Raw genomic sequence first — 56,089 nt, forward strand, 5'->3', positions numbered from 1 at the left:
TCGTGTAGCCCCAGCCGGCGCCGTGCCATGGACACGGATGAGGGCGTGCAAGCATCACCAGATCTCGGTCTTGCCCTACGGGTGCGGGTGGGCGGTTATCCCCGCAGAAGCCGTGTCGAAACCAAGATGCATTGTGTGGCGTTGCCGGGCCAGGGCCTCATGGCGCGGGACTTCGACCGGCAGGTCGCGGAAATCCAAATCCGTGTTGCCGTTCTCAACAAGTACACAGTTCTTGGCATACCCATTACTGAGGTCGTAGGCTAAATCCGTCCGGGGAAAGGGGAAGTGCAGGCATGCCCCGATTTGTGCAACAAAGCCGTTCCTTCCATATTGCCAAATTTTGACATGCTGCACTATGAAGAGCGCGCGATGGAGTTTGTCAGTTGGGCAGACTGGCTCGACAATTTCGGGCACAGCTTCTCGCGGCAAAGCGCAGGCTATCGGTTCTCGAACTATCAGTTCTTGTTGCAGGCGGCGATGGACGGCGAAGGCGTGGCCCTGGCTTGGCAGCATTTGGTCGCGGATCGGATGGCGGCGAGTGAACTTGTGCAGGTCGGGCCCGCCTATCAAAGGCCCGAAGCAGGGTATTTCCTGGAGTACAGAGAAGATGGCAGCAATCGGGATCAGCTTGACCGGGTTCTTGCGTGGTTTCGACAGGCGGCAGGTTGAAGCGCCGAGAAAAGGATCACCAAGTTCCGTGAAGCGGTCGTTTGCCGCATCTGCGGTATCGACAAAACTGCGCTCGAGGACTAAGCCGCTCTCGCGGCAAGAGCGCTTATTGCTGGCGTTGCGCGCCACCCCATCGGTTCAGATTTTGAGATATGAGCGGTCCGTCTGACGATTGAGGTTTCTCAATCGGACAGGAGGTTCCTATGACACAGGAGAAGATGAGCCCGCTGCGTGCGCGGATGATCGAAGACATGCGTATTCGTGGGATGGCAGAGACATCGCAGAAGGCGCATATCCGAGCGCTGAAGGACTTCACCGCGTTCCTTGGACGCGCGCCGGATACAGCCACGCCAGACGAGCTACGCGCATATCAGCTTCATATGGCTGATACTGAGGTCACGCCGTCGGTCTACAATTCGCGGATCACAGCACTGCGGTTCTTCTTTGGCATGACCTGCAACCGCGAGGACATGAAGAAGTACATGCAGTTCCGCACTGAGCCGCGCAAGCTGCCTATTGTGCTGAGCTTTGAGGAGGTTTCAGCGGTTTTATCAGCAGCCCCGGGGCCGGGTCTCAAGTACCGTGCTGCACTCGGCATTGGGTACGGCGCGGGACTGCGAGCATCCGAAGTCACCAATCTCAAGGTGCGGGATATCGACAGCGACCGCATGCTGATCCATGTTGAACGCGGCAAGGGCGGCAAGGATCGCGACGTGATGCTGTCTCCGTCTTTATTGGAGTTGCTACGCGACTATTGGCGGGAGGCGCGTCCTCAAGGCTGGTTGTTTCCGGGGCAAAGCCGGGTTGAACCCCTGTCGCCACGCTCTCTGAATCGCGCTTTCAACTCGGCAAAAGCCATGGCGGGTATCAAGAAGCCTGCAACGCTGCATTCGCTCCGGCATAGCTTCGCCACGCATTTGTTGGAGGCCGATACGGATGTGCGCGTGATCCAGGTTCTCCTCGGTCATGCCAAGTTGACCACGACGGCACGATACACTCATGTGGCCACCAAAACGCTGCGCAATGTGTCCAGCCCGTTCGAGCATATCCGGGATGTGACCTGAAGGGCGCGGCTGCGTGCCACGGCACGCGCTGGAGGTTGCCGACATCTTCCGTGATCATGGGCCTGCCTATCGGCGGGCCAATGCAGGGCACCTGAGCCTCGCGCAACTCAAGGTCATGTCGTCCATTGACGCCTGCCGGACAGAGGCGCTCGGCGGACATGTGGCAGCCTGCACCAAGTGCAACCACCAGCATATTGCCTACAACAGTTGCAAGAACCGGCATTGCCCCAAGTGCCAGGGACCGGCGGCGCGTGACTGGATGGCCGCCCGCGCCGAAGACTTGTTGCCAGTGGAGTATTTCCACCTGGTCTTCACGCTGCCAGCCGAGATTGCCCGCATCGCCTATTGGAACAAACGGGCGGTCTATGGACTGCTGTTCAAAGCATCAGCCGAGACGGTAGCGACCATTGCTGCCGATCCCAAGCGCATGGGCGCGCGCGTCGGCATGACCAGCGTGTTACATACCTGGGGGTCAGCGATGACGCATCATCCGCATGTGCACATGATCGTGCCGGGTGGTGGGCTCTCACCAGACGGCTCCCGTTGGCTCGCTTGCAAGCCAGGGTTCTTTTCACCGGTTCGCGTTCTGTCCAGGCTGTTCCGACGGCAGTTCATCGACGGGCTGATGGCGCTGCACCGTGCGGGCAAATTGGCCTTCTTCGGCGATATGGGCGGGTTGGCAGAGGCGCAGCCATTCGCCGGTTGGCTTGCGCCCTTCCGCAAGGCCGAATGGGTGGTTTACGCCAAACCGCCGTTCGGCGGTCCCGAGGCAGTCCTAGCTTATCTGAGTAGGTACACTCACCGGATTGCAATCTCGAACAGCCGCCTCGTCAGCGCTGATGCCAAAACCGTGGCGTTCCGCTGGAAGGATTACCGGATCAAGCGCAGGGATCGGATGAAGGTCATGCGGCTTGCGACCGATGAGTTCATCCGCCGATACTTGATCCACGTTCTCCCCGACGGCTTCCACCGCATCCGACACTACGGCCTTCTCGCTTCCGCGCAGCGCAAAGCCAACATTGCGAAGATCCGGGCATTGCTCGGCGCACAAACGGCAACGCGAGAAGACACACCCAGTGCCGAAACTGTCCCGCTGACATTGACAGAGCCATGCCCGGAATGTGGAGCGCACATGCGTATCATCGAGACATTCCGCCGAGGCCAAGTCCCGCGATCACGCGCACCACCCCGCAAGCAGGCCGCATGACCAAAAGCTGGTTCATACCATCATCCGCACACCGGTGGGCCCAGCCACACTGGCCCAGCACACTCGTCCAAAGCGACGCCAAAAGCAGCGCAGGGAAAGCTCAACCATTCATATCCTGGGCAGACAAAGGCCAAAGTCGCTCGCAAACCACGTGGTCCAACGCCTCCATTGCCAGAACCGATGCCTCAGTCAGAGGCGCAGACCCAACCGAAAGCGCTCTTTCCCCATAGACCGTACCCAGACCCCGCCGCTTCCTCCCTGAGAGGTTTGTCAACGCGGGCCAAAGCCAATCCCAGCCGATAACGCGCGCAATGGCCCGCGTCGAAAAACCTTCATCCTTCGAGACCTTCGCCGCGATGGTCTTGAGTGGCAGGTTTGGGAAACATTGCCGTTCGTCCCGCCCAGTCCGAAGCGGTAAGAAGCGGGGCAAGGGATGAAGCGCGCTTGCGCGGCAATGGCGGCTTTAGACTATGCCTGTCATGGCTTGCAAGGGGAGGCTTGGAAGAGATTGCCGCTGCCTTCAGGTGGCAGTTCGCTTCGGTTTCCAGATTGGCGGCGGAGAGCTGGCTCGCCTGGCAGAAGGGTCCCGGCAATCCCTCGGGGCGCTGGGGGTGGTGTTCCATTCACCGGGGGGATCCGAACACAGGCCAACCACCCGCGTCATCCCTTTGACGGGGGCACCCGGTCGGGAAGCTGGATATTGGCCACCTGCTCGGCAATCGGGTCGGTCGAGAGAGGGTGCGTTTCAGACGAATAGGCCTGGGGGTTGCGCATCTTGCGCCACTCGCCGCCGACATAGATCTCAAGCCCGGAAAACTTGGCCTTGTACCCCATTTTCTGACTGCCCGGCACCCAATAGCCCAGATAGACATAAGGCAGGCCGTTTTCGCGGGCGATTTCGATATGATCGAGGATCATATACGTGCCCAGCGACAGGTTGGGATGGTGGGGGGAGTAAAAGCTGTAGACCATGCTCAACCCATCTTCCAACACATCCGTCAGGCTGACCGCGATCAGCGCTTTGGCCACCGGATCGGTGTATTCGACCACCCGCGAGCGGATCGGCGTCTCCTCGATCATAGCGGCGAACTCGAACACATCCATGTCGGCCATGCCGCCATTTGCATGTCGCGCATCCAGATAATGCCGGAAGAGGGCGTATTGATCCTCTGTCGCCCAAGGGGAGGTCGCACGGCGATCCAGATGAGTGTTGCGCCGCGCGGTGCGTTTCTGGCTTTTGTTCGCGGTAAAGGCCGCTACATCAATCCGGGCCGAGAGGCAGGCCGAGCAATCCGCACAGGACGGACGATACAACACGTTTTGCGACCGGCGGAAGCCCTGCTGCGAGAGGCTGTCATTGAGCCTTTCTGCATTCTCTCCCTGTAAGGCGGTGAACAGCTTCCTCTCCATCCGCCCTTCAAGATAGGGGCAGGGTTGTGGGGCCGTCACATAGAATTGCGGCGCAATCGGCAGGGTATGACGCATAAGCTATCCTGATGGTGTCAGGAAAAGATAGCGTCCGGGGGTGCGTGCGCCAAGGGGTTTTGCAAAATCCACCGGGATCGGGCGCGTGGATCAGGCCACAGCCCTGCGGTTGAGCGCCACCGTGCCCAGCACATGATCGGTCAGCCCCTGTCCCCGCGCCGTTGTCAGCATCAGAATGATCGACAGCACCTGTGCCGGAAAGGCCGCGATGGACAGGCTGTATCCCAGCGTATGGGCAAAGGCCGTGCCCAGATCGAACCGCTCGCCATGCATGGTGCGAAACTCCAGCGCAAAAAGCTGCATGCCCCAAGTGGCCGATCCGTTGGCCAGCGTCACCGTGCGGTAGGCAAAGCCGATCACCAGCACCAGCGCGGGAAAGAAAAACAGGCCCGTAAAGGCCGTAAAGGGCAGCACCGCAACAGAAATCGCAACGATCAACACTGTGTCGACGATCCATGCCAAAAGGCGTTTGACAGGCACACCGTCATAGAATTGCGCTTGGGTCTCGGGGTCGGGCAGGTGGGTCATGTCTTGGAAGGTCCTTGCAGGGAAACGCCCCCGCACGAAGGGGGGCGTTTCGGAAGTGATGTTACGAGCGGTTTTTGCGCGGGCCGTCGTCATCCATATCATGGTCCATCTCGTCAGAAGCCTGACGGGCACGGTCTTCCATAAACTGGTCGAACTCGGCTTTGTCCTTGGCTTCGCGCAGACGCTCCAGGAAGCTTTCAAACTCGTGCTGTTCCTGTTCCAGACGACGCAGGGTTTCGGTCTTGTATGCGTCAAAGGCACTGTTGCCGGTGGTGCGCATTGCGCTCATGCCGTGCTTGGTCCATGACCCGCGGCGGCTGCAGGATTTGTCGAACATGCGTTTGCTCCAGATCATATAGGCAAGAAAGGCAAGGCCGATGGGCCAGAAGAAGATAAAGCCAAGCACCATGGCTGCGATCCAGGCGCCTTTGCCTTTTGAGTCCAGCCACGCCTCGCTCCGCGAGAGCCAGCTGTCCCGGCGGTGAGAGGTGGCAGAGGGGGCAAGGGTGGTCATCTCAGGTGTCTCCAGTTCAGGTTGCATCTGTGGTTTTGGTTCAATGTGAATGGGTTTCACATTATGGAAGATCGGGCCGATGCGGCGCGCTTTCAAGAGATGATGTGAAAGTTTTTTACATTGATCTGTTTTTTCTTTTTATATCATAATCTTATGCGTTGAAAATCGAGAGATCTTTCGCCCGGTGACTCGGGCGGGGGATCGGATGGCCGCGCGAATCCATGCGCCTGGCGGACCACGGATCTCTTTTTGTCGGGTCAGGGGCGCCAGGCCAGGAAGTTCGCGATCAGACGCAGGCCCGCGGCCTGGCTCTTTTCCGGGTGGAACTGCGTGCCGATCATCGTGTCGCGCGCAACGATAGCGGTGACGTCACCGCCATACTCCACATGGGCCAGCCTCTGGGCCGGATCCGCCACCCGCATCTGGTAGGAATGGACGAAATAGGCGTGATCGCCGGTTACAATCCCCTCCAGCACCGGGTGCGGGTGGTCGATAATCAGATCGTTCCAGCCCATATGCGGCACTTTCAGCCTGCGGTCCGACGGGAGAATCCGCACCACGTCGCCCGCGATCCAGCCCAACCCCGGGGTGTCGCGATATTCACGACCCCAGCGCGCCATCAGTTGCATGCCCACGCAGATACCCAGAAACGGGCGGCCGCGCGTCTCGACCGCTTCACAGAGTGCGTCAAAGAGACCGCCATGGCCACGCAGTGCCTCGGCGCAGGCCGGAAACGCGCCGTCGCCCGGCAGAACAATGCGATCGGCGCGCGCCACCACATCCGCATCCGACGTGACGACAACCGTGCCGCCACCGGTCTCACGGGCCATGCGCTGAAATGCCTTTTCGGCCGAATGCAGATTGCCGCTTTCGTAGTCGATGATCGCTGTCAGCATGGCCTCAGAGCGCGCCCTTGGTCGAAGGCACCGCATCGGCGCGGCGTGGATCGGTCTCAACCGCCTCTCGCAAGGCGCGCGCGACCGATTTGAACGCGGCTTCGGCAATGTGGTGGCTGTTAAACCCATGCAGCGCATCCACATGCAGCGTGATCCCGCCATGGGTGCTGAACGCCTGAAAGAACTCGCGCACCAGTTCGGTGTCGAATTGCCCGATCTTGGGGGTGGGCAGATCGACATTCCAGATCAGAAACGACCGACCCGACAGATCAAGAGCCGTGCGCACCAGCGCGTCATCCATCGGCAAAAGGCACGCGCCATAGCGCCGGATCCCGGTCTTGTCGCCCAAGGCCTGGGTTAAGGCCTGACCCAATGCGATACCGGTGTCTTCGACCGTATGGTGATCGTCGATATGCAGATCGCCGGTGGCCCGGATGGTCAGATCAATCAGCGAATGGCGCGCCAGCTGATCCAGCATGTGATCGAAAAACCCAACACCGGTCCGATTGTCGTAGCGGCCCGAGCCGTCGAGGCCCATCTCGACCGTAATCTCGGTCTCGGCGGTCTTGCGGGTGATCTGAGCGCGGCGCATGGGGCGGTCTCCTTTAAGGGTCGGGGCGCTTATAGGCGCCGCGCGGCGCGCTTGAAAGCCCTGCCGCCCAGATTGCGAAGCGGATGTGACCGCGCGACCCCGGCGGGGATTGCATGACGCGCACGGGCATGAGAGCTTGGCCACCGCAACCATCCACGAGGGGCCGATGACCACCTGCGTCTTTATCCAGATCCGCTGCAAACCGGGCACGACCTACAAAGTGGCCGAGGATATCGCCCTGCGCGAAATCCATTCCGAGCTCTATTCGACCTCTGGCGAGTATGACCTGTTGATGAAGCTCTATATCCCCAACGATCACGATGTGGGCAAATTCATCAATGATGAACTTCTGGGCATACCCGGGATCGAACGATCCCTCACAACGATGACGTTCAAGGTCTTCTAGACCCAGCGACCGGCAAAGCAGGATTTTGCGCCCGACCGTCCCTCTGAAAAGACCACCGGCCACAATCCTGCCCCCTCCCGCGTTCTTCTTGCCGGAAATACGACCGCCGGAGGCTCCCACAACCGTCCATCGCGCTGCCGAATCAGGACGGGATCCCCAGATCCACATGGACCTCCTGGCAGATGTTGGATTCTGCGGCGTGCGGGTTACCCACAGCGCATCCCCTTTGTTCCCCTCAAAGTGATAATGCCCGGCATATGGCTGAGCGACCGAGAAGTCTCATTGGGTATTGAGTGCATTTTATGACATTTATATGCATAATTTCCCTGAGATGGGAGGATGTGCCGTCTGAGATCACCAAGATTGTACAAGAAATAGCAATTGAAGAGCGTTTAGTGTCTGAACCCGTTGCACTTCTTTGCCATTTAGTGTCTTTTCTTCCCCGCTACCGGAGGGGAGTCGTGTTTTGGACAGTACAGGCAGTATCTTGATAACCGCCATGTCCCTCGTTGCCGGATGGGATCAGGCGCTGTCCGAGATTGTCCTTCTGTCGCTTCAGGTCACGCTGAGCGCGGTCTTCGTGTCTTGTCTCATCGGGTTGCCCCTCGGCGCGATGGTTGGCGCATTCCGCTTTCCCGGTCGTCGGCCGGCGATCCTGATCATGAATGTCCTGATGGGTCTTCCCCCGGTTGTGGTCGGGCTGATGGTCTACCTGATGTTGTCGGCCTCGGGCCCGATGGGCGTGCTGGGCCTGCTCTACACGCCCACGGCGATGATCATCGCGCAGACGGTGCTGGTGACCCCGATCGTCGCGGCGCTCTCGCGCCAGGTTGTCGAGGATCTGCATCAGGAGTATTCCGAACAGTTCACCTCGATGGGGGTGGGGCCGCTGCAACGGATCATGGCGCTTTTGTGGGATGCGCGGTTCAGCCTGCTGACGGTTGTGCTGGCCGGCTTCGGCCGGGCGGTGGCCGAAGTGGGCGCGGTGATGATCGTCGGCGGCAACATCAACCATGTGACCCGCGTGATGACCACGGCCATCGCGCTGGAGACTTCGAAGGGAGATCTCGAGCTGGCGCTGGCCCTGGGCCTTGTGCTGTTGCTGATCGCCTTGCTGGTCAATCTGGTTGTGATGACGGTGCGTGGCACCGCGGCGAGGGCATCTTATGCGTGAGGTTGCCACATTGCGCACAGTGCTCAGCCAGAACGTGATCGATGCCGCGATTGCCCCGCCGCTGATGACGGCGCGGGGTCTTGGATGCAGCATCAAGGGGCAGCGCCTTGTAAGGGATGTCGATCTTACGATCCGTCAAGGGCGTCGGACGGTTGTGCTGGGTCCCAACGGAGCGGGCAAGAGCGTCTTGTTGCGGCTCCTGCACGGGTTGCTGCCAGCCTCCGAAGGGACAGTTCTGTGGCGGGGCAACCCGCTGGGTGCCGATGCTCAGGACGGGCAGGCGATGGTGTTCCAACGTCCGGTCATGTTGCGGCGATCCGTCCTGGCCAATCTGAACTTTGCTCTCAAGGTGCGCGGTTTTCGCGGCCCCGAACGTGCCCGTCGGGCGGCACAGGCGCTGGAGATGGCGGGGCTGGACCATTTGGCCAAACGTCCGGCCCGGGTGTTGTCGGGCGGCGAACAGCAGCGCTTGGCGATTGCGCGGGCCCTGGCCACCGGTCCGGATCTGTTGTTGCTGGACGAGCCCACGGCGAGCCTGGATCCAGCGGCCACCGCACGGATCGAGGCGCTGATCGGGCAGGCCCACGCCAGCGGTGTCACCATCGTGATGGTGACCCATGATCGCGGCCAGGCCCAGCGTTTGGCCGACGATGTGGTGTTCTTGCAAGATGGCCGCCTGGCCGAGAGCGGCCCTGCCTCAACCCTGCTGCACAGTCCCCGGAGCGATGCGGTTCGGGCCTGGCTGGACGGGCGCCTTTTCGTGACCACCCCGCAAACCCAACCCTGAAAGGACCACAATGCTGCTGCACCGTTTGTTACCAATTGTCCTGGCTGCCATGATGCTGGCGCCGCTGCCTGCAACGGCTCGGGAGTTCATCCTCATGCAATCCACAACCTCGACCCAGAATTCGGGGCTGTTCGACCATCTCTTGCCGATCTTTTCGCAAAAGACTGGGATCGACGTGCGGGTTGTGGCGGTGGGCACTGGCCAGGCGATCCGCAATGCCCAGAATGGGGATGGCGATATCCTGTTTGTGCATTCCCGACCGTCGGAGGAGAAATTCGTGGCCGATGGGTACGGGCTGTCGCGGCAGGACGTGATGTATAATGATTTTGTCATTGTCGGCCCGGCGGACGACCCTGCGGGCATTGCGGGACTGACCGATGTGACCGCCGCGCTGAGCGAGATTGCCACAGCGCGGGCGATCTTTGCATCACGCGGGGACGATTCCGGTACGCATAAGGCAGAGTTGCGGCTGTGGTCCGCGGCCGAGACCGACCCCTTCATCGGATTGGGCAGCTGGTATCGTGAAACCGGATCGGGGATGGGTGCCACGCTTAACATCGCGGTGGGGATGGGGGCCTATGCGCTGACTGATCGGGCCACCTGGATCGCCTTTGGCAACAAGCGCGACCACCGCATCGTGGTGGAAGGCGACCCGCGCCTCTTCAATCAATACGGCATCATCGTTGTGAACCCTGAAAAACACAGTGCTGTCAAGGCAGACCTCGCCCAGCAATTTGTCGATTGGGTGGTGTCGGAAGACGGGCAACAGGCCATTGCGGCCTATAAGGTGGAAGGGCAGCAGTTGTTCTTCCCCAACGCCCAGTAAAGAGTTGTCGACAGATGGGGCTCGGTGGGGAGATCCACCGGGCCTTTTATCTCAAGGGGATACCCAGCGAACCTGACCCAATGCATCAAGATCGTAGCCGCCCAGGTCCTGCGCCTTGATGGCCACCTGATCTGAGGTGAGAAACGCCAAGAGAGCCTGTACCGACGGCAGGAAATAGGCACGCCGGTCGATGAGCAGATCGAATTGTTCCTGTGCAAGCGGTACGAAATCCAGACCGAATTGCCGCGCGGCGGCCTCTAGACCAAAGCTGACATCGACCGCGCCCTGGGCCACTGCCTGGGCAGCATCGGTTTCGGTGCGGGCGGGCGGGTCGGTGAACTGCACACCTTTCAGATCGACACCCCGCGCCAGCTGGTCAAAGAGGCTGCGCGCGCCTGCTCCCGGTTGACGCAAAAGCACGCGCATTCCGCCCAGATCCTCCAGCCCGTGAATGGCCCCCGTCAGGCGGGGGCGCAGGATCAGACCCTGCTGTCTGCGCGCCATGCCGATCAGCACGCAATCGCGCACCCCCATCCGATCCAGCGTGCCGATGTTCCAATCGCCACCTTCGGGAATATGAAGGCCGCTAAGCACGGCGTCACCGGCCGCGAAACGCTCCAACCCGGCAGCGCTGCCGTCAAACAGGGTGGCCAGTCCCGACCCGGCCTCCCGCGCGGCCCAATCCAGCAAGGGATCGTGAGAGCCAGCGATGATCGGCGGGCGGTCCTTGCCCGCAGCCGCACCGCCGTCGATCCAGGCCTGAATCTCATGCGCGGGAAACAGCAGCTTGCCGGTGATCCGACGGTGCGGGATCTCATTGGCGGCGGCCAGGTCATAGACCTTGCGCTCTTTCACCCGCAAGAGGGCGGCCACCTCTTTGGTGGTCAGATAGGCCGACGGCGAGGCGGTGGCGGGCATGCAGGTCTCCGAAACTGAGATCTTCTTAGCCTGCCGGGAAGCCCGCAGTGTTTCAAGGGGATACGCTCAACCCGCGCCGCACGCGGCAAGCGCGTCCGCCATCTGCAACAACAATGTGGGGTAAAGTGTCGGCCCGGTCGGCAAGGTGGCGCCCACCGGATCGATCACGCCCACACGCACATCCGCGGCCTCGAAGACGGCGTTGATCAGCGTCGGGTTGAACTGCGGTTCGGCAAAAACGCAGGTGATGCGCTGGTCTGCCGCCAGATCCCGCAGCGCGGCGACGCGCGCAGCCCCCGGAGCCGCGGCATCCGACACAGAGATCGCGCCGCGTGTCTGCACCCCGAACCGGTTCTCGAAATACTGATAAGCATCGTGATAAACGACGAAAGAAATCTCGCCCGCCGCCCCCAGGGTCGCCGCAATCTCGGCCTCCAGGTCTTCTAGCCGGTCGGAGGCGCGCGCAGCATTGATCCGGTAACGATCGGCATTCTCGGGGTCCGCTTGGGTCAAGGCGTCGGCCATGGCGCTCAGCCAGACACGGGCATTGGCCGGATCGAGCCAGGCATGCGGATCTTGGCCCGCATGGTCGTGCCCATGGTCGTGCCCATGATCGTGCCCATGATCGTGGTCATGGTCGTGCCCATGGTCATCATCATGCCCATCTTTCACGTCAAAAATCGCATTCTCACGATAGGCCAGATGAAGCGTCCCCGCAGCCGAGAACAGTGGCACGGAGGCCGCATCCGGGGCGAGGGACGTCGTCGTCTCCTCCAGCCAGGGCGTCAGTTCCGAGCCTACCCAAAAGATCACATCCGCCTCCTGAATCGCGGCCGCATCCGATGGGCGCAGTGCGAAGTCATGCGGCGAGGCACCGGGCGGCAGCAACAGTTCCGGCGTACCGACTCCGTCCATCACCATCGCGGCGAGCGAGTGCACCGGCGGGATGTCGGTCACAACGCGGGGTGCATCGGCAAGGGCAGGGGTCGCAAGGCACAAGGTCAGGGGCAGGGCAAGGCGCATGTCGGAGCTCATTTTGTTATGTTGTAACATTAACGCTGGTTGATACAGTTACTGTTATAACGTATCAAGACAAAATGTGAGCCAGCCGCAGGAGCCGCCATGTCCACCCTTGGATTTGAAACGCATGACCATTCGGGATGTATTCAGGATAGCCTGACGGCGATGGAACTTCATTGCAAAGCCAAAGGGTTACGGCTGACGCCTGTGCGCCGACGCGTATTGGAGATCCTGTTGGCGGAACATCGCGCCATGGGCGCCTATGACATCCTGGACCGGCTGCGTGCCGAAGGACTGGGCTCGCAGCCGCCCGTCGTCTACCGCGCGCTGGATTTTTTGGTAGAGAACCGATTCGTACACAAGATCGAGCGTCTGAATGCCTTTATCGCCTGTGATCATCCGGGCGAGCAGCATGCGCCCGCCTTTCTGATCTGCCGCACCTGTGACGCGGTTGCCGAAGCGCATGCGGATCTTGCCGAGGGGCGTCTGGGACAGGTTGCCGAGGCGGCCGGGTTTACCATCGAACGCACCGTGGTGGAGGCCGAAGGGTTGTGCCCAAAATGCCAGGAGGTGTCTGCGTGAGCCTTGTCGCAGCCCATGGGCTGACTGTGCAGGTGGGCAGTGTGACCGCGCTATCGGGGGTGGATTTCTCCATCTCGACGGGGGAGATCGTAACCATCGTCGGGCCGAACGGATCGGGTAAATCCTCGCTCTTGCGGGCGCTCATCGGGGCGGTACCGGCTGCGCGTGGTTCGGTGACCCGGGCGCCAGGGCTGAGGATTGGCTATGTCCCGCAAAAGCTTGATATCGGCGCCACTTTACCTTTGACGGTTCGCCGGTTTCTGAGCCTTCCACGCCGCCGCAAGACACCTGAGATTGATGCCGCGCTGGCCGAGGCGGAGGTCGCAGGGCTTGCGGATCGGCAGATGTCGGCGCTGTCGGGGGGGCAATTTCAGCGGGTTCTCTTGGCGCGCGCGGTCATGGACCGGCCCGACCTTCTGATCCTGGACGAGGCGACGCAAGGGCTCGACCAGCCGGGCTCGGCGGCGTTTTACCGCAAGATCGCAGATCTGCGCGACCGGCTGAACTGCGCCGTTCTGATGGTCAGTCATGAGCTTCATGTGGTGATGAGCGCCTCGGACCGGGTGATTTGCCTCAATGGGCATATCTGTTGCGAGGGCGCGCCTGATATCGTCGCCTCTGCCCCGGAATACCGGGCGCTCTTCGGCACGGGCACGGGGGGTGCGCTGGCGCTTTACCGCCACGAGCACAGCCATTCGCACGATCATGATCACGGGCACAGGCACGGGCACGGGCAAGATCGCATGCATGATGCGCCTGAAGAGGTGCGGTGATGCTGGATGATTTTTTGGTCCGTGCCGCGCTGGCCGGGGTGGGGGTTGCCATTGCGGCAGCGCCTTTGGGCTGTTTCGTCGTCTGGCGGCGCATGGCCTATTTCGGGGAGGCGACCGCCCATGCCGCGATCCTGGGGGTGGCGCTGTCGCTGTCGCTGTCGATGTCGATCTTTGCAGGCACCCTGGTGGCGGCAATGGGCATGGCGCTGGCGGTCAGCGCATTGTCTCAGCGCAGCTATGCGATGGACACGCTTCTGGGGGTGATGGCCCACAGCTCCCTGGCTTTGGGGTTGGTGGCGGTCTCGCTTCTGGACGGGGTGCGCGTCGATTTGATGAGCTTTCTCTTTGGCGACATTCTGGCGGTATCGCGCGGGGATCTGGCGGTGATCTGGGGCGGGGCGCTGGCGGTGACGCTGCTTGTGTTCTGGCGCTGGTCGGCTTTGCTGACCGCCACGCTGAACCCGGATTTGGCCACGGCGGCGGGCATCGATCCCCGGCGCGAGCAACTGATCCTCACCCTGGCGCTGGCGGTGACGGTCGCTGTGGCGATCAAGGTGGTCGGTGTTCTGCTGATCGGCGCGATGCTGGTTATTCCGGCGGCCAGCGCGCGGCCCTTTTCGCGCACGCCCGAAGGGATGGCGGGTCTGGCCATTCTATTGGGCGCGGGGGCGGCCTTGGGCGGGCTTGAGCTCTCGTATCTCTACGACACGCCGACCGGGCCCACGATTGTCTGTGTCCTTGCGGTCTGCTTTGCGCTGGCCAATCTCGGATCGGCCATGCTGAGCGCGCGCCGATCCTGACCCCTTTTGGCTTGCCTGTTTTTTTGGCGGTTTTTTCCGTTTTGTCGGACGGGTGGTCCTCTTTTGACCGGTCGCAAAAATTTACCATTTGATAAAATTTTGGAATCTGGCAGTCTTTGTGTCGACAGGACCTAAACTCAGGGAGACCCAGCATGGCGCAAGGTTCCATGGCCCCAGGCATTCAATCTGGCCGCCTCAGCGCGGAAGATCTGGACGAGAACTTCGCCGATCTGCATCCGCCCTATGCCCCGCACGAGGCCGCTGTGGCCGCTGACCGGTGCTATTTCTGTTACGATGCACCGTGCATCACGGCCTGTCCCACGGCCATCGACATCCCGCTCTTTATCCGTCAGATCCAAACCGATCAGCCCGAGAGTGCGGCCAAGACGATCTTTGACCAGAACATTCTGGGAGGCATGTGCGCACGGGTCTGCCCGACCGAAACCTTGTGCGAAGAGGCCTGCGTACGCGAAGCCGCCGAAGGCAAACCGGTCGAGATCGGGCGCCTGCAACGCTATGCGACCGACACGTTGATGGCCCAGGGCGTGCATCCCTATAGCCGCGCCGCATCAACGGGTAAACGCGTGGCCGTGGTGGGGGCAGGGCCTGCGGGTCTGGCCTGCGCGCACCGTCTGGCGATGCATGGCCATGACGTGGTGATCTTCGAGGCACGCGCCAATGCGGGGGGTTTGAACGAATACGGTATCGCGGCCTATAAGACCGTGAACGGGTTCGCCGAGGCGGAGGTCGATTGGTTGCTGAAAATCGGCGGCATCACGATTGAGACGGGCAAGGCCCTGGGCCACGATCTGAGCCTTGAGACGCTCAAATCGGGTTATGACGCTGTGTTCCTCTCCATCGGATTGGGCGGGGTGAACGCGCTGCGCGCGGAAGGCGAGGGTAGGGCCGGTGTGACCGACGCGGTCGATTTCATCGCCACGCTGCGCCAGGCCGACGATCTGACGACCCTGCCGGTGGGCCGCAATGTCGTGGTGATCGGCGGCGGCATGACGGCTGTCGATGCTGGCGTCCAATCCAAGCTGCTGGGCGCAGAAAACGTCACAATCGCCTATCGCAGGGGCCGCGACGCAATGAGTGCCAGTCGGTTCGAGCAGGACCTCGCTGCCTCCAAAGGGGTCAAGCTGATGTTCAATGTCCAGCCCGTCGCGGTGCATGGCAATGGCGCTGCGGTCGAGGTCGAGCTGGAATACACCACCTCCGAGGGTGGCGCGTTGACAGGCACCGGAGAGACGGTGCGCCTGCGTGCCGATCAGGTCTTCAAGGCGATTGGCCAGACCTTGCAGGGTGCCCCCGAGGCACTGTCGCTGGAGGCGGGCAAGATTGCGGTGACGGGGGCGGGCCGGACCAATGTCGCGGGCATCTGGGCCGGGGGCGATTGCGCTTCGGGCGGCGATGATCTGACCGTCACGGCGGTGGCCGAGGGGCGCGATGCGGCCCAAGACATTCATGCGAGCCTGATGTCGTGAGCCAGGAGGGCAGCGTCATGATCACTCTGGGCGCGCGCTTTTATCGCTGGGACGGGCGGCTTTACGTGGAGGATCAGACGATCAGCGGGCTGCATGCCTGGGCGCTGCATTTCCCGCGTGTCGTCGCGGCCTCGGTCTCGGTGATCGAACCGCCCCCCGCGGGCTGGTCGGATGCCGGGGAAGCCGGGATCGCCGGACCCCGGATCGAGCTGGTGGAGCTGCCTGATGGCTATGACCGCGCCACCTATCTCAAGGAGCGCAAGGCCGTCGCCGCGACCCTGTTGGAGATCATGCATCGCACGACCTATCGCCTTTTTGCCATTGGCGGCTGGATCGGTGATTGGGGCGTGACGGGGGCGGTGACTGCCCGGCGCAACGGTATTCCGCACGGGATTTGGTTCGACCGGGTCGAAAGCCAGGTGATGCTGGAAAGCGCGGGGTCGGGCCTGATCGGACGGCTCAAGGGGCGTCTGAAATGGGCCGTGGGCGCCTGGAACGAACGCCGCGTGCTGCGCGGGGCGGATCTGGCTCTGCTGCATGGGCGCACGGTCTTTGACCGCCTCGCCCCGCTGACCCGCAATCCGCATATCGTCGAGGATATTCACCTCGGCGCGGAAGATCGCATCGCACCCGCAGAGTTGGCGGCCAAACAGACGGCTGCGCAGTCAGGCCCGCTGCGCGTGGTCTATGCGGGCCGCGCCAATCCGATGAAAGGACCGCTCGATTGGATCGACGCTCTGGCCGGTCTTGTGGCGCAGGGTGTCGATGTGCAGGCCGATTGGCTGGGCGATGGCGAGATGCTGGAGCAAATGCAGGCCCGTGCGGCTGGTGCAGGCATCGCCGACCGGATTACCTTTCACGGTTTTGTCGCCGACCGTCCCCAGGTGCTTCAGGCGCTGCGGGAGGCGCATCTCCTGCTGTTTTGTCATCTCACGGATGAAAGCCCGCGCATCCTGATCGAGGCGCTGCACGCCGGCACGCCTCTTGTGGGCTATGGCGATCCCTTTGCCAAATCGCTTGTCGATGAAAACAGGGCGGGGACGCTGGTGTCGCGGGGCGCTGTCACAGCGCTTACCGCCGCGATGGCGGCCCTGGCGCAAGACCGTGATGCGCTGTCCGAACGGATTGCCCGGGCCGCGTCCTCGGCCCGGCATCTGACGCGCGATCAGGTCTTTGCCCATCGCAGCGAGATTATCAAACAGAACCTCAAACAGAACCCAATGGAGGGATCTCATGGCTGATTTGACAACGGATTTTCTGGGTATTTCCAGCCCCAACCCCTTTTGGCTGGCCTCGGCCCCGCCCACGGACAAGGAATACAATGTGCGCCGCGCGTTCGAGGCGGGCTGGGGCGGTGTCGTGTGGAAGACGCTGGGAGCCGAAGGGCCGCCGGTGGTCAATGTGAACGGGCCGCGATACGGCGCGATCTATGGCGCCGACCGGCGTCTTTTGGGGCTCAACAATATTGAGCTGATCACCGACAGGCCGCTGGAGACCAACCTTGAAGAGATCGCGCGGGTCAAGGCCGATTATCCCGACCGGGCGATGATCGTGTCGATCATGGTGCCCTGCGAGGAGCAGGCCTGGAAAGACATCCTGCCGCGCGTCGAGCAGACGAATGCCGACGGGATCGAGCTGAATTTTGGCTGCCCGCATGGCATGAGCGAGCGTGGCATGGGCGCGGCAGTGGGGCAGGTGCCCGAATACATCGAAATGGTGACGCGCTGGTGCAAGCAGTATTATGCACGCCCGGTGATCGTGAAGCTGACGCCCAACATCACCGATGTGCGCTATCCCGCGCGCGCGGCCCATAACGGGGGTGCCGATGCGGTGTCGCTGATCAACACGATCAGTTCGATCACCTCGGTGAACCTGGATGATTTCAGCCCCGAGCCGTCGATTGACGGCAAAGGCAGTCACGGCGGGTATTGCGGCCCGGCGGTCAAACCCATTGCGATGAACATGGTGGCCGAGATTGCGCGCGACCCGGAAACCGCCGGTTTGCCCATTTCGGGCATCGGGGGCGTCACAACCTGGCGCGATGCGGCCGAGTTCATGAGCCTGGGTTGCGGCAATGTGCAGGTCTGCACTGCGGCGATGACCTATGGGTTCAGGGTGGTCGAGGAGATGAGCGCGGGCCTCTCGCGCTGGATGGACGAGAAAGGCTATGCCAACGTCTCCGATTTCGTCGGGCGGGCGGTGCCCAATGTGACGGATTGGCAGTATCTGAACCTTAACTATGTGACCAAGGCACGGATCGACCAGGACGCTTGCATCAAATGTGGCCGCTGCTATGCCGCGTGTGAGGATACATCGCATCAGGCGATTTCAATGTCCGATACGCGCGTGTTCGAGGTGATCGACGCGGACTGCGTCGCCTGCAATCTATGTGTCGATGTGTGTCCCGTCGAAGACTGCATCACCATGGAGCGTCTGACGGCCGGAACGCTCGACCCGCGCACGGGCAAGATCGTTTCGGATGAGTATGCCAACTGGACGATGCACCCCAACAACCCGATGAGCACGGCTGCGGAATAGGTCCGATTTCAGGACCCTAGCGACCTTCGACAACGACATGACGGGCCGCCTCATCGGGGCGGCCCGTTTCGATCAGAAGATCTATCAGGCTGTCGCGGACCCGGGGTGTGCGCGGCTCGGCGGAAAGCGCCTCCAGATAGGCCCGGATCGCCGTTTCCGGATCATCGGTCAAATTGGCCAGATCCCCAAGAAGGCGCAGGGCCGCCCAATGGTTGTCGCGCAGTGCCACGGCGCGCCGGGCCAGTGGTATCGCTTCGTGATACCGCTGGCTGATGGCCAGCAAGACGGCGTGGTTGAACAGAAGCGTGACATCATCCGGCCAAAGCGCCCTGGCTTCCTCCATTCGCGACAGGGCCTCGCCTTGTCGGCCCAGACGCCACAAAGATACCGCGCGGATATTCAGCGCGGTGGGATTTGCAGGCGACCGCGTCAACGCCGCCTCGGCTGCTGCCAACGCCATGTCAAACCTCTCAAGATCGAACTGAGATTTCGCCAGATCTATCCAGGGCCGGGCAGTGGGCCAGTCGGTTGCGGTCAAAATCCGGTTCAACGTATCGGTCGCGCCATCGGTCGGGCTGGACCCATAGGAAAAGATGGCCGCGATCTTCTGTATCGCTTCCTCGTCCCCGGACAGATGGCCAGGGCGCAGCAACTCGACACCCGACACGACCGGCGGTTCTTTCGAAATCGGAGCGATCAGCGCCGCCAGGTCGAACGGGCCGCGGCTGATCTTGTGATCGGTCATGGTGACATGGATCACATCCTGCGTGCGGCGGGTCGGCATATGGCAGGTGGTGCAATCATCGGCCTGCGCAATCTCGGGATGGGGGCGCCCCGACACCAGCACCGGGAGGTCGTTGTCATCGGTGGTGTGACAGCTCAGGCAGGCCTCCCGGTAATGCGCGGCGCGCTCTTCGGGTTTGCGTTTCACATGAGGGTCATGGCAGGTCAGGCATCCCAACTGTCCGCCGCTTTGCACGAAGCAGGCGCTTTGCTCCATGCGGTAAGGGTGGTGGTTGATCTCGAACCGTTCGGACCGTGGCCGCGCCAGCTCGGTGATCTCGATATGGGTCAGATAATCGGCGATGTCTTCGCCGGGCCGAAAGGAATACACGCCGCGATCCCCGCGCAATTGCGATGCGACCGCAACGGTCGGCTGCATATGGCAGCTGTAGCATACCGAATAAAGCTGTTCGCGCGGCAGATGTCCGGGGTTCACGATCTGCGCCCGCACTGCGTCCGTGTCGCCCTCGCCGCTGATCGCCAGACGCACATGGTCCGCCCCCGGCCCATGACAGCGTTGACACCCCAGCCCCTGGGGCAGCTCGTGCGGAAAGACATCCGGCATACCGACCGCGTCGCTGCCCAGTGGCACCTCGGGAAAACCGTTGTGGCAGGCCATGCAGCGCTGGGTGATCAGGCGCTGCACGCCCGGGTGGTCTTCGAATTCGAAGCCTGGATTCATCTCCCAGAACCCGTCCTGGGAGTACCAGGCCAGCGGGATTTCGAACATCGCACCATCGGTGGTCTGATAGATATAGGTGCGCACATGGTGACCCGACCCCATGATCCAGTCGACCTTGCGCTCAAACACATCCACCTCAGAGCCGTCCGGCGCCAGGCGGTAGCGGCGGAAATGATACTCTTCGCCCTTCCGCGCCATGTCGTAGTAGCGGCCCGAAGGTTCATGGAAGAAGGGCAGGGTGCTGAAATCCTCGATCACCGTGGCGCCGGTTGCCCGGTAAAAGCTTTTTGCCATGCCGACCTCGGCATAGGTTTCGGCCTTGTCGGCATGACACTCGGCGCAGGCCGCATCGTCAACATATCCCGCCGCCGCGCCCTGGGTCGCGTGGACCCCCCATTCGGCAAGCGGGTCGCCGTCCGCCGCAATCGAGAGCGGGACCGCAAGCAGACCCAAAACCAGAATAAGGCCGATAAGGCGGGGCATGCAGTGCGTCCTGAAGGAAATGAAACTGGGATGAGCTTAGGTGTTCCCCGCGTCATTCCGCAAGGTTCAATCGTCGGGCTGCAAGAGGCGGGAAAAGAGCGTTCTGAGAAAGGCTCCCGCTTCGGGATAGGGATCGATGTCCGGCCCGCCCAGCACCGCGTGTACCTGCACATTGAAATCGGCGTAATGCTGTGTCAGCGACCAGATCGAGAATATAAGATGATGCGGATCGACCGGTGCCAGACGCCCCTGGTCCATCCAGCCCAGCAAAAGAGCCGCTTTTTTGTCGACGAGCTCTTTCAGATCGGTTGACAGGACCTGATGAATACGCGGCGCTCCGTGTATGATTTCATTGGCAAAAAGACGGCTTTCGCGTGGATAGCTGCGGCTCATTTCCAGCTTGCGCGCGACATAGGCCAGAACTTCGTCCATCGGTTCTCCGCGCGGATCCAGCGCGCGCAACGGATCAAGCCAGGTGTCCAGCATCCGCTCCAGCAAAGTGGCGTGGATCGCCTCCTTGGAGGGGAAGTAGTAGAGCAGGTTCGGCTTGGAGAGCCCTGCCGCCGCGGCAATCTGATCCACTGTGGCACCCCGAAACCCGTGGGTCGAAAACACATCCAGCGCTGCTTCGAGGATGGCGGCGCGGTTCTTCTTCTGAATCCGTGTCGGCGCGGGAGCGTTCATTGCCTAACTTTCCGTCACCCGCCCAATCAAGGGGCAGTTTCTGTTCATTTCCGATCAATGAGGCCGCGCAATTTCTTGACTGCCCGAGGCTGAGTGGTAGCGTGAGTTTGACCAGTTGGTCAAATCAAAGATGCGTCAAGCAGGCAGGGGGAAGACATGGCCGCGCCAGGTGCAAATCTCAAAGTGAACGGCGAACGGCTGTGGGACAGCCTGATGGAGATGGCCCGTATCGGCCCCGGCGTGGCGGGCGGCAACAATCGCCAGACCCTGACGGATGAAGACGGTGAGGGGCGCGCGCTTTTCCAGACATGGTGCGAGGCGGCGGGCTGCACGATGGGCCTGGATCAGATGGGCAATATGTTTGCCCGGCGCGACGGGGCCGACCCCGATGCGCTGCCGGTCTATGTGGGCAGCCATCTCGACACCCAACCGACCGGCGGCAAATATGACGGTATCCTTGGCGTTCTCGGCGGGTTGGAGATTATCCGCACGCTCAACGATCTGGGGATCAAGACCAAACACCCCATCGTCGTGACCAATTTCACAAATGAGGAGGGCACACGTTTTGCCCCCGCCATGCTGTCCTCGGGCGTTTTCGCGGGTATCCATACCCAGGACTGGGCCTATGCCCGCGAGGATGCAGACGGCAAGAACTTTGGCGACGAACTCAAGCGCATCGGCTGGCGCGGCGAGGAAGAGGTCGGCGCACGCAAGATGCATGCCTTTTTCGAGCTGCATATCGAGCAGGGCCCGATCCTGGAGGCCGAAGGCAAGGATATCGGTGTCGTCACCCACGGTCAGGGGCTGAGTTGGACGCAAATCACAATCACCGGCAAGGACAGCCATACCGGCTCCACCCCGATGCCGCTGCGCAAGAACGCGGGACTGGGCATGGCGCGGGTTCTGGAATTGGTCGATGACATCGCCTGGAGCCATGCGCCCCATGCTGTCGGCGCTGCCGGACATATCGACGTTTATCCCAACTCCCGCAATGTGATACCGGGCAAAGTTCAATTTACCGTTGACTTTCGCAGCCCGGATCTGAGCGTGATCGAGGATATGGAGGCCCGCCTAAAGGATGGCGCGCAGAAGATCTGCGATGAGATGGGCCTGGAGGTCGCATTTGAAAAGGTCGGCGGCTTTGACCCCGTGGCCTTTGACGAGGCGTGCGTTCAATCCGTGCGCAGCGCAGCCCAGCGTCTGGGCTATTCCCACATGGACCTGATCTCAGGCGCGGGCCACGATGCCTGCTGGATCAACCGCGTGGCGCCCACGGCGATGGTGATGTGCCCTTGCGTGGATGGCCTGTCGCATAACGAGGCTGAGGAGATCAGTCCGGAATGGGCGCGGGCCGGGGCAGATGTCCTGTTTCACGCGGTCGTGGAAACGGCGGAGATTGTGAGTTGAGCATTCCGATCATCGGCCCGGCCGAGATCGAGGCCATGATAGACCGCGAAGTTGCGGGCTTTGCCACCGACACGCGCGCCCGCGCCGGAACATTGGCCGAGTTTCAGCAGGCGCGGCGCACGCCAAGGCTGGTGACGGTGAATTTCTCGGGCGGGATCACGTCGAAATGCTATTCCGTGACGCGGCCCAATGGCGATTATCGGGTGATCTACCTGCCATTGGCGGGCTACTTCTCGCTGTGTGTCGAAAGCGATTTCGGACCGCTCGATATCGGGGTACACGGGCCCGCGATCGCGTGTTTCGGGTCAGTATGAGGGGCGGGATATGAACCGGGGGTTTGCGCAGCAACTTGCTGTTTTTGCAGCGATATTTCTGCTGTTGCAGATCGGATTGGATTGGATGCAAGGCGTGCCGATCACGCTGGGCGTTTTTCTGACACGGCTGCTGGGCGCGCTGATTGCCACGGCAATCTACGGCGCGATTGTTATGTGGCTGAGCAACCGCAAAAAAGGGGGAGAGTGAGCTATGTCCACTGTCATCAAGAACGGCACCATTGTCACGGCGGATCTGACCTATCGCGCTGATGTGCTGGTGGAGAATGGCGTGATCGCAGAGATCGGGCCGAACCTGAAAGGCGACGAGGAACTGGATGCGACGGGTTGCTATGTCATGCCCGGTGGGATCGACCCGCATACCCATCTGGAGATGCCCTTCATGGGCACTTATTCCTCGGATGATTTTGAAAGCGGGACACGTGCGGCTTTGGCCGGCGGCACGACGATGGTGGTGGATTTCGTCCTGCCCAACCCGGGCGAAAGCCTGCTTGACGGGCTCAAACGCTGGGACAACAAATCGACCCGCGCCAATTGCGATTATTCCTTTCACATGGCGGTGACATGGTGGGGGGAACAGGTGTTCAACGACATGAAGACCGTCGTGGACCAGCATGGAATCAATACCTTTAAGCACTTCATGGCCTATAAGGGCGCGCTGATGGTCAATGACGATGAGCTTTATGCCTCGTTCCAGCGTCTGGCCGAACTGGGCGGCACCGCGATGGTGCATGCCGAAAACGGCGATGTGGTTGCCGAACTCAGCGCCAAGCTGTTGGCAGAGGGCAATACCGGCCCCGAGGCGCATGCCTATTCCCGCCCACCGCAGGTGGAGGGCGAGGCCGCCAACCGCGCCATCATGATCGCCGATATGGCGGGTGTGCCGCTTTACATCGTGCATGTCAGCTGTGAGGAGGCACATGAGGCAATCCGCCGGGCCCGCATGCAGGGCAAACGCGTCTGGGGGGAGCCGTTGATCCAGCATCTGACGCTGGATGAGAGCGAGTATTTCAACAAAGACTGGGACCACGCCGCGCGCCGCGTGATGAGCCCGCCGTTTCGGAACAAACAGCATCAGGACAGCCTGTGGAACGGGCTGATGTCGGGCTCCTTGTCGGTAGTGGCCACCGATCACTGTGCCTTTACCACCGAGCAGAAGCGCTATGGCGTGGGCGATTTCACCAAGATCCCCAATGGCACTGGCGGGCTGGAGGACCGGATGCCGATGCTCTGGACACATGGAGTGGCGACGGGGCGGCTGACATTGAACGAATTTGTCGCCGTAACCTCTACCAACATAGCCAAAATCCTCAATTGCTACCCCAAGAAGGGCGCGGTTCTAGTGGGCGCGGATGCCGATCTGGTTGTTTGGGACCCGGAAAGGGAAAAGACCATCACGGCGGACACCCAGCAATCGGCCATAGATTACAACGTGTTTGAAGGCAAAGCAGTCAAGGGGCTGCCCCGGTTCACCCTCACACGCGGGCAGGTGGCGGTGCATGATGGCGAGATCCGCACCCAGGAAGGGCATGGCAAATTCGTGCCGCGCGAGGCAAATGGCACGGTCAACACGGCGCTTTCCACCTGGAAAGAGCTGACCGCGCCGCGCCCGGTGGAGCGTACAGGCATCCCGGCAACGGGTGTGTAAGACAAGAAGGTTCTAATGAACGCAACGGCAGATGATAGGGCCACCATGATCGATCCGGTCGTGGTGGCACGGGGGCTGGACCTGACATTCCAGACAAATGATGGCCCTGTCGAGGCCCTCAAAGACGTCAACCTCACGATCAACAAAGGCGATTTTGTCAGTTTCATCGGTCCGTCGGGCTGTGGCAAGACGACCTTCCTGCGGGTGATGGCCGCGTTGGAGCATCCTACGGGCGGAACGGTCAGCGTGAACGGGATGAGCCCGGACGAGGCGCGGCGGAACCGGGCCTATGGCTATGTGTTCCAGGCGGCGGGGCTTTATCCGTGGCGGACCATAGCGGGCAATATCAAGCTGCCGTTGGAGATTATGGGTTTTGCCCGTTCCGAGCAGGAACATCGTGTGAACAAGGTCCTTCAACTTGTTGATCTGGAAGGATTTGGAAAGAAGTTTCCTTGGCAGTTGTCAGGTGGCATGCAACAACGCGCCTCGATCGCGCGGGCGCTGGCCTTCGACGCCGAGATCCTGTTGATGGATGAACCTTTTGGCGCGCTGGACGAGATCGTGCGGGATCATCTGAATGAGCAGCTTCTGGCGCTTTGGGAGCGGACGGAAAAGACGATCGGTTTTGTGACCCATTCGATCCCGGAGGCGGTATACCTGTCGACCAAGATCGTTGTGATGTCGCCGCGTCCGGGGCGGATCACGGATGTGATCGAGAGCCCGCTGCCGAAAGAGCGGCCCTTGGACATTCGCGACACGCCGGAGTTTTTGGCGGTGGCGCACAGGGTCCGTGAGGGGCTGCGGGCCGGGCACGCCTATGACTGACGGGTGCGATCCCTGGCAGGCCGCGGTACGCCGTATTTGGAAAGAGAAGAAAGGCGGGGACTGTGCGTAATCTGCTGCCCGTTCTGACCGTTTTGGCGGCGATTATTGCGCTTTGGTATGTGGCGGTCGCACCGATGAATATCCGCGTGGCACTGGATCAGGCGGAACGGGCCGGGGCTGCGGTGACACCTGAAGGGGCGTTGCCGCGCCGCGCGCTGTCGGTCTGGCGGCTGATGCTGGCCAATCCGGACCAGATTGGCGCCGGATACCGCTTGGAGCGGCCCCGTTTGCCCACGCCCGAGCAGGTGGGGCGCGAGCTTTGGAAAACCACCGGGGAGATGGCGTTGCGCGGACGGGCGATGTCGAAGCGGTCGCTGATCTACCACGGGTGGATCACGTTGCAGTCCACGCTGTGGGGCTTCTTGCTGGGCACCAGCCTTGGGATATTGGGGGCGGTGGCCATCGTTTATTCGCGCGTGGTGGATATGAGCCTGATGCCCTGGGCGATTATCTCTCAGACCATTCCCATCGTGGCGCTGGCACCGATGATCATCGTGCTGAGTGCGCAATTGGGGATCGAGGGGCGTGTGGTGCCCAAGGCGATTATCTCGGCCTACCTGTGCTATTTTCCCGTTCTTGTGGGTATGGTGAAGGGGTTGCGTGCTCCGGCGATGTCGCAACTCGATCTCTTGCAGACCTATAATGCCAGTGGGTTGCAGGCTTTTGTTAAACTCCGACTGCCGTCGTCGGTGCCGTATCTCTTTACCTCGCTCAAGGTGGGGATCGCTGCGGCGCTGGTCGGTACGATTGTGGGGGAGTTGCCGACGGGCGCGATTTCGGGCCTTGGCGCGCGGATTCTGATCGGGGATCAGTTTGGCACGCCTCTGGCAATCTGGGCCGCGCTTTTTGCGGCGGCGATCCTCGCGGGGGCGCTGGTGACGCTTCTGGATATGTTGCAACGGGTCACGCTCAGGCGCATGGGGATGGCGGCATGAGCTGGTTGATGTTTGCGCTGGCGTTCTGGATCGGGGCCTGGGGGCTCAACGCCTGGCTGGCCCGGTCGCCCTGGTCGGGGACGCGCGCGGTGCGGATCCTGGTGCCGGTCCTTTTTGGCGTGACCTTGATCGTGCTTTGGGAGGGGATCGTGCGGGCCCTGGAGGTTTCGCCGGTCATTCTGCCGGCCCCATCGGTCGTGGCGCAGACCTTTGCCAATTCTACCGGTCTTCTCTGGGAAGATGTGCGCCAGACGGTTTTCAAGGGCGCGCTGACGGGGTTCGGGATCGGGGCCAGTGCTGCGTTTCTGACTGCGATTGCGATTGACCGCTCAGCGTTTTTGACCCGCGGCCTCTTGCCCATCGGCAATTTCGTGGCCGCCCTGCCGATCGTCGGGATCGCGCCGATTCTGGTCAGTTGGTTCGGGTTCGATTGGCAATCGAAAGCGGCCGTGGTCGTGGTGATGGTGTTTTTCCCGATCCTGGTGAACACGGTGCAGGGGCTGCGCGAGACGGACGCGATGCAGCGCGATCTGATGCGCACCTATGCGGCCGGGTATCTGCAGACGTTGGTCAAGCTGCGGCTGCCTGCGGCGATGCCGTTTGTGTTCAACGGGCTCAAGATCGCGACCACGCTGGCGCTGATCGGGGCGATTGTTGCTGAATATTTCGGCTCTCCGACCAGGGGCATGGGATTTCGCATCTCAACCGGGGTGGGCAGCTTGTCGATCGATCTGGTCTGGGCTGAGATCGCGGTGGCCGCGCTGGTCGGCACCACATTCTATGGTATCGTGGCCTGGATCGAAAAGCGGGTGACCTTCTGGCACCCTTCACAACGTGGATAACCAAAAAAGGGCTGTTGAGGCCGGGCATCAAAAAGACGTTCAACAAGGAGTGTAGACACATGAAACAGCTTATCGCAGGGGCGGTGACCGCCCTGAGCCTGATGGCGGCACCCGCCTGGGCAGACGAGGTCAAACTGCAACTCAAATGGGTCACCCAGGCCCAGTTCGCAGGTTATTACGTGGCGCTCGACAAGGGGTTTTACGAGGACGAAGGTCTGGATGTGACGATCCTGCCCGGGGGACCGGATATCGCGCCCACACAGGTGATCGCGGGAGGCGGTGCGGACGTGACCGTGGAATGGATGCCAGCCGCGCTGGCCGCGCGCGAAAAGGGGCTGCCGCTGGTCAATATCGCGCAGCCTTTCAAGTCTTCGGGCATGATGCTGACCTGCTGGAAGGATGCCGGGATCGCGACGCCTGAGGATCTCAAGAACCGGACCCTTGGCGTGTGGTTCTTTGGCAATGAGTTTCCATTCATGTCCTGGATGAGCAGTATGGGGATTTCGACCGATGGCAAATCCGAAAACGGGGTCGAGGTTCTGAAACAGGGTTTTAACGTCGATCCGCTGTTGCAGCGGCAGGCCGATTGTATTTCGACCATGACCTATAACGAGTACTGGCAGGTCATCGATGCGGGCGTGAACCCGGACGATCTGGTGACGTTCAAATATGAGGATCAGGGCGTGGCAACGCTTGAGGACGGGCTTTACGTGCTTGAAGAGCGTCTGGAGGACCCCGCCTTTGTCGCCAAGATGGAGAAATTCGTGCGCGCCTCCATGAAGGGCTGGAAATATGCCGAAGAGAACCCCGATGAGGCGGCGATGATCGTTCTGGACAACGACCAGACCGGCGCCCAGACCGAAACCCATCAAAAGCGGATGATGGGGGAAGTGGCCAAGCTGACCGCGGGGTCGAACGGCGCGCTGGATCCGGCGGATTACGAGCGGACGGTGGCGACCTTGCTGGCGGGCGGATCGGACCCGGTGATCACCGCCGCACCGGAGGGTGCCTGGACAAGTGTGATTACGGATGCCGCGCTGAACTGAGCGCAGGCCTTGGGACAAGATGTGGAACGCGCGGTCCTTTGGGGCGCGCGTTTCCCTTTGGGGCGAACGCCCGTTCCGGGCGTGCCTCCGGCGGTCGTATTTTTTGGCAAGAAGAAGATGGGGGATGGCTGCTGGTTCAGGAGCCGTCTCTCATAGCGGTTTGCGTCTTGGCTGCGGCACTGTGACGGGGGTCTTTACCTTCCCGTGGCGGTGTGACTAACCTAGCGCTATGGGTGAGAGACAAGCATGCGCGAGCGGTGGCCACGTTGATGTCCAAATCGTTGATTTCACGTGACTGTTCTGATCGCAACCGGGGGGCACGGTATTGGCAGAGCCTTTTTTGGGCAAGGCCGCATCGCATCCCGCCATGGAGCGGGTGTTGCCCGGATGGATGCGTTCCTTATGTCCACTGAAGGAAAGCGATACGGTGCGGGATCGGCGCGGCCTCCATGGCCGTGTGGCAGATCGTGCAGGCAGGTCCGCGCGGGATCGCTCTATGGATATTGCACAGCTGGCGACAGGGGCTGGGTTGCCTCCATATGCCGGTCAGTGTCTGGCGCGGCGAATCCAGGCCTCTTGTCCGTTTCGGGCGCGGGCATGGCGTCCTCGAGCGTAATCTTTATCCTCAAACACAGATAGGAGTTCAGCGAATGGACGACAGTTTCAATATGTCGATGCGAAAGTTTCTCAAGCAGGTTGGCGTGACCAGCCAGCAGGCGATTGAAGAGGGTTTGCGCGCCAAGGGTGCCAAGCCGGGCGACAGCTATGAGGCGACCGTCCGGCTGACCGTGGACGGTCTGGACGTCGATCATGTGGTGACCGGCACGATCAAGGGTGACACCTGAGACATGACCGCGCGCGACTCGGTCCTGGACGCGCTGAAAGCTGTCGTCGATCCGGTCAGCGGGCAGGACATCGTCGCCGCAGGTCTGGTGCGCGCGCTGAGCGTCGAGGGAGGGGCGGTCCGGTTTGTGATCGAGGTTGACCCGGCGCAGGCCCAGACCATGGAACCGGTCCGCGCCGAGGCCGAGGCGCGGATCAAAGCCCTTGGCGGTGTGGATCAGGTCAGCGCGATGCTGACCGCCCATTCCGCCAAGGCGCCGCCCGATCTCAAACCGGCGGCCAAGGCAGCCCCTGCCGGGCCGCAACCGGTGCCGGGGGTCGCGCGCATCGTGGCTATCGCCTCTGGCAAGGGCGGGGTGGGCAAATCGACGGTCTCGGCCAATCTGGCCTGTGCGCTTGCCGCCGCAGGCCGCCGTGTGGGGCTGTTGGATGCGGATGTCTACGGGCCGTCGCAACCGCGGATGATGGGCGTGACCGGACGCCCGGCCAGCCCCGATGGCAAGACCATCCTGCCGATGCACAATCACGGCGTGACGATGATGTCCATCGGTCTGATTGCGGAGGAGGATCAAGCGGTCGTCTGGCGCGGTCCGATGCTGATGAGCGCATTGCAACAATTGATGAGCCAGGTGCAATGGGGCGAGCTGGATGTACTGTTGGTCGATCTGCCGCCGGGCACGGGGGATGTGCAGATGACCTTGACGCAGAAATACGTGGTGGATGGGGCGATTGTCGTCTCCACGCCACAGGATGTGGCCTTGCTGGATGCGCGCAAGGGCATCAGCATGTTCAAGCAGATGAAAACACCGATCCTTGGCCTGGTCGAGAATATGTCGACGCATGTGTGTTCGAACTGCGGGCATGAGGAGCATGTGTTCGGCCATGGCGGTGTTGCAACGGAGGCGCAGGCGCTGGGTGTGCCGCTGCTGGCGGAGGTTCCGCTGCATATCGGTATCCGGCTGGCAGGCGATCTCGGCGCGCCGATCGTCGTCACGGATCCTCAGAGCGCCCAGGCGCAGGCGTTCCAGGTGCTGGCCCGTGATCTGGTTGCCAGAGGGCAGGCGTGAGGCGGAATGCGGGCACGCCTGCTGGGGACGGAGACATCGCCCCACGGGGATATCTCGGGCCGGAACAAACCGCGATCAATCCAGCCCCGAAAACCCGCCATATTGACCCCGTTTGAAGATCAGCCCCTGGCCTGGGCGATAGGCCGCATGATCTACATGGCCCACGATGATCGCGTGATCACCCGCATCGTGGACCGCAGAGAGATGACATTCGAACCGCGCAAGGCACCCCGCCAGGATTGGTACATCCCGGTCGGAACTGGTCCAGTCGAACGCGTCGAACCCATCGCCGCGCCGGGCGAAATGGCGGGCCAGATCATGCTGATCCTCTGCCATGACATGGATCGCGAAATGGCGTGCCTTGGCAAAGCTGTCGAACCGCCGCGAGGTTTTGGCCGGAGCCCAGAGAACCAACGGCGGTTCGAGCGAGAGCGAGGCAAAGGAATTGGCGGTCATGCCGAGCGGTCCTTGCGGGCTTTGCGCGGTCACCACCGTCACGCCGGTGCCAAAACAGCCCAGCGCGTCGCGAAAGTCGCGCGCGGTATCGGGGCCGGGGGCAAAGCTGTGTTCTGTCATTGTCTCGCGATCTCCTTGCCTGTCAGGTGGCATGGCCATCGCGGTTTGTCCATCGCGGAGGTGGGGAAAGGTCATCTGAGACACACGCCTGCTGTTTGGGAGCGCATCAGGTAAGCCGTTCTGCCCGTCAGGCAATGGCCGTCAGTTCAGGTCTTCGAGCAGACGGCCATGTTTGCGCGTCTCGGCGATGACATCGCCAAAGGTGAGCAGTCCGCGCGCCTCCAGCATGGGCAGCATATGGCACAGGACTTCGGCTGTGGCACGGGCATCGCCCAGGGCGGTATGGCGCAACGCCTCGGGGATGGTTACGCCCAGCCGCGCGGCCAGCGCATCCAGGGTATGGGTCTCGCTCGCGCCAAAGAGCACGGCGGAAACAAGCACCGTGTCAAGGATCGGATGATCCCATGTCACTCCCATCGCGCGCGCGTCGCGGTGCAAGAATGCCATGTCGAACGGCGCATTATGGGCCACGATCACCGCATCGCGGCAAAAGCTGTGAAAGCTGCGCCCGGCCTCCGGGATCTCGGGGGCCCCTGCAACCATTGCATCGGTCACTTTGTGCACCTGGGTGGAGGCGGGCGGGATCGGCCTGCCCGGATCGACCAGCGTGTCAAACACCTCCCCCTCGATGATCCGCCCGTTGAGCACGCGCACCGCCCCGATCTGCACCACCGCGTCCTTGTGCGGCAAAAGCCCGGTGGTCTCGCTGTCAAACACCACAAAACACACCTCCTTGAGCGGGCGCGCCGCGATCTCTGGGGTGGTCTCGGCATTCAGCAGGTCGAAATCATAGATCAACGGGCGTGGCGCATGCGGGTCGATCTGGGCCTGGGCCTCTTCGATGACCAGCATGTATCCGGGCGCGTCGCCCAGCGGTTTGAGGACGGTCTCATAGCTTTGCGCGCCATCGGCGCCGGTGAGGACCCAGCGGACCTCCCGGCCGGATTTGACCAGCTTGCCATAGGCCGCCTCAAGCGCTGCGCGGTCGAAATAGTCAAAGAGAGAGGCATTGAGGCGCGGATGGGCGACCTGGGCCAGCACGGCGGCGGATTGCGCGTCATAGAGCACGATCTGATGGGCGGGGTTCACCACGATCATCGCCACCGGAATGTCCGACAGGATCGCGGTCAGGCGGTCTTTTTCCGCGGCAAGGCGTGCGGTCTGGCTGGCCACATTGCTTGCGGTCGCTTCGGCAGTCTGGGCAAGCTGGCCTGCGATGGCATTGGCCGCCGGTGCAAGATCGCCCAGATAGCGCGCGGCTTGGATGTCGATCTCGGAGGCAACCCCGGTATGGGCGCGCACGCGCAACTCGGAGGCGAGCCGTTCGATGGGTTTCGCGACATTCTCGTCAAAGAGGAGCCAGACGCCCGTCACCAGGCCCAGAACGAGAAACCCGATGATCAGCCCGGAAAAGACATAAGCGTCAAACAGCTCGGGCTGGGCTGCGCGCATATATCCCGCAATCAACCCGCCGATGGTTATGGCGAGCCCGCCCAGCGCCAGAAGGCAGAAGAACAGGAACACCCGCAGTCGCAAGCTCAGACCGGTGAACATCACGACACCTCGCAGCCCGTCACCAGGACCGGGTCATCTGCGGGCACAGTGACCCAAGCCGCATCTGTCACAGCGCCATCGGCCCCGAACTCCGCCCCATCGGCGAGGGATGCGCGCCGTGCGCCGTCGCAATCGAGAAGCACCGACATCGTATTGAGCGGCGACCAGCGGCCATAGAAGTAAAGATCGACCATCCGCTGGCCGGGCAGGGCAGGGTTCTGGCGCAGGGATGTGACATCGACGGCGACAAACCTTTCCACATAGGGCCAGGCATAGGTCCAGGGGCGGTAAAACGACCGGTTCTCAACGGTTTGCGCGATCTCCATCCCGTCGGGCAAGGTGGCGGCCGTGCGGTCGTACCAGCCATATTCATTGGCGATCGTGACCCCGATCATCCCCAGCCCGGCGCCGACGGGCAGGGTCCAGCGCGGCAACAGCCCGCCGATCAGCTTGTTGATCAGCATCACGATCCCGGCCACGGCAACACCCGCAAAGACCGTCGCAATCAGTTCCAGAAACATCCGTCCTCCTCCCTGCTTCTCCCCAAGGGCGCTGCGTCTTTTGTTGCACCGGGGTCCTCATTGGCGTTCTGCGCTGCCAAATCTTCCCCAAAAAGACCTCAGCTTAGCATTCCCCGACCATGCCCCACAGCCGATTGCAGCGTCTTTACCACAACAAAGGCGTCGCGCAGATGGCTGCGTTCAAAATCCGACAGATCCGAGGGCGACATGTAGTTATCCGGACGCCCCCCGGCCTTGATCTGGCGTGCCTGATGCTCCAGCCGGGTCTCGGCGATCAGGTCATAGGCATCCAGCAGATCGCGCCCACCCGAAGGGCTGAGCACGCCCGCGGCTTCCGCCGCCTCCAGCCGCGCGCGCGTATTGGCCGGTGTCAGCCGACCGCGCAGCGTATAGACGCGCGCCAGATCGACCACCGGCACCACGCCGTTGTGCTTGAGGTCGATGGTATTGCGATGCTCGCCCGAGCGGATCGTGGCGAAGCCGCGCAACAGCCCCAGCGGCGGCGTGTGCTTGAGGGAGTTGGCGATCATATGTGCCACGAAAATCGAGTTCTTGGAGGCCGCTTTCAGCGTCTCGGTCTGCAACCCGTCAAAAAGCGACATTTGCCCGCCGATGGGGCGCAGGTCGAACATCACGCTGGCCAGCATCTGCGCGGTGGGATCGGGCTTGGCGATCCAGCCCTGAAAGTACGCGCGCCAGACCCGCAGCGGTTGGCACCAGCGCGGATTGGTCGCCATCATGTCGCCCGGGCAATAGACGTATCCACAGGTGTCCAGACCGTCGCTGACAAACCGCGCAAGGGCCGCGAAATAGGGCATATCGGCCTCCGACACCGCGTCGTCCAGAAACAGGCAATTGTCCTGATCGCTGACGCCGGTCTGTTCCTGGCGGCCCTGGCTACCGCAGGCCAGCCAGAGATAGGGCACCGGGGGCGGGCCGAGTTCGGTCTCGGCCAGGGTCAAAAGACGCCGGGTGGCGGTATCGGCGATATCGGTGATCAGCCGTGTGACGACCTCGTGCCGGTTGCCGGCGGCCACCAATTGCACCAGCAGGCGCGGGATCTCGGCGGTGACGACTGCCATTTCGCGCGCGGATGCCGCATGCGAGATCTTGCTGACCAATTCCGCCGAACTGACGGCCTGAAACCGCGTCAGGTCGGTCTGGGTCACGATGCCCACCAGCTGTCCCGCCTCCAGAATGGGGACGTGGCCGATATGGCGCTCCATCATGGTGTGCAGCACATCCGATCCGATCGCCGTGGACGCCAGGCTGATCGGGTTCGGCGACATCACCTCGGCAAGCGGCGTAGAGATCGGCAGACCGTCCCCCACCACCTTGCCCGAGATATCGCGCACCGTGACGATGCCTGCCAGGGCGCCGTCCCGCAGCACACAGACGGATGAGATCCCGCGCATGGCCATGGCCCGGGCGGCATCCTGCACGCTGGCCTGCGCATCAAGGGTCAGCGGGTCGCGCGACATCAGATCCGAAACGCGACTGGTCGCCAGATCGTTGCCGCGCGGGATGGCGGCCCGCCTGCGGTCAAAGAATTTCGCGACCTGCGGTTCGGAGGCAAGCAACAGCTCGAAAGCATCGCGCGGCAAGATCAGAAGCGTTGTGTCGCTTTGGGTCCGCGCCGTGGTCACTGCGAGGCCGTCGCGGGTCAGCCCACGCTCGCCAAACGAATTGCGGGGACCCAGGATCGAGACCGGATTGCCGTTCTCGTCGGTAACTTCGACTTCCCCATCATAGACGACATAAACGCCGCGCAGCACCTCGCCCAGGCGGTAGACGGGGGTGCCTGCCTTCAGCGCAAGCGTTTCAAACCGGGGCACCAGATCCGCCAACCTCCGGGCGCCCAGGCTGTCATAGGGATGAACCGTTCCCAGAAACCGGGTCAGATCGGCGGCACTCGGGGTCATGGACAGAGACCTTCGCGTTACACAAAAAAGGCCCCGCCCGGACAATCCGGACGGGACGGTCTTGCAACCGGGCGGGGTGTGCTTGGCACGTCACCCCGCCCGCTGACGTTAGTGGTCGGCTGCCGCCGCACCGGCACCGCGTGGCACGCGGACGCTCTCGACCAGATCCTTGATCTCCTGCGGGGTTTCCTTGGTCATCGACGAGACGCCATAGGCAACCGCAAAGTTGATCGCCGCACCGACCGCACCGAACGAGGTGGACTGGATCGTGCCCAACAGCGGATCAGCATCGGTGAACAGGTTGGTGTCGGGGATGAAGAACCAGCCCTTGTGCAGGAAGATATAGAGCAGGGTGGTGACCAGACCCGCCAGCATGCCCGCAACCGCGCCCACATTGTTGATCTTGGTCGAGAAGATCCCCATCATCAGCGCCGGGAAGATCGACGCCGCCGCAAGACCGAAGGCAAGCGCCACGGTTTGCGCCGCAAAGCCGGGCGGATTGAGGCCCAGAATGACGGCCACCACGATCGCCGCGGCCATCGAGATCCGCGCCGCCAGCAGTTCCGAGCTTTCCGACATGTTGGGGGTCAGCTGACCCTTGAGCAGGTCGTGGCTCACCGCAGACGAGATCGCCAGAAGCAAACCCGCCGCCGTCGACAGCGCCGCCGCGAGGCCGCCCGCCGCCACCAGACCGATCACCCAACCCGGCAGGTTGGCGATCTCGGGATTGGCCAGAACCAGGATGTCACGGTTGAAGTTGGTCAGCTCGTTGCCTTCCCAACCGGCCGCGGTCGCCCGCTCCTGCATCGCGTCGGATGCGTCGTTATAGTACTGGATCTTGCCGTCGCCGTTCTTGTCTTCCCAATCCAGCAGACCGGTTTTCTGCCATGTAGCCATCCAGTCGTATTCCGGATCGTTCTCGATCATCTCGACGGTGACCGCGTCACCGGATGTCCCATTGGGCCACATCATTTCGGTGATGTTGAGCCGCGCCATCGCCCCCACAGCCGGAGCTGTCAGATAGAGCAGCGCGATGAAGACCAGCGTCCAGCCAGCCGACCAGCGTGCATCCGCAACACGGGGAACCGTGAAAAAGCGCATGATCACGTGGGGCAGACCCGCCGTACCGATCATCAGCGACAGCGTGAACAGAACCATGTTCAACGTATCGGCATGATGGAGCGTGTATTCCTTGAAGCCCAGATCGGTCACGATGGCGTCCAGCTTGGCCAAGAGCGGCTCACCGCTTGCCTGATGCTCACCAAAAAGGCCCAGCGCCGGGATCGGATTGCCGGTCAGTTGCAGCGAGATAAAGACCGCCGGAATGGTATAGGCGGTGATCAGCACGCAGTATTGCGCGACCTGCGTATAGGTCACACCCTTCATGCCGCCGAACACGGCATAGGCAAAGACCACACAGGCCCCGATCAACAGGCCCCAGAAGGCGTCGACCTCAAGGAACCGGCCAAAGGCGATGCCCACGCCCTGCATCTGGCCAATCACATAAGTGATCGAGGCCACCAGCAGGCAGATCACGGCCACCATGCGCGCCGTGCTCGAATAGAACCTATCACCGATGAACTCGGACACGGTGAACTTGCCGAATTTGCGCAAGTAAGGCGCCAGCAAAAGCGCCAGCAGCACATAGCCACCGGTCCAGCCCATCAGGAACGAGGAGTTGTCATAGCCTGTAAACGCGATCAGGCCCGCCATCGAGATGAACGAGGCCGCCGACATCCAGTCGGCTGCGGTTGCCATGCCGTTGGTAACAGGGTGAACGCCGCGACCGGCGGCATAGAATTCTGATGTGGAGCCCGCACGGGCCCACACCGCGATGCCGATGTAGAGCGCAAAGCTTGCTCCGACAAACAGCAGGTTGATTGTAAACTGATCCATTGTCTGTCTGACCTCTTATTCTTCTTCGACGCCGTATTGCTTGTCGAGTTTGTTCATCCGCCAGGCGTAGAAAAAGATCAGACCCAGAAAGACCAGGATCGACCCTTGTTGGGCGAACCAGAAGCCCAGATCGGTCCCGCCGATGGAGATACCGGAAAGCGCGGGGCGCAGCAGAATGCCGAACCCAAATGAAACCAGCGCCCAGATAACGAGGCTGATCAGGATCATACGCACATTGGCGGCCCAGTAACTCTTGTCGGCCTGTGCCTGTTGTTGTGCTGCGTTGGTGGTTTGGTCCGCCATGGCGGGCTCCTCCTTTTCCTCCAAATTGGATGCCGCCTCACTCCGAGAGGGCACCCGTTCCCTAAGCGTGGGTGCGGACAAACCGCACCTGTTGACCCGGCCCGGTATCGCCGGACTGCGCCTTGTCTTGTTGTCTTTGTGGCCCTGGCTTCATTGATCTTCATCGATGCCGATCAAGGTCGCTATATGGCCGAATTTGGCTATTCGCCTCCCGCTTCGGCGGGCCTTCACTGTCCCTCGCACTGGAGGGGAGATGCCAGTTGTCCAGGCACCGATCTGTCTAGCGCGCGCCGCGAACGATATTCGCCAGCGCACCTGCGATTTCCGGGATTTCTCCCATTGCATCCACGGTTCTCAGAACACCCTTTCCCTCGTAATAGGCAATCAGTGGCGCGGTTTGGGCGTGATAGGCCTCAAGCCGCTGTGACACGGTGGCCGGGTTGTCATCGGCCCGGCGGTTCATCTGGGTGCTGCCGCATTTGTCGCAGGTGCCTGTCGTGGCAGGCACCTTGAACGTATCATGATAGCCTTCGCCGCATCCGCCGCAGGTATAGCGCCCCGAGATGCGGATGATCATCGCGTCGTCCTCGACCTCCAGGCTGATGGCGGCGTCGATCTTTTGCCCGGTCTCGGCCAGCAGCCCATCCAGAGCCTCGGCCTGCACGGTGGTGCGGGGAAAGCCATCGAGGATGACGCCGCGTGACACGTCCTCGTCGCCCAGACGGTCGCGCAGGATGGCGATGACGATCTCGTCACTGACCAGATCGCCCGCTTCCATGACGGCCTTGGCCTGTTTGCCGGCCTCGGTGCCTGCGGCCACGGCGGCACGCAAGAGATCCCCCGTCGAAAGCTGGACCAGGCCAAAAGTCTCTTCCAGCATCCGTGCCTGCGTGCCTTTGCCCGCGCCGGGGGGGCCCAGCAGGATCAGTACGGCGGGTGTCGTGTCGACTGTCGCTCCATCCATCATCTGATCCTCACGCTCCGGCCCGGTTGGCAATCAGATCGTCGACGACGGACGGATCGGCCAGGGTGGATGTATCGCCCAGCGCGCCAAAGTCGTTCTCGGCGATCTTGCGCAGGATGCGGCGCATGATCTTGCCCGAGCGGGTCTTGGGCAGGCCCGGCGCCCACTGGATCACATCCGGCGAGGCGATGGGGCCGATCTCGGTGCGGACCCAGGCGCGCAGCTCTTTATAGAGATCGTCCGACGGGGCGACATCGTTCATCAGCGTGACATAGCAATAGATGCCTTGCCCCTTGATATCGTGAGGATATCCCACCACCGCAGCCTCGGCCACGGCGGCATGGGCGACCAGCGCGCTCTCCACCTCGGCCGTGCCCATCCGGTGGCCCGAGACATTGATCACATCGTCCACACGGCCGGTGATCCAGTAATCGCCATCCGCATCGCGCTTGCAGCCATCGCCCGAGAAGTAATAGCCCTTGTAATCGCTGAAATAGGTTTTTTCGAACCGCTCATGATCGCCCCAGACGGTGCGCATCTGACCGGGCCAACTGTCTTTCAGGCAGAGCACGCCCTCGGTCGGAACAGCATGGATCTCCTCGCCCGATTGCGGATCCAGAACGACCGGCTGGACGCCAAAGAACGGCTTCATCGCGCTGCCGGGTTTCATCGCATGCGCGCCGGGTAGGGGGGTCAGCAGGTGACCACCGGTTTCGGTCTGCCACCAGGTGTCGACGATGGGGCAAACACCTTTGCCGACCACATCGTTGTACCAGTTCCATGCCTCGGGATTGATGGGCTCGCCCACAGTGCCCAGGATGCGCAGGGAACTCAGGTCGCATTTGTCGACATACTCGGTGCCTTGCCCCATCAGAGCGCGGATCGCTGTGGGGGCGGTATAGAACTGGTTCACCTTGTGCTTTTCGCAGACCTGCCAGAACCGGCTGGCATCGGGATAGGTCGGCACGCCCTCGAACATCAGCGTGGTCGCACCATTGGCCAGCGGACCATAGACGATATAGCTGTGACCGGTCACCCAGCCGACATCGGCGGTACACCAATAGACATCGCCTTCGTGGTAATCAAAGACCATCTCATGGGTCATCGCGGCATAGACCAGATAGCCGCCTGTGGTATGCACCACGCCCTTGGGCTGACCGGTAGAGCCGGAGGTATAGAGGATGAACAGCGGATCTTCTGCATTCATCTCCACGGGCCGGGCATAGTCGTCCGCCTCAAGCAGCATCTCGTTATAGTCGTGGTCGCGCCCGTCGATCCAGGTGGTCTGGCCGCCGGTGCGTTTGACAACAAGCACCTTGCACTCGTGCACCACATGCAGAAGGGCGGCGTCGGTATTGGATTTCAGCGGCGTCTTACGGCCGCCGCGCGGTGCCTCGTCGGCGGTGATCACCAGCTTGGCGTCGCAGCCGTTGATCCGCGCGCCAAGCGCGTCGGGAGAAAAGCCCGCAAACACGATGGAATGAATGGCGCCGATCCGCGCGCAGGCCAGCATCGCATAGGCCGCCTCGGGGATCATCGGCAGATAGATCACAACGCGGTCGCCCTTGCGCACGCCCAGCGTCTCCATGATGTTGGCCATCCGGCAGACACGACGGTGCAGCTCGCTATAGGTGATATGCTGGGCGGCCTCTTCGGGATCGTCCGGCTCAAAGATGATCGCAGTCTGATCGCCACGCGTCTCAAGATGCCGGTCGATGCAATTGGCCGCAACATTCAGTGTGCCATCCGTGAACCAGTTGATCGACACCTCGCCCAGCTTGAAATTCACATCCTTGATCTGGGTATAGGGCTTGATCCAGTCGACGCGCTTTCCATGTTCGCCCCAGAACGCCTCCGGATCGCCGATCGAGGCGGCATACATCTCGTCATATGTCGCAGCATCGATATGCGCGCGGGCCACCATCTCGGCAGAGGGCGGATAGGTCTTGGTCTGGACGGTTTCGGATTGCGCGGTCTTGGTCATGGGGTCTCCTCCCTCAGACATTGATCTGTGGGCCGCGATGTGGCGGTGCCCCGGCGGCAGGGGACGCTACGTCGGCCTTGGCGAAATCATACCAAGGGTTGAAAATAAGAAAATAACCATCGGAAATCGCTGACTTTGCTTGTAAAGACTTTTCCCGAAACGGTGCGATTGTTGTAAACTTCGCCTTGAGCGTGTGCGAAAAACCCTTGTGCGGCAAGGCGATCCGGTGTAAACGCCGCGCTGCCTTCAATCGGGCATTGCGCACAGGGATTGAGCATCAACCCATTTGCACCCCTCCATATCAGGTGTGACATATTGTTTCGTCTGCCCCGAAGGCGCCCTGATCGGGCCGGTTTCGGGGTTGTGTTACGGCCCGATGACGCGGATGTGAGTCGGCTCACCCGGCACCGCGCATGGGCGGGATCGCTTCGGCCCTTGGCGCACGCTTGCTCGCGCGCTAGTTTACTGCCTAAGCGGTCCACCAAAAGGGGGCTGCATCAACAGGGAGAGAGAGAATGAAGAGATACTTGACCGGCGCTGCGGCTGCCGCAGTTTCCTTTGCATTCGTGGCCGAAGCCGCCGCGACCGAGTGGAACGCTTCGCTTTGGGGCAAGCGCCGCGCCTTTACAGAACATGTGGAAAAACTGGCCGAGTTGGTGAGCGAAAAGACAGGTGGGGAGTTCACCATCAACATCAGCTATGGCGGTCTTTCCAAGCCGCGCGAGAACCTCGACGGGATCTCGATCGGTGCGTTCGAGATGGCTCAGTTCTGTGCCGGCTATCACCGCGACAAAAATCGCGCGATTACGGTTCTGGAACTGCCGTTTCTGGGTGTGACGAACCTGGAGGAAGAAGTGGCCGTCAGCCACGCCGTCTATGGCCACCCCGCCGTGGCCGAAGAGATGGCCCAGTGGAATGCCAAGCTGCTGATGACCTCACCCATGCCGCAATACAATATCGTGGGCACCGGCGCGCCGCGCGACACACTGGCCTCGATGGACGGGATGCGCGTGCGCGCGACCGGCGGTCTGGGGCAGGCGTTCGAGGCCGTGGGCGGTGTGCCCACCTCTGTTGCGGCGCCCGAGGCCTATCAGGCCATGGAATCCGGTGTGGTCGACACCGTGGCCTTTGCCCAGCATGCGCATCTGAGCTTTGGCACGATCAATCAGGCCGATTGGTGGACCGCCAACCTCAACCCCGGCACGGTGAACTGCCCCGTTGTGGTCAATACCGATGCCTATGAGGCGCTTTCGGACGAACATCGCGCGGTTCTGAACGAAAGCGTCGATGAGGCGATCGCGCATTATCTGGCCAACTACGCCGAACTGCTGGAGCGCTGGGACAGCGTGCTTGAAGAGAAAGGCGTTCAAAAGGTCGAGATCTCCGAGGAGGTTTTGGCCGAGTTCCGCGCCACCGCCGCCGATCCGATCCGCGAGCAGTGGATCGCCGATATGTCCGCACAAGGCATGCCCGCGCAGGAGCTTTACGACCTGGTCATGGACACGCTCGCCGACAAGCGCGGCGGGAGCTAAGGCTTGAAGCCGGGGGCGCGGACACGCGTCTCCGGGTTTCGGAACAAGGTAAGGTGCGTGGCCTCCGCGCGCCTTTTCCCAACGAGACAACAGGGGACAGCCCATGGCCGGCAATTCACCGGTGTTGGAGGATGGCAGTACGCTCAGCCGCCTCGATAAGACGTTTCTGAAAATCGAACGGATCTTTGCCCTGATCAGCGGGTTTGCTGTCTTCTCGCTGATGGTGATGGCTGTTGTATCGGTCGGCGGGCGCAATATGTTCAATCGACCGTTGCCCGGCTATGTCGACTGGGTCGAGGCGGCGATGCCGCTGATCGCCTTCATGGGCATTGCCTATGCGCAGCGCGATGGCACCCATATCCGCATGGATATTCTGATCGGCCGGCTCAAGGGCCGCGCGCTGTGGTTTGCGGAACTCGTCTCGGTCCTTCTGATCCTGCTGCTGATGGTCGCGCTGGTCTGGGGAAGCTGGGCCCATTTCGAGCGCAGCTTTGACTGGAACGCGCCGCTCTGGAGCCGCGACAGTTCGATCGATATCGGCCTGCCGCTCTGGCCTGCCAAGATCCTGGCACCCATTGCGTTTTCCATACTTTGCGTGCGCTTGGTGATCCAGATCTGGGGATTTGGCCGGGCACTTGTTCTGGGCCTGGAGCAGCCCGTGGCGGTCCCGTTGATCCAGGATGCGGCAGCGCAGGCCATGGCCGAGGCCGAACAGCTCGGCAAAAAGGGGTAGGGCCATGGATCCGATTACAATTGGCCTGTGGGTCACCGCGGGCATGTTGGTGATGGTGGTGCTGGGCATGCGGGTGGCCTTTGCCGCGGGCCTGGCCGGTCTGGTGGGGCTGGTCCTGATCTTTTGGTCGAAACGCGATTTCGGCATCGACCATCTGGGCTGGGCGTTGACCGTGGGCATCAAGACCGCGGGACAGGTGCCTCATTCCAAGGTGGCGAGCCAGGCGCTGAGCCTGATCCCGACCTTCATCCTGATCGGCTATCTGGCCTATTATGCCGGGCTGACCCGCGCGCTGTTCGAGGCGGCCAAACGCTGGGTCGCCTGGGTGCCGGGGGGGCTGGCTGTCTCGACCATATTCTCCACTGCCGGGTTTGCGGCGGTATCGGGTGCCTCGGTGGCCACGGCGGCGGTCTTTGCCCGCATCGCCATCCCCGAGATGCTCAAGATCGGCTATAACAAGCAATTTGCCGCCGGTGTCGTGGCGGCGGGCGGCACGCTCGCCTCACTGATCCCGCCTTCGGCCATTCTGGTGATCTATGCCATCATCGTGGAACAGGATGTGGGCCTTCTGCTGTTGGCAGGGTTCATACCGGGTGCGTTCTCGGCCATCGTCTATGCGGTGCTGATCATCGGCATCGCGGTTATCTTCAAGACGGTGGGTCCGCCCGTCGGCGGGTTTACATGGCGCGAACGCTTTGCCTCGCTGCCCGCAGCCTTGCCCATCGTGGTGGTGGTGCTGATCATCATCTCGTTTGTCTACAACCCCTTTGGCGACAGTCTGGGCACGCCCACCGAAGGCGGCGCGCTGGGTGCCTTCGTAGTCTTTTGCATGGCGCTTTGGCGGGGCATGCGCTGGGCCGAGCTGAAATCGGCGCTGTTGGAGACGGCCAAGCTGACGGTGATGATTTTCACCATCATCTGGGGCGTGCTGATCTATGTGCGGTTTCTGGGCTTTGCCGATCTGCCGGGGGCGTTTTCGGATTGGATCACCTCTTTGGAAATGTCGCCGATGCTGATCCTTGTGATGATCCTGTTGGCCTATGCGGTGCTGGGGATGTTCATGGACGCGATCGGGATGCTGCTGTTGACGCTGCCGGTGGTCTATCCGGCGGTCATGGCGCTGAACGGGGGGGAGTTCGTCACCGCCGAGGACAGCGCCTTTGGCATGTCGGGGGTGATGTGCGCGGTCTGGTTCGGGATCCTGGTGGTCAAAATGGCGGAGTTTTGTCTGATCACGCCGCCCATCGGTCTGAACTGTTTCGTCGTGGCCGGCGTGCGCGACGATCTGACGGTGCAGGACGTGTTCAAGGGTGTGACCCCGTTCTTTGTGGCCGATGGCATCACCATCGCGCTCTTGGTGGCGTTCCCGATGATCGTGCTGTGGCTGCCGATGATGGCCAGCGGGTAGCTATGCAGAGTGATCTGCCAAAGCGCCAAGCGGCGCGAGTGCCGTCACGCCGGGGTGGCGCTGCTCGCTGTGATTGGCGCGCTTTATCTCAGCCGCTTTGGGACGACAGCTGTCCATCGCAACAGCGCTGACAAAGCGCCGCCCCGAGGGGCGTGACGGCGCACGCGCGGCGGCCTGCGGCCGTGTTCCGCGCGATCGTCCCGGATGACGGGCACGCCTAACTGTCTGACGCCGCTTGGTACCAGGCGACGATGGCCGCGCGGGCCTCCGCGTCCATCTCCAGCGCGTTGGGCGGCGGCATGGCATGGCTGACCCCGGCGTGCAGATAGATCAGCTTGGCATTGCGCGCGACATCGCCTTCCGTCTCCAGCACAACACCTTTGGGCGGCCACTTTATGCCCTGCCACACAGGCGCGCGCGCGTGACACATCGAACAATTGCCCAGCACGGTGTCATACGCCTCCTCGAACCCGGCGGCCTGGGCGAACCGCGTCTCGTAAGGTGTCAGATCCCGCGCCTCGGCCGCGTCATACCCTTCGCCCATATTGGCCGTCGACAGCCAGATGATCGCGATAAAGAGGATCGCCGTCGCCCCCCAGGTCCAGTGCGGATAGCCTTTGCGCGCATGCAGCGTGTTAAAGAAATGGCGGATCGTGACCCCCATCAGAAACACCAAAGCCGCGATGATCCAGGCGTGATCCGTGGCAAAGGCCAGCGGATAATGGTTCGACAGCATCAGAAAGATCACCGGCAGCGTGAGGTAGTTGTTATGGGTCGAGCGCAGCTTGGCGATGCGCCCGTATTTGGCATCCGGCACCCGCCCGGCCTTGAGATCGGCCACCACGATGCGCTGATTGGGCATGATGATGAAGAACACATTCGCCGTCATGATCGTGGCGGTGAACGCGCCCAGATGCAGCAGCGCCGCGCGCCCGGTGAACACCTGATTGAGGCCCCAGCTCATCGCCACGATGATCGCGAACAGCACCAGCATCATCGCGGTGGGCCGCTCGCCCAGCGGGGATTTGCACAATAGATCATAAAGCAGCCAACCCACCGCGATGCTGGCGGTCGAGATCGCGATGCCCTGCCACAGCGTGATATCGGCCCGGGAAGGATCGAGCAGGTAGAGCTCTCCGCCGACCCAGTAGATAAGGATTAAAAGGGCCGCGCCCGACAGCCAGGTTGCATAGCTCTCCCATTTGAACCAGGTCAGATGCTCGGGCATCGCTGCGGGTGCCACCAGGTATTTCTGGATGTGATAGAACCCGCCGCCATGCACCTGCCACTCCTCGCCATCGGCGGGGCCGGGCACGTTGCGGTTCAGCCCCAGATCGAGCGCGATGAAGTAAAACGACGAGCCGATCCAGGCCATCGCGGTGATCACATGCAGCCACCGCACGGCAAAACCGATCCAATCCCACATCACGGCCAGATCATACATCGGCAAAGCCCTTTCGATTCGCACTGACGCCAGACTAGGCGTGGGGGTATTCTTCTGCTATTGCGGCTCAATACCAAGCAGCATCAAATAATCCCGAAGAATGTCCTACCTCGACACCATCCGAACCTTTGTGCGTGTCTATGAATTGGGCAGCATGTCGGCGGCGGGGCGCGATCTGCGGATCTCTCCGGCGGTGACCTCGTCGCGGATTGCTCAACTCGAAGAGCATCTGAGCGTGCGGCTGTTTCAGCGCACCACCCGCAACCTGACCCCGACCGAGCAGGGCAAGGCGTTCTATGGGGGCGCCTGCGAGATCCTGGAGGCCGTTGAGGCGGCCGAAGCCAAGGTCGTCAACATCACCGAGCGTCCACGCGGATCGCTCTATGTGGCGGCCCCTTTGGGTGCGGGGCGGCGTCTGATCGCGCCGCAGGTCCCGGGGTTTCTTCAAGATTACCCCGAAGTTTCAGTGCGCTTGCGCCTGACGGACCGCAAGGTGGACCTGACGACCGAAGGTCTGGATCTGGCGTTTTTTCTGGGCCAGCCCGAGGACAGCAATCTGCGTATTCGCAAGATCGCCGATGTGGCACGGGTGCTGTGTGCCGCGCCCGAATACATCGCGGCGCGTGGCGCTCCGGCTTCGGGGCAGGATCTGATCGCCGGGGGCCATGAATGCCTCAACCTGCGGTTTCCCGGCGCCACGGAATTTCAGTGGCGGCTGATGACCGCAGAGGGCGCCAAACGATTTCGCGTAGCGGGCCGTTATGAGGCCGACGATGGCGAAGTGCTCACCGACTGGGCGCTGGCCGGGCACGGCATTGCCATGAAGCCGGTCTTTGAGATCGCGGATCATCTGGAGGCGGGCCGTCTCGTGCCCGTGGCCACCGCCACCCCGCCCGAGCCGATCCAGATGGCCTGTCTTTATACCCACCGGCGCGGGCAGGACCCCAAGACGCGGCTTTTCATGGAGTTCGTGATTGACCGTATCGGCGCCACCATCCGCAGCAGCGAGGCGCGGGTGATGGCCGGTCTCTGAACCGGGTCAGGACGCGGCTTCGAACAGGGCCACATAGTCCTGGCGCAGCTCACGTTTGAGGATCTTGCCGCTGGCATTCTTGGGAAGCTGATCGGTGATCTCGATATGTTTGGGCGATTTAAAGCCCGACAGATGGTCCCGGCAATAGGTCATGAGCGCGTCTGCGCTGACCTCTGCCCCCGGCTTGGGCACGACGACGGCCGTCACGGCCTCGATCCAGGTGGGGTGAGGGACACCGAACACCGCGACCTCGGCCACGTCCGGGTGATGAAAGATCGCCTCTTCGACCTCGCGGCTGGCCACGTTTTCGCCGCCTGTCTTGATCATGTCCTTCTTGCGGTCCACGACATAGAGATAGCCATCCGCGTCCATCCGGCCCAGATCGCCACTGTGGAACCAACCGTTCTTGAACGCCTCTGCCGTCTTTTCGGGGTTGTTGTAATATTCCAGGATCAGATGCGGGCTGCGATGCACGATCTCGCCAACCGCGCCCACGGGCACCGGGTTGTCATCGTCATCGACCACGCGGGTTTCGACATTCAGCGCGGGCCGCCCGGCAGAGCCCAGCTTGCGCAGCTGGTCTTCGGGGCGCAGGATCGTGGCGACCGGTGCCATCTCGGTCTGGCCATAGAAGTTGTAAAGCCGCATCTGCGGCAGCCTGCGCGACAGCTCTTCGATGATTGCGGTCGGCATGATCGAGGCGCCGTAATAGCCCGCCGTCAGGCTGCTCAGATCGCGTGCGTCGAAATCAGGGTGGCGCAGCAATGCGATCCAGACCGTCGGCGGGCAAAAGAGCTTGGTCACGCCTCCCGCCTCGATCGCGGCCAGCATCTCGGCGGCGTCGGCCTTGTCATGCAGGATGCTGGTCACGCCCAGATACATGTCGGGGGTGAGAAAGCAGTCAAGCTGCGCACAATGAAACAGCGGCAGACAATGCAGCGAGACCGCATCGGCTGTCATCTCGCCATCCACGATACAGCTGACATATTGCGCATAAAGCGCGCCCGAACTCAGCAGCGCACCCTTGGGGCGCGATTCCGTGCCGCTGGTATACATCATCTGGATCGGGTCATCGGGAGAGATGTCGACCCAGACCTCGCTCGGATCGGGATGATCCAGCAGGTTCGCCACGGGCTCCCAATCGTCCGGGACCACCGCACCGCTATGCGGGATCGCGAATTTCGGCAGGTTTGTCCCCATCGCGGCCAAGGCCGCATCGGCGGTGGGGCAGAGCGTGTCCTCGGCGATCAGCGTGCAGGCGCCAGAATGATCGAGGATATAGGCCACATCCTCGGCATTGAGCATAAAATTGACCGGCGTGGTGATCGCGCCAAATCGCGCCAGCGCAAAGCGCAGTACGACAAAGGCGCGGTTGTTATGGCTGAAAAGGGCGACCCGGTCGCCCTTGACGATCCCGCGAGCCTTGAGCGCATTGGCGGCGGCGTTCACGGCCGCGTTCAGCTCGGCAAAGCTTTCGGACTGGCCGCGAAAGACAAGCGCGGTCTTGTGGGGCACCCGGGCGGCGGACCTGTGCAGAAGATCGCCCAGTTGCCAGCCACGAGCCCTATGGATTTGAGTTGCATCGGTTTGCATCACATCACCTTTCATTTTGGTCCTTTCGGGCGCGCGCGATCCGGCGGATCGCGCGCCGCTCAGCCCACAAGCTCGGGCAGGAACAGTACCAGTTGCGGGAAACCAAAGAGGATTGCCACCAACAGCAGATCCATCACAATGAACCAAGCCACGCCTCGGAAAATGGCGGATGTCTTGACCAGATCGCCCACCACGCTCTTGATCACAAAGACATTCATGCCGATGGGCGGCGTGATCATTCCGATCTCAAGCAGCTTGGTCAGAACGATCCCGAACCACAGAAGGCTCCAGCCCGAGGCATCGACCACCGGCAGGATGATCGGCAACGTCAACAGCATCGCCCCGATCGGTTCCAGGAACATACCCAGCAAAAGATAGACCAGCACGATGCCCAACATCAGCATCACCGGGTCGGTCGAGATCGACATGATGCCCGTGGACAGGTAATCGCCCGCACCCGAGAGCGCCAGAAACCGGGTCAGCAGGCTGGCGCCCACCGCGATGATCAACAGCGCACTGGTTGTCACCAGCGTCTCGCGCGAGGCTTGCAGAAACCGGTCCAGCGTCATCTGCCCGCTGAGAATGGCGACGATACAAGCCAGAAAGGCGCCCACCGCCCCGGCCTCGGTCGGGGTAAAGATGCCGCCGAAGAGCCCGCCAAAGACGCCCAGCATGATCAGCAGGATCGGCCAGGTGTCTTTCAGCGCGATGATCTTTTCGCGCAAGGTCACGCTCTGGTCGCGCTCGGGTGCGAGATCGGGGTTCAGCTTCACCCGCACGAAAATCACGATCACATAGCCGATGGCGGTCATCAGCCCGGCGGCCACGCCGCCCAGAAAGAGATCGGTGATCGAGACCTGCGCGATCACCCCGTAAAGGATCAGGATGATCGAGGGCGGGATGAGCGCGCCGATGGTGCCCGCCACGGCCACGGTGCCGGTGGCCAGTTCGGGATGGTATTTGTGTTTCAGCATCTCGGGGATCGCGATCCGACCCATCGCCGCCGAACAGGCGATGGACGACCCCGAGACGGCAGCAAACCCCGATGAGCCGAACACCGCCGCGATCGCCAGCCCACCGGGCACGCCCGACAGCCAGATGCGCGCGGCGTTGAACATACCGCGCGTGAGGTTGGTGTGATAGCTGATGAAGCCCAGAAACAGGAACATCGGGATCGAGCTGAGCACCCAGCTTGCCGTGAACTGATAGGGAATGATCCCCAACGCGCCCCAGGCCACACGGGGGCCCATCAGAACCCACAATCCGCAAAACGACACGCCGATCAGCGCGATGCCGATCGGCACCCGCAACGCGATCAGAAAGATCAGCGATCCCAGGCCGGTCAGGCCAATTACAACATCAGTCATTTATAAACTTTGCGTCGTCTGTTTCATTCAAGCCGCTGCGCTGGCCAGACAGGGCGCTCACCACCTTATAGGCGGCGATCATGACCATCAGGGCGGCGCCCAGTGGAATGGCCCAATAGCTTTGCCATATCTCGACCATTTGCGAACCTTGCTCCATCGAGGCACCGGACCGGGTTTTCTTCATCGCCTCGGAATAGCCGCTGATCACCAAGAGCGCGACCACCACGACTGTCAGCGCGCCGGAAAAAACAGAAAGCCAGCCTTGCACGGTTTTGGGCATCATATCGGTGAGAAACTCGACCGAGATATGAGCGCGTTTTTCTTCGGCCACGCCCAGGCCGAGAAAGACCAGTATGATCATATAGTAATGGGCAACCATCACGATGGTGCCGGGCAGGGGGGCGTTGAACACATATCTGCCGATCACGTCGGCGGTGACATGCAGCATCATCAGCACGATGCAGATGGTTCCCAGCAGCGATGACATCTTTGCCAACGCGGACAGAACCCTTCCAATCCGGAACATGGGACGCCCTCCTTGAGACTTGCGGTTGGGCACCGGGCTTGGGTCCGGTGCCCGTCCCATTTACTGGCCGTAAGTGGAGACGTCGACCTTGGAGAAGACCTCGTTCCAGTAAATCTCCGCAAGATCCTCACCGCTGTTCACATCCGCCGTAAGCGCGGTCCAGCGCATCAGAAGCTCGCGCATCTTGGCGCTGGCGGCGTCACCGCTCTCGATGCCAAAGCGTTCGTTATAGATGCCTGCCACCGCCTGGACGTCGTTGGCGATAAAGTCGCGGTTCATCGACACCATGGTCTCGGCCGCGTCCACATATTCGATACCGCGCTCTGCCGCTTCGATTTTGCCTGCGCGGCCTTCCTCGATGTAAACCCAGGTGATGTCGGCGGCGAGTTTCGCATGCGACTTCATCAGCGCTGTCTTGGCCTCATCCGACATGCTGTTCCAGCGGTCCTTGTTCATCGTTTTGGGAACGGTGAACTGGGCGCCGGGCAGGCCGACATAGACGTATTTGACAACGTCGATAAAGCTGAAGTTGACAAAATCGGCGGTGTTGCTGGCGGTGCAGTCGACCACGCCCGGGTTGAGCCCTTCGAGGGTTTCGTTCACCGACATCGACACCGGAACGGCGCCCACGGTTTCGGCCCAACGCGCCCAATATGCACCCGCGCTGCGGATCCGCTTGCCTTCGAGATCTTCAACCGATGTCAGAGGCACCATGCATTGCAGCACATAGGATGTGGTGGATGCGGCCCCCATATAGACCTGGTTTTGTGCCGCGACCTCGGCCTGGCAATCGGGGCAGTTCAGCATCACGTATTCCGACATCGCGCCGGCGAAGGCGGCCGAGCTGATCTCGTTGGCAAATTCCTCGAACTCGACCAGGGCCGAGAACTCGGCGAGCATATTCAGGTTCGGAAATTCGGCCGGAAAATAGGGGGTCAGGTTAACCGTCAGGTCGGCGATGCCGTCGCGCACGCCGGCGTTTGATTCCGCAAAGCTGAGCAGCGACAGTGGGAACACCCGCACGCTCAGATCGCCGCCGCTGTTTTCCTCGACGGCCTTGGCGAATTCCTCAAGCTTGGCCGTGGGCGCCGATCCCGGGGGCCAGCCACCGGCAAAAGTCAGCTGTTCGGCTTGACCCGCCGATGCCAGGGCCATAAGCGATGCCCCGGCAAGGGCACCTTTCCATATAGATGTCATCTTTCTTCTCCTCCTGTTGAGACGTCTTTGTTCTTTGACTTGGGCCCGCGCCGGGTCAGTCCTCCTCCGCCGTCGCGCTCCGTCGATTTTCCTGACCAAACTAGCGTTTGGTTTTCTTGTGTCGAGCGTGTTCTTGACCATTGTGGCCGTTCATGACGCGGGGTTTTTTCGCGGCGGGAAGCGTGGCGCGCGCTTTTGTTGGAAGGCGGCCAGTCCTTCTGCGAAATCGGCGGTCAGCCCGGCCTCTCTCTGAAGCGCGCGCTCGGTCGCCAGGGCGGTGGTGAAATCGCTGTCGGCGGCACGCCAGGCGGCCTGCCGGATCAGGCTGTAGCTCTGGGAGGGCCCGTGCGCCAACCGGTTGGCGATCTCATATGCGGTGTATTCGACGCTGTCATCGGCGACCACGCGGGTGATCAGCCCCCAATCATGGGCCTGGTCGGCCGGGATCTTTTCGGCAAGCAGCATCATCTCCATCGCGCGCACTCGTCCGACCGCACGGGTCAGAAGCCAGGTCGCGCCGCCATCGGGGATCAACCCGATCCGCGCAAAGGCTTCGAGGAAATAGGCGCTCTTGCCCGCAACGATGATATCGCAGGCCAGCGCGATCGAGGCGCCAACCCCTGCCGCCGCCCCGCGCACCGCCGAGATCAGGGGCACGGGCAGGTCGCGGATCGTCTCCATCAGCGGGTTGTAATCCTCCTCCAGCGTGCGGCCCACGTCAAAACCCGCGGGATCTTCGGGCATCGCCGCATTCAGGTTCGCGCCCGCGGAAAAGGCGCGCTCGGATCCCGCCAGGATGATCGCGCGGGCCGTCGCGGCCTCGGACTTGAGCTGCGTGTGCAGTTCCTGCGCCATGGCGGGGGTCAGCGCATTCATGCTTTGCGGGTCGTTCAGACGCAGCGTTGTGACCGCGCCGCTGCGTTCAACAAGAAGTGTGTCGGTCATGTCGATCCTCCTTCAGGCTCCTCAGCGGTCCAGGGCGGCTCCTGCCACCAGGGAAAGAAGCCCGGCATGTCGGCGCTGACGCGGTCGGGAAAGGCGGGGCTGCGCTTTTCGAGAAAGCTCGCCACCCCTTCGGCGCAATCGGCTGAGGCGTTGCGCGCAGCAATGGCGCGGCTGTCGATGCGGTGCGCCATCATCGGATGTTCGGCCCCGGCCATGCGCCACATCATCTGCCGTGTCAGCGCGACCGAAACCGGTGCGGTTGTATCGGCAATCTCGCGCGCGATGCGCCGCGCTTCGGGCAGCAGATCATCTGGCGCGTGGACGGATCGGACCAGCCCACCGGCCAAGGCTTCCTCGGCGCCAAAGACGCGGCCCGAATAGCACCATTCGAGCGCTTGGGACATGCCCACAAGACGCGGCAGAAACCACGCTGAGGCGGCCTCGGGCACGATGCCGCGACGGGCAAAGACAAAGCCGAACCGCGCTTGGGTGGAGGCGATGCGGATATCCATCGGCAATTGCATCGTGGTGCCGATCCCAACGGAAGGCCCGTTCACAGCGGCAATCACCGGCTTGAGGCAGTTAAAGACCCGCAGCGCCAAAAGCCCGCCCATGTCGCGAAGCGCCGGATCGGCCCAAACCTCCGCGTCGGTTGCGGCGGGGTCGGGCCGCGCGGAACCGAACGCGTCGGCGTCATCCAGATCCACGCCCGCGCAAAACCCGCGCCCCGCGCCTGTCACGATCACCGCGCGCACCGCGTCATCGCCATCCGCCATGTCGAAGGCCGCAATCATCTCGTCCATCATCGTGCGCGTGAATGCGTTCAGCCGGTCGGGACGGTTCAGCGTCAGTGTCATGACGCCCGCCTGGATGTCGGTCGCGATCATCTGGTCGGTCATGGATGTGTATCCTGCTTTCGGGGCCGAGTTGTCATATGCGTGCGTTCCTGATGCAGAGCGATTCAGGACAAAGCCGTGGCATTGCGGATCGCAGTCTTGTCTTCGAGATCGGCAATCCGAACGGCCCGCCAGAAATCCTCGATATGCATGCGTGCCCATTTTTCGGCCCGGTCGGGATCGCGGTCCCGGATCGCTGCGACCACGTTTGAATGCGCCTCGATCTGGCGTTGGTAGAACTGTGGCGCCGTAGGCGCGACTTGCGTAAAGCCACGGTACAGCAGCAAGGCAATGGGCTCGCGCGCCAGGCCCAGAACCCGATTCTTGCCCAGCTCGGCCACCCGGGTGTGGAACTGTTCATCCAGATCAATGGTCAAGGCTTCGTGCCCTTCCGCGGCGACCAGCTTGGCGTGCAGTTGCTGTAACTGCTCGATTTCGTCATCGCTGGCCCGGTGGGCGGCCAGCCTGGCGGCCAGCGGTTCGGTTTCCATCGTAACCTCCCAGAGCTCGCGAAAGGTCACTTTCATCAACGCCATGGCGCGCCCGGCCCGGGTCGTGAGCTGATTGGCCTGCGGGATCGTGACTTCCAGCCTGCGCGGCGTCGGCCGATGCACCAGCCCGTCGCTTTCCAACTGGCGCAGCCCTTCGCGCACGGTGGAGCGGGTCACGCCAAAAAGCTCGGCCAGTTCGGCTTCTCCGGGCAATTGCTCTCCGGGCCGCAGCTCCCCCTTGAGGATCTGGGCCTCGATCTCCTCGGCAATCTGCTGATAGGCATAATGCACCCGGATCGGTTTGCATTTCAGGCTCACGGACCCTCCCCCCTGGTGCCGTTGATCGTGGCGGTTCCGGCATGCAGGCGGCCTGATGGAGCCAGGACTATGGCATGTCGATCCCGATTAGTGTCGGACAATACGACATTCAGACCCGCATTTCGCGATCCTGTCAACCGGAACGTCCGACACTCCGGGAGGGTTGGAGATTTGCGATCAGGCGGGTGGGGCCGCGCCCATACCGATGCGAGAGTGCGGACCGGCCCGGGCCACATGCCAGGCGTTGCAGAGAGCCAAGCGCGGCCTACACCGCCTCGGCGGCCTGGAATGCGGGACGGGATTCAAGCCTATCTGCATAGGCCGAAAGGTTGGGCAGGCCATCGAAGGCAGCGCCCATGCGGCGGCACATGATCACCGCATGTCCGGTAATGGTGTCGGCCACCGTGAAATCCCCTGCCAGAAACGCGCGCCCGGCCATATGCGCTTCGGCAGCGCCAAGGGTGCGGTTGATCAGCTTCATCGCGCGCGTGGCGATCTCGGGGGTGCGCCGTTCGGGCGGCAGGAGGATGGTCTCGACCACATAATTGTTCACCGGTGGCATGATCATCCCTTCGGCATAGTGCAGCCATTGGAGGTACTGCGCGAAATGCGCGTCCTCTGGACCCGGGGTCAGATCGGGGGCGTATCTGGCGCCCAGGTATTGCGCGATCGCCGTGCTTTCCGACAAGGTGACGTCGCCATCGACCAGCGTCGGCACCCGCCCGTTCGGGTTGATGTGCAGGTAATCCGGCCCCCGCATCTCCTTCTGACCAAGGGCGAAGCGTTCAAGCTCGTATGTCAGCCCGATCTCTTCAAGCAGCCAAACAGTGCGCACCGCGCGGGTGTTGGGGGCAAAGTACACCTTCATCGGGGGATCCTTTTTCGGGCCGACGCGGGCATCGAGGACAACCCCGCGATCTGGTCTGAGATGGCCCCAGGTCATCGAGGGCCGCGCCTTGACAGGATGTAGCTTCAAAAAATAAAGTCAGTCAATTCCAAATGTGAAGTGACCTGCGATGCGCCGCACCGATCTGCCCTCAAGAACCTGCACCGTTGCGCGTGCTCTGGCGGTCGTGGGCGATGAGTGGACGCTGATGATCCTGCGCGAGATGTTTCTGGGCACCCGCCGATTTGATGCGTTTTTGCGCCAGACAGGCATGTCCTCGCATCTGTTGTCACGGCGGCTAAAGAAGCTTGAAGCCCATGGCGTGATCCGACGCGAGCCCTATTCCGATCGCCCCTTGCGTTATGAATACCGTCTGACGGATATGGGCCGCGACCTTTGGCCGATCATCATCACACTCAAACAATGGGGCGATCGCTGGCTGTCGGACGAGGCGTCCCCGATCGAGATCGTGCACACATCCTGCGGGCAGCTCACCCAGCCACACCTGACCTGCCCGGTCTGCGGCGCGGCGATGACCGCCCGTGACGCGGTCCCCCACCTGAGCCAGCATTTTCAACACGAGCGGCAGCACGCCGGGAGACAGTCATGAAAACACGTATCACCGAGCTTTTCGGGATCCAGCATCCGATCATACAAGGCGGTATGCATTATGTCGGCTTTGCCGAACTGGCCGCTGCCGTCTCGAACGCCGGCGGGCTGGGCACCATAACCGGGCTCACCCAAAAGACGCCCGCCGATCTGGCCAATGAAATCGCCAAATGCAACGACATGACCGACAAACCCTTTGCGGTAAACCTGACCTTTTTGCCCACCGTCAGCTCGCCCGATTATCCAGGCTATGTCAAAGCGATCATCGATGGCGGGGTGAGCGTGGTCGAAACCGCCGGACGCAATCCGATCCAGGTGTTGCCGCATCTTCAGGACGCGGGCATCAAGGTTATCCATAAATGCACATCGGTGCGCCACGCCCTCAAGGCGCAGCAGATCGGGTGCGATGCGGTTTCGGTCGATGGGTTCGAATGCGGCGGGCATCCGGGCGAGGATGATGTGCCCAACATGATCCTCTTGCCCCGCGCCGCGGACGAGCTTGAGATCCCCTTTGTCTCCTCCGGCGGGCAGGCCGATGCGCGTTCCCTCGTGGCCTCGCTCGCCATGGGAGCCGAGGGGATGAACATGGGCACGCGGTTCATCTGCACGAAAGAGGCGCCCGTGCATCAAAACGTCAAGGATGCGATCGTGGCGGCCTCTGAACTCGATACGCGTCTGATCATGCGCCCGCTGCGCAACACCGAACGGGTTCTCGTGAATCCGGCGGTTGAAAGGGTGCTGGCCACTGAAAGAGCCAAGGGAGCGGAATGCACCTTTGAGGACATTCTCGAAGACGTCGCGGGTGTGTACCCCAAGGTGATGATGGATGGCGATATGGATGTGGGGGCCTGGTCCTGCGGCATGGTCGCGGGGTTGATCGACGACATCCCAACCTGTCAGGAGCTCATTGACCGTATCATGACGGAGGCTGACGCAATCATCCGCACCCGTCTGGAAGGCATGCTGTCGGGATCTGTGACGCAGGTCGCGTAACCGGTGCGGCCCTGGCTGACGGGCTGCATTGCAGGTGCATGTCCCCATTCATGGCGCGGACAGGGGGCGGCAGCTCGAAAAAATCTGCGACAGGAGCATGCCTGTCTCTTGCCCGCGTTTGTTTTGCGCTCGTTTTTCAAGCAGTTTGGCGGCCTGCGGGCGGACAAGGCCGGTTGTAATAGTCTTATCAAGAATCTGATAACCGATGCTTTAGGCCAGAAGCATAAAATTACCCTTTTAATTCAAAGTCTAACGGGCGGCTCAGAGACTTCTCAAGAAAGTGGACTTGCGTTGACAGCCGCAAGATCGGCGCGGCGATAATAGTGCGTGAATACCGTTAACAGAAGGTTAGGACGCGCCCGATGGTTCTCGAAAGTGTTGTAGTGCCCAGACAAACGGGGTCCGCCAGGTGGTGACGTCGGGACCGGTGAACGCCGAAATCGTTTTGCGGGGCGGCAAGGTCTGGTGTGGCCTCGGTTTGGACATGGTCGAAGC

General features: G+C 61.9%; 56 protein-coding genes and 1 pseudogene (1 of these 57 cut by a window edge). 31 read left to right on the forward strand and 26 right to left on the reverse strand.

What is annotated here, in order from left to right; translation table 11 throughout:
* The 4 genes and pseudogenes from HEP69_RS21030 to HEP69_RS21045 all read left to right on the forward strand — a co-directional run.
* Positions 1-264: pseudogene (locus HEP69_RS21030) on the forward strand (IS5/IS1182 family transposase); the annotation flags it as partial.
* 105 nt (positions 265-369) lie between these two features.
* Positions 370-669 (forward strand): LysR substrate-binding domain-containing protein, encoded by a 300-nt coding sequence (locus HEP69_RS21035; RefSeq protein ID WP_366111773.1) that lies wholly within the window; start codon positions 370-372, stop codon positions 667-669.
* A gap of 203 nt (positions 670-872) precedes the next feature.
* Positions 873-1,733 carry a site-specific integrase gene (locus HEP69_RS21040; protein WP_290560479.1) on the forward strand — a complete coding sequence of 287 codons (861 nt, stop codon included), beginning with the start codon at positions 873-875 and terminating at the stop codon, positions 1,731-1,733.
* Positions 1,734-1,746: 13 nt separating this feature from the next.
* Positions 1,747-2,940, forward strand: coding sequence for an IS91 family transposase (locus tag HEP69_RS21045; protein WP_290560480.1), 1,194 nt, complete (start codon positions 1,747-1,749; stop codon positions 2,938-2,940).
* 660 nt (positions 2,941-3,600) lie between these two features.
* Here the strand turns inward: HEP69_RS21045 and HEP69_RS21050 are convergent.
* The 5 genes from HEP69_RS21050 to hisB form a co-directional block, all read right to left on the reverse strand.
* A complete protein-coding gene (locus HEP69_RS21050; RefSeq protein ID WP_290560481.1) occupies positions 3,601-4,425 on the reverse strand; it encodes an arginyltransferase in 825 nt (274 codons plus the stop codon).
* Positions 4,426-4,515: 90 nt separating this feature from the next.
* Complete coding sequence (locus tag HEP69_RS21055; protein WP_290560482.1) at positions 4,516-4,953, reverse strand: RDD family protein; 438 nt, start codon at positions 4,951-4,953, stop codon at positions 4,516-4,518.
* A gap of 61 nt (positions 4,954-5,014) precedes the next feature.
* Complete coding sequence (locus HEP69_RS21060; protein ID WP_290560483.1) at positions 5,015-5,467, reverse strand: DUF2852 domain-containing protein; 453 nt, start codon at positions 5,465-5,467, stop codon at positions 5,015-5,017.
* Positions 5,468-5,724: 257 nt separating this feature from the next.
* Complete coding sequence (gene hisH / locus HEP69_RS21065) at positions 5,725-6,363, reverse strand: imidazole glycerol phosphate synthase subunit HisH (protein ID WP_290560484.1); 639 nt, start codon at positions 6,361-6,363, stop codon at positions 5,725-5,727.
* 4 nt (positions 6,364-6,367) lie between these two features.
* A complete protein-coding gene (gene hisB / locus HEP69_RS21070; protein ID WP_290560485.1) occupies positions 6,368-6,955 on the reverse strand; it encodes an imidazoleglycerol-phosphate dehydratase HisB in 588 nt (195 codons plus the stop codon).
* Between the two features lie 166 nt (positions 6,956-7,121).
* Between hisB and HEP69_RS21075 the strand changes: the two genes are divergently transcribed.
* The 4 genes from HEP69_RS21075 to HEP69_RS21090 all read left to right on the forward strand — a co-directional run bounded on the left by HEP69_RS21075 (position 7,122) and on the right by HEP69_RS21090 (position 10,148).
* Positions 7,122-7,361, forward strand: coding sequence for an Lrp/AsnC ligand binding domain-containing protein (locus tag HEP69_RS21075; RefSeq protein ID WP_290560553.1), 240 nt, complete (start codon positions 7,122-7,124; stop codon positions 7,359-7,361).
* Positions 7,362-7,860: 499 nt separating this feature from the next.
* Positions 7,861-8,535, forward strand: a complete 675-nt coding sequence (locus HEP69_RS21080) for an ABC transporter permease (RefSeq protein WP_290560486.1) — start codon at positions 7,861-7,863, stop codon at positions 8,533-8,535.
* Entirely contained in the window at positions 8,528-9,322 is a 795-nt protein-coding gene (locus HEP69_RS21085) for an ATP-binding cassette domain-containing protein (protein WP_290560487.1), read from the forward strand. The genes HEP69_RS21080 and HEP69_RS21085 overlap by 8 nt, the downstream gene beginning before the upstream one ends.
* 49 nt (positions 9,323-9,371) lie before the next feature.
* Positions 9,372-10,148: a substrate-binding domain-containing protein gene (locus HEP69_RS21090; RefSeq protein WP_290560554.1), complete on the forward strand. Its 777-nt coding sequence runs from the start codon at positions 9,372-9,374 to the stop codon at positions 10,146-10,148.
* Between the two features lie 51 nt (positions 10,149-10,199).
* Here HEP69_RS21090 and HEP69_RS21095 read toward each other — a convergent pair whose 3' ends face one another.
* Both HEP69_RS21095 and HEP69_RS21100 read right to left on the reverse strand, forming a co-directional pair.
* Positions 10,200-11,066 carry a helix-turn-helix transcriptional regulator gene (locus HEP69_RS21095; RefSeq protein WP_290560488.1) on the reverse strand — a complete coding sequence of 289 codons (867 nt, stop codon included), beginning with the start codon at positions 11,064-11,066 and terminating at the stop codon, positions 10,200-10,202.
* Positions 11,067-11,132: 66 nt separating this feature from the next.
* Positions 11,133-12,089 carry a zinc ABC transporter substrate-binding protein gene (locus tag HEP69_RS21100; protein ID WP_290560489.1) on the reverse strand — a complete coding sequence of 319 codons (957 nt, stop codon included), beginning with the start codon at positions 12,087-12,089 and terminating at the stop codon, positions 11,133-11,135.
* Positions 12,090-12,188: 99 nt separating this feature from the next.
* Here HEP69_RS21100 and HEP69_RS21105 point away from each other — a divergent pair, with 99 nt between their 5' ends.
* The 6 genes from HEP69_RS21105 (at position 12,189) to preA (ending at position 18,266) form a co-directional block, all read left to right on the forward strand.
* A complete protein-coding gene (locus HEP69_RS21105; RefSeq protein ID WP_290560490.1) occupies positions 12,189-12,668 on the forward strand; it encodes a transcriptional repressor in 480 nt (159 codons plus the stop codon).
* Positions 12,665-13,441 carry a metal ABC transporter ATP-binding protein gene (locus HEP69_RS21110; RefSeq protein ID WP_290560491.1) on the forward strand — a complete coding sequence of 259 codons (777 nt, stop codon included), beginning with the start codon at positions 12,665-12,667 and terminating at the stop codon, positions 13,439-13,441. Before HEP69_RS21105 ends, HEP69_RS21110 begins: the two co-directional genes overlap by 4 nt.
* Positions 13,441-14,241, forward strand: coding sequence for a metal ABC transporter permease (locus HEP69_RS21115; protein ID WP_290560492.1), 801 nt, complete (start codon positions 13,441-13,443; stop codon positions 14,239-14,241). The genes HEP69_RS21110 and HEP69_RS21115 overlap by 1 nt, the downstream gene beginning before the upstream one ends.
* Positions 14,242-14,393: 152 nt before the next feature.
* On the forward strand, positions 14,394-15,728 hold the full coding sequence (locus HEP69_RS21120) for an NAD(P)-dependent oxidoreductase (protein WP_290560493.1): 1,335 nt from the start codon (positions 14,394-14,396) through the stop codon (positions 15,726-15,728).
* Positions 15,729-15,745: 17 nt separating this feature from the next.
* Complete coding sequence (locus HEP69_RS21125; RefSeq protein ID WP_290560494.1) at positions 15,746-16,969, forward strand: glycosyltransferase; 1,224 nt, start codon at positions 15,746-15,748, stop codon at positions 16,967-16,969.
* Positions 16,962-18,266: an NAD-dependent dihydropyrimidine dehydrogenase subunit PreA gene (gene preA, locus HEP69_RS21130; protein ID WP_290560495.1), complete on the forward strand. Its 1,305-nt coding sequence runs from the start codon at positions 16,962-16,964 to the stop codon at positions 18,264-18,266. Before HEP69_RS21125 ends, preA begins: the two co-directional genes overlap by 8 nt.
* Before the next feature lie 16 nt (positions 18,267-18,282).
* Here the strand turns inward: preA and HEP69_RS21135 are convergent, their stop codons facing one another.
* Positions 18,283-20,214, reverse strand: a complete 1,932-nt coding sequence (locus HEP69_RS21135) for a tetratricopeptide repeat protein (protein WP_290560496.1) — start codon at positions 20,212-20,214, stop codon at positions 18,283-18,285.
* Positions 20,215-20,280: 66 nt separating this feature from the next.
* Complete coding sequence (locus HEP69_RS21140; RefSeq protein ID WP_290560497.1) at positions 20,281-20,898, reverse strand: TetR family transcriptional regulator C-terminal domain-containing protein; 618 nt, start codon at positions 20,896-20,898, stop codon at positions 20,281-20,283.
* 156 nt (positions 20,899-21,054) lie between these two features.
* On the opposite strand from HEP69_RS21140, the gene HEP69_RS21145 reads away from it, so the two are divergent.
* From HEP69_RS21145 to HEP69_RS21190, 10 genes are all read left to right on the forward strand, one after another.
* Positions 21,055-22,305, forward strand: coding sequence for a Zn-dependent hydrolase (locus HEP69_RS21145; protein WP_290560498.1), 1,251 nt, complete (start codon positions 21,055-21,057; stop codon positions 22,303-22,305).
* Positions 22,302-22,619, forward strand: a complete 318-nt coding sequence (locus tag HEP69_RS21150; protein ID WP_290560499.1) for a hypothetical protein — start codon at positions 22,302-22,304, stop codon at positions 22,617-22,619. Before HEP69_RS21145 ends, HEP69_RS21150 begins: the two co-directional genes overlap by 4 nt.
* A 10-nt stretch (positions 22,620-22,629) precedes the next feature.
* On the forward strand, positions 22,630-22,827 hold the full coding sequence (locus HEP69_RS21155; protein WP_290560500.1) for a hypothetical protein: 198 nt from the start codon (positions 22,630-22,632) through the stop codon (positions 22,825-22,827).
* 3 nt (positions 22,828-22,830) lie between these two features.
* Positions 22,831-24,285, forward strand: coding sequence for a dihydropyrimidinase (gene hydA, locus HEP69_RS21160; protein WP_290560501.1), 1,455 nt, complete (start codon positions 22,831-22,833; stop codon positions 24,283-24,285).
* 15 nt (positions 24,286-24,300) lie between these two features.
* Positions 24,301-25,110 (forward strand): ABC transporter ATP-binding protein, encoded by an 810-nt coding sequence (locus HEP69_RS21165; protein WP_290560502.1) that lies wholly within the window; start codon positions 24,301-24,303, stop codon positions 25,108-25,110.
* Between the two features lie 62 nt (positions 25,111-25,172).
* Positions 25,173-26,105, forward strand: a complete 933-nt coding sequence (locus HEP69_RS21170) for an ABC transporter permease subunit (RefSeq protein WP_290560503.1) — start codon at positions 25,173-25,175, stop codon at positions 26,103-26,105.
* Complete coding sequence (locus tag HEP69_RS21175; RefSeq protein WP_290560504.1) at positions 26,102-26,947, forward strand: ABC transporter permease; 846 nt, start codon at positions 26,102-26,104, stop codon at positions 26,945-26,947. The genes HEP69_RS21170 and HEP69_RS21175 overlap by 4 nt, the downstream gene beginning before the upstream one ends.
* A 59-nt stretch (positions 26,948-27,006) precedes the next feature.
* The gene (locus HEP69_RS21180) at positions 27,007-27,993 is read left to right on the forward strand and encodes an ABC transporter substrate-binding protein (RefSeq protein ID WP_290560505.1); all 987 of its coding nucleotides are present in this window, start codon (positions 27,007-27,009) and stop codon (positions 27,991-27,993) included.
* Positions 27,994-28,643: 650 nt separating this feature from the next.
* Positions 28,644-28,838, forward strand: coding sequence for a DUF6494 family protein (locus HEP69_RS21185; RefSeq protein ID WP_290560506.1), 195 nt, complete (start codon positions 28,644-28,646; stop codon positions 28,836-28,838).
* Between the two features lie 3 nt (positions 28,839-28,841).
* Positions 28,842-29,903, forward strand: coding sequence for an Mrp/NBP35 family ATP-binding protein (locus HEP69_RS21190; protein ID WP_290560507.1), 1,062 nt, complete (start codon positions 28,842-28,844; stop codon positions 29,901-29,903).
* A 75-nt stretch (positions 29,904-29,978) separates the two neighbouring features.
* Here the strand turns inward: HEP69_RS21190 and HEP69_RS21195 are convergent, their stop codons facing one another.
* The 8 genes from HEP69_RS21195 to acs form a co-directional block, all read right to left on the reverse strand.
* Complete coding sequence (locus HEP69_RS21195; protein ID WP_290560508.1) at positions 29,979-30,479, reverse strand: flavin reductase family protein; 501 nt, start codon at positions 30,477-30,479, stop codon at positions 29,979-29,981.
* Between the two features lie 141 nt (positions 30,480-30,620).
* Positions 30,621-32,033 (reverse strand): exonuclease domain-containing protein, encoded by a 1,413-nt coding sequence (locus HEP69_RS21200; RefSeq protein ID WP_290560509.1) that lies wholly within the window; start codon positions 32,031-32,033, stop codon positions 30,621-30,623.
* Entirely contained in the window at positions 32,033-32,554 is a 522-nt protein-coding gene (locus tag HEP69_RS21205; protein ID WP_290560510.1) for a hypothetical protein, read from the reverse strand. Before HEP69_RS21205 ends, HEP69_RS21200 begins: the two co-directional genes overlap by 1 nt.
* Positions 32,555-32,652: 98 nt before the next feature.
* A complete protein-coding gene (locus HEP69_RS21210) occupies positions 32,653-34,476 on the reverse strand; it encodes a DUF294 nucleotidyltransferase-like domain-containing protein (RefSeq protein WP_290560511.1) in 1,824 nt (607 codons plus the stop codon).
* Between the two features lie 108 nt (positions 34,477-34,584).
* Complete coding sequence (locus HEP69_RS21215) at positions 34,585-36,372, reverse strand: sodium:solute symporter family protein (protein ID WP_290560512.1); 1,788 nt, start codon at positions 36,370-36,372, stop codon at positions 34,585-34,587.
* A gap of 15 nt (positions 36,373-36,387) precedes the next feature.
* Positions 36,388-36,675, reverse strand: a complete 288-nt coding sequence (locus tag HEP69_RS21220) for a DUF4212 domain-containing protein (protein ID WP_290560513.1) — start codon at positions 36,673-36,675, stop codon at positions 36,388-36,390.
* Between the two features lie 280 nt (positions 36,676-36,955).
* Positions 36,956-37,639, reverse strand: coding sequence for an adenylate kinase (locus HEP69_RS21225; protein WP_290560514.1), 684 nt, complete (start codon positions 37,637-37,639; stop codon positions 36,956-36,958).
* A gap of 10 nt (positions 37,640-37,649) precedes the next feature.
* The gene (gene acs / locus HEP69_RS21230) at positions 37,650-39,623 is read right to left on the reverse strand and encodes an acetate--CoA ligase (RefSeq protein ID WP_290560515.1); all 1,974 of its coding nucleotides are present in this window, start codon (positions 39,621-39,623) and stop codon (positions 37,650-37,652) included.
* Between the two features lie 515 nt (positions 39,624-40,138).
* On the opposite strand from acs, the gene HEP69_RS21235 reads away from it, so the two are divergent.
* The 3 genes from HEP69_RS21235 (at position 40,139) to HEP69_RS21245 (ending at position 43,296) form a co-directional block, all read left to right on the forward strand.
* Positions 40,139-41,155: a C4-dicarboxylate TRAP transporter substrate-binding protein gene (locus HEP69_RS21235; protein ID WP_290560516.1), complete on the forward strand. Its 1,017-nt coding sequence runs from the start codon at positions 40,139-40,141 to the stop codon at positions 41,153-41,155.
* Positions 41,156-41,258: 103 nt separating this feature from the next.
* The gene (locus tag HEP69_RS21240) at positions 41,259-41,888 is read left to right on the forward strand and encodes a TRAP transporter small permease (protein ID WP_290560517.1); all 630 of its coding nucleotides are present in this window, start codon (positions 41,259-41,261) and stop codon (positions 41,886-41,888) included.
* Positions 41,889-41,892: 4 nt separating this feature from the next.
* Positions 41,893-43,296 carry a TRAP transporter large permease gene (locus HEP69_RS21245; RefSeq protein ID WP_290560518.1) on the forward strand — a complete coding sequence of 468 codons (1,404 nt, stop codon included), beginning with the start codon at positions 41,893-41,895 and terminating at the stop codon, positions 43,294-43,296.
* A 217-nt stretch (positions 43,297-43,513) separates the two neighbouring features.
* Here the strand turns inward: HEP69_RS21245 and HEP69_RS21250 are convergent, their stop codons facing one another.
* Complete coding sequence (locus HEP69_RS21250) at positions 43,514-44,740, reverse strand: urate hydroxylase PuuD (RefSeq protein ID WP_290560519.1); 1,227 nt, start codon at positions 44,738-44,740, stop codon at positions 43,514-43,516.
* A gap of 100 nt (positions 44,741-44,840) precedes the next feature.
* Here HEP69_RS21250 and HEP69_RS21255 point away from each other — a divergent pair, with 100 nt between their 5' ends.
* Entirely contained in the window at positions 44,841-45,773 is a 933-nt protein-coding gene (locus HEP69_RS21255; protein WP_290560520.1) for a LysR family transcriptional regulator, read from the forward strand.
* A 6-nt stretch (positions 45,774-45,779) separates the two neighbouring features.
* Here the strand turns inward: HEP69_RS21255 and HEP69_RS21260 are convergent, their stop codons facing one another.
* The 8 genes from HEP69_RS21260 to HEP69_RS21295 all read right to left on the reverse strand — a co-directional run bounded on the left by HEP69_RS21260 (position 45,780) and on the right by HEP69_RS21295 (position 53,974).
* Complete coding sequence (locus HEP69_RS21260) at positions 45,780-47,366, reverse strand: fatty acyl-CoA synthetase (RefSeq protein ID WP_290560521.1); 1,587 nt, start codon at positions 47,364-47,366, stop codon at positions 45,780-45,782.
* Positions 47,367-47,425: 59 nt separating this feature from the next.
* Positions 47,426-48,733 carry a TRAP transporter large permease gene (locus HEP69_RS21265; protein WP_290560522.1) on the reverse strand — a complete coding sequence of 436 codons (1,308 nt, stop codon included), beginning with the start codon at positions 48,731-48,733 and terminating at the stop codon, positions 47,426-47,428.
* Complete coding sequence (locus HEP69_RS21270) at positions 48,726-49,259, reverse strand: TRAP transporter small permease (protein WP_290560523.1); 534 nt, start codon at positions 49,257-49,259, stop codon at positions 48,726-48,728. The genes HEP69_RS21265 and HEP69_RS21270 overlap by 8 nt, the downstream gene beginning before the upstream one ends.
* 60 nt (positions 49,260-49,319) lie before the next feature.
* Positions 49,320-50,456: a C4-dicarboxylate TRAP transporter substrate-binding protein gene (locus HEP69_RS21275; RefSeq protein ID WP_290560524.1), complete on the reverse strand. Its 1,137-nt coding sequence runs from the start codon at positions 50,454-50,456 to the stop codon at positions 49,320-49,322.
* Between the two features lie 150 nt (positions 50,457-50,606).
* Positions 50,607-51,401 (reverse strand): enoyl-CoA hydratase-related protein, encoded by a 795-nt coding sequence (locus tag HEP69_RS21280; protein WP_290560525.1) that lies wholly within the window; start codon positions 51,399-51,401, stop codon positions 50,607-50,609.
* A complete protein-coding gene (locus HEP69_RS21285; RefSeq protein ID WP_290560526.1) occupies positions 51,398-52,300 on the reverse strand; it encodes a crotonase/enoyl-CoA hydratase family protein in 903 nt (300 codons plus the stop codon). The genes HEP69_RS21280 and HEP69_RS21285 overlap by 4 nt, the downstream gene beginning before the upstream one ends.
* A 62-nt stretch (positions 52,301-52,362) precedes the next feature.
* Complete coding sequence (locus HEP69_RS21290) at positions 52,363-53,106, reverse strand: FCD domain-containing protein (protein WP_290560527.1); 744 nt, start codon at positions 53,104-53,106, stop codon at positions 52,363-52,365.
* A 265-nt stretch (positions 53,107-53,371) separates the two neighbouring features.
* Positions 53,372-53,974 carry a glutathione S-transferase family protein gene (locus HEP69_RS21295; protein WP_290560528.1) on the reverse strand — a complete coding sequence of 201 codons (603 nt, stop codon included), beginning with the start codon at positions 53,972-53,974 and terminating at the stop codon, positions 53,372-53,374.
* A gap of 148 nt (positions 53,975-54,122) precedes the next feature.
* Between HEP69_RS21295 and HEP69_RS21300 the strand changes: the two genes are divergently transcribed.
* From HEP69_RS21300 to HEP69_RS21310, 3 genes are all read left to right on the forward strand, one after another.
* Positions 54,123-54,602 (forward strand): helix-turn-helix domain-containing protein, encoded by a 480-nt coding sequence (locus HEP69_RS21300; protein ID WP_290560529.1) that lies wholly within the window; start codon positions 54,123-54,125, stop codon positions 54,600-54,602.
* Positions 54,599-55,594 (forward strand): nitronate monooxygenase family protein, encoded by a 996-nt coding sequence (locus HEP69_RS21305; protein ID WP_290560530.1) that lies wholly within the window; start codon positions 54,599-54,601, stop codon positions 55,592-55,594. Before HEP69_RS21300 ends, HEP69_RS21305 begins: the two co-directional genes overlap by 4 nt.
* A 409-nt stretch (positions 55,595-56,003) precedes the next feature.
* On the forward strand, positions 56,004-56,089 hold the 5' portion of the coding sequence (locus tag HEP69_RS21310) for an amidohydrolase (protein ID WP_290560531.1). Its footprint extends 1,558 nt past the window's final position; the window shows 86 of its 1,644 coding nt (coding positions 1-86); it begins with the start codon at positions 56,004-56,006; its stop codon lies off the right edge, out of view.

It is taken from the genome of Aestuariivita sp. (genome assembly GCF_021404545.1).
In the GTDB taxonomy this organism is placed as follows: Bacteria; Pseudomonadota; Alphaproteobacteria; order Rhodobacterales; family Rhodobacteraceae; genus Aestuariivita.

What these genes read in the sequence shown, in the direction of transcription:
- HEP69_RS21235 (WP_290560516.1), top strand. Translation starts at nt 40,139, where the DNA reads ATGAAGAGATACTTGACCGGCGCTGCGGCTGCCGCAGTTTCCTTTGCA.
- HEP69_RS21215 (WP_290560512.1), bottom strand. Translation starts at nt 36,372, where the DNA reads ATGGATCAGTTTACAATCAACCTGCTGTTTGTCGGAGCAAGCTTTGCG.
- HEP69_RS21125 (WP_290560494.1), top strand. Translation starts at nt 15,746, where the DNA reads ATGATCACTCTGGGCGCGCGCTTTTATCGCTGGGACGGGCGGCTTTAC.
- HEP69_RS21255 (WP_290560520.1), top strand. Translation starts at nt 44,841, where the DNA reads ATGTCCTACCTCGACACCATCCGAACCTTTGTGCGTGTCTATGAATTG.
- HEP69_RS21055 (WP_290560482.1), bottom strand. Translation starts at nt 4,953, where the DNA reads ATGACCCACCTGCCCGACCCCGAGACCCAAGCGCAATTCTATGACGGT.
- HEP69_RS21195 (WP_290560508.1), bottom strand. Translation starts at nt 30,479, where the DNA reads ATGACAGAACACAGCTTTGCCCCCGGCCCCGATACCGCGCGCGACTTT.
- HEP69_RS21085 (WP_290560487.1), top strand. Translation starts at nt 8,528, where the DNA reads ATGCGTGAGGTTGCCACATTGCGCACAGTGCTCAGCCAGAACGTGATC.
- HEP69_RS21220 (WP_290560513.1), bottom strand. Translation starts at nt 36,675, where the DNA reads ATGGCGGACCAAACCACCAACGCAGCACAACAACAGGCACAGGCCGAC.
- HEP69_RS21210 (WP_290560511.1), bottom strand. Translation starts at nt 34,476, where the DNA reads ATGACCCCGAGTGCCGCCGATCTGACCCGGTTTCTGGGAACGGTTCAT.
- hisH (WP_290560484.1), bottom strand. Translation starts at nt 6,363, where the DNA reads ATGCTGACAGCGATCATCGACTACGAAAGCGGCAATCTGCATTCGGCC.
- HEP69_RS21165 (WP_290560502.1), top strand. Translation starts at nt 24,301, where the DNA reads ATGAACGCAACGGCAGATGATAGGGCCACCATGATCGATCCGGTCGTG.
- HEP69_RS21250 (WP_290560519.1), bottom strand. Translation starts at nt 44,740, where the DNA reads ATGTATGATCTGGCCGTGATGTGGGATTGGATCGGTTTTGCCGTGCGG.
- HEP69_RS21120 (WP_290560493.1), top strand. Translation starts at nt 14,394, where the DNA reads ATGGCGCAAGGTTCCATGGCCCCAGGCATTCAATCTGGCCGCCTCAGC.
- HEP69_RS21260 (WP_290560521.1), bottom strand. Translation starts at nt 47,366, where the DNA reads ATGCAAACCGATGCAACTCAAATCCATAGGGCTCGTGGCTGGCAACTG.
- HEP69_RS21265 (WP_290560522.1), bottom strand. Translation starts at nt 48,733, where the DNA reads ATGACTGATGTTGTAATTGGCCTGACCGGCCTGGGATCGCTGATCTTT.
- HEP69_RS21285 (WP_290560526.1), bottom strand. Translation starts at nt 52,300, where the DNA reads ATGACCGACCAGATGATCGCGACCGACATCCAGGCGGGCGTCATGACA.
- HEP69_RS21200 (WP_290560509.1), bottom strand. Translation starts at nt 32,033, where the DNA reads ATGTTCACCGGTCTGAGCTTGCGACTGCGGGTGTTCCTGTTCTTCTGC.
- HEP69_RS21035 (WP_366111773.1), top strand. Translation starts at nt 370, where the DNA reads ATGGAGTTTGTCAGTTGGGCAGACTGGCTCGACAATTTCGGGCACAGC.
- HEP69_RS21040 (WP_290560479.1), top strand. Translation starts at nt 873, where the DNA reads ATGACACAGGAGAAGATGAGCCCGCTGCGTGCGCGGATGATCGAAGAC.
- HEP69_RS21225 (WP_290560514.1), bottom strand. Translation starts at nt 37,639, where the DNA reads ATGGATGGAGCGACAGTCGACACGACACCCGCCGTACTGATCCTGCTG.
- HEP69_RS21060 (WP_290560483.1), bottom strand. Translation starts at nt 5,467, where the DNA reads ATGACCACCCTTGCCCCCTCTGCCACCTCTCACCGCCGGGACAGCTGG.
- HEP69_RS21140 (WP_290560497.1), bottom strand. Translation starts at nt 20,898, where the DNA reads ATGAACGCTCCCGCGCCGACACGGATTCAGAAGAAGAACCGCGCCGCC.
- HEP69_RS21090 (WP_290560554.1), top strand. Translation starts at nt 9,372, where the DNA reads ATGATGCTGGCGCCGCTGCCTGCAACGGCTCGGGAGTTCATCCTCATG.
- HEP69_RS21180 (WP_290560505.1), top strand. Translation starts at nt 27,007, where the DNA reads ATGAAACAGCTTATCGCAGGGGCGGTGACCGCCCTGAGCCTGATGGCG.
- HEP69_RS21080 (WP_290560486.1), top strand. Translation starts at nt 7,861, where the DNA reads ATGTCCCTCGTTGCCGGATGGGATCAGGCGCTGTCCGAGATTGTCCTT.
- HEP69_RS21185 (WP_290560506.1), top strand. Translation starts at nt 28,644, where the DNA reads ATGGACGACAGTTTCAATATGTCGATGCGAAAGTTTCTCAAGCAGGTT.
- HEP69_RS21175 (WP_290560504.1), top strand. Translation starts at nt 26,102, where the DNA reads ATGAGCTGGTTGATGTTTGCGCTGGCGTTCTGGATCGGGGCCTGGGGG.
- HEP69_RS21115 (WP_290560492.1), top strand. Translation starts at nt 13,441, where the DNA reads ATGCTGGATGATTTTTTGGTCCGTGCCGCGCTGGCCGGGGTGGGGGTT.
- HEP69_RS21270 (WP_290560523.1), bottom strand. Translation starts at nt 49,259, where the DNA reads ATGTTCCGGATTGGAAGGGTTCTGTCCGCGTTGGCAAAGATGTCATCG.
- HEP69_RS21135 (WP_290560496.1), bottom strand. Translation starts at nt 20,214, where the DNA reads ATGCCCCGCCTTATCGGCCTTATTCTGGTTTTGGGTCTGCTTGCGGTC.
- HEP69_RS21305 (WP_290560530.1), top strand. Translation starts at nt 54,599, where the DNA reads ATGAAAACACGTATCACCGAGCTTTTCGGGATCCAGCATCCGATCATA.
- hydA (WP_290560501.1), top strand. Translation starts at nt 22,831, where the DNA reads ATGTCCACTGTCATCAAGAACGGCACCATTGTCACGGCGGATCTGACC.
- HEP69_RS21105 (WP_290560490.1), top strand. Translation starts at nt 12,189, where the DNA reads ATGTCCACCCTTGGATTTGAAACGCATGACCATTCGGGATGTATTCAG.
- preA (WP_290560495.1), top strand. Translation starts at nt 16,962, where the DNA reads ATGGCTGATTTGACAACGGATTTTCTGGGTATTTCCAGCCCCAACCCC.
- HEP69_RS21205 (WP_290560510.1), bottom strand. Translation starts at nt 32,554, where the DNA reads ATGTTTCTGGAACTGATTGCGACGGTCTTTGCGGGTGTTGCCGTGGCC.
- HEP69_RS21240 (WP_290560517.1), top strand. Translation starts at nt 41,259, where the DNA reads ATGGCCGGCAATTCACCGGTGTTGGAGGATGGCAGTACGCTCAGCCGC.
- HEP69_RS21145 (WP_290560498.1), top strand. Translation starts at nt 21,055, where the DNA reads ATGGCCGCGCCAGGTGCAAATCTCAAAGTGAACGGCGAACGGCTGTGG.
- HEP69_RS21050 (WP_290560481.1), bottom strand. Translation starts at nt 4,425, where the DNA reads ATGCGTCATACCCTGCCGATTGCGCCGCAATTCTATGTGACGGCCCCA.
- hisB (WP_290560485.1), bottom strand. Translation starts at nt 6,955, where the DNA reads ATGCGCCGCGCTCAGATCACCCGCAAGACCGCCGAGACCGAGATTACG.
- HEP69_RS21295 (WP_290560528.1), bottom strand. Translation starts at nt 53,974, where the DNA reads ATGAAGGTGTACTTTGCCCCCAACACCCGCGCGGTGCGCACTGTTTGG.
- HEP69_RS21190 (WP_290560507.1), top strand. Translation starts at nt 28,842, where the DNA reads ATGACCGCGCGCGACTCGGTCCTGGACGCGCTGAAAGCTGTCGTCGAT.
- acs (WP_290560515.1), bottom strand. Translation starts at nt 39,623, where the DNA reads ATGACCAAGACCGCGCAATCCGAAACCGTCCAGACCAAGACCTATCCG.
- HEP69_RS21245 (WP_290560518.1), top strand. Translation starts at nt 41,893, where the DNA reads ATGGATCCGATTACAATTGGCCTGTGGGTCACCGCGGGCATGTTGGTG.
- HEP69_RS21100 (WP_290560489.1), bottom strand. Translation starts at nt 12,089, where the DNA reads ATGCGCCTTGCCCTGCCCCTGACCTTGTGCCTTGCGACCCCTGCCCTT.
- HEP69_RS21275 (WP_290560524.1), bottom strand. Translation starts at nt 50,456, where the DNA reads ATGACATCTATATGGAAAGGTGCCCTTGCCGGGGCATCGCTTATGGCC.
- HEP69_RS21300 (WP_290560529.1), top strand. Translation starts at nt 54,123, where the DNA reads ATGCGCCGCACCGATCTGCCCTCAAGAACCTGCACCGTTGCGCGTGCT.
- HEP69_RS21095 (WP_290560488.1), bottom strand. Translation starts at nt 11,066, where the DNA reads ATGCCCGCCACCGCCTCGCCGTCGGCCTATCTGACCACCAAAGAGGTG.
- HEP69_RS21280 (WP_290560525.1), bottom strand. Translation starts at nt 51,401, where the DNA reads ATGACCGACACACTTCTTGTTGAACGCAGCGGCGCGGTCACAACGCTG.
- HEP69_RS21155 (WP_290560500.1), top strand. Translation starts at nt 22,630, where the DNA reads ATGAACCGGGGGTTTGCGCAGCAACTTGCTGTTTTTGCAGCGATATTT.
- HEP69_RS21075 (WP_290560553.1), top strand. Translation starts at nt 7,122, where the DNA reads ATGACCACCTGCGTCTTTATCCAGATCCGCTGCAAACCGGGCACGACC.